A 57,043-nucleotide genomic window follows, 5' to 3' on the forward strand; every position below is an offset into this window, starting at 1 on the left:
ACGACGTATGGGTCCACGGTCTCCGAGATAGAGCGACTGCGGCAGGACTTGGAAGCGGCCGAAATCGAGGTCGTCGTGATGGAAGCGACGGGTGATTACTGGAAGCCGTTCTTCTTCACGCTCGCGGAGACATTGAACGTCGAACTCGTGAACGCCCGGCAGGTGAAGAACATGCCGGGCCGGAAAACGGATGTCCTGGATGCGCAATGGCTCGCCGAACTCGCCGCTCACAACATGCTTCGCAGCTCGTTCGTGCCCCCGGAGCGGATCCGGGAGCTCCGCGATCTGACCCGCACCCGCCGCCACCTCGGGCAGGAGCAGCACCGCGAGTGGGCTCGGCTGGAGAAGAACCTCGAGGACTCCGGCATCAAGATCAGCTCCGTCCTCTCCACGCTGGGCAGCCAGACGGGCCGGCGGATCCTGGACGCCCTGGTCGCCGGGGAACGGGACCCAGAGGCCTTGGCCGCGCTCGCGCACGCATCTTTAGCGAAGAAAACGCCGGTGTTGATCGAATCCCTGCGAGGCAGATTCCGGGATCACCACGCTTTCATGGTGCGATTGCACTTGCGCCGCATCGACGCGATCACCGAAGACATCGCAGCAATCACTGATCAGATCGAGAGGGTGATCGAACCCTTTCGAGGAACCCGGGAACTCCTGATGACGATCCCGGGCATCAAAGAAAACGCAGCAGACACAATCATCGCCGAGATCGGCGCAGATATGAGCGTCTTCCCCACCGCAGGACACCTCGCCTCCTGGGCAGGAGTCGCACCAGGTCTCCATCAATCAGCAGGCCGCATCAAATCGGCACACATCAATCCCGGCGACGCCTACCTCAAAGCCGCTCTCGGAATCGTCGTCTTCACCATCATCCGCTCCAAGAACGGACGCCTCTACGCGAAATACCGGCGAGTGAGCAACCGAACCGGCGGACTCAAAGCTGTGGTCGCCATCGAACACACTCTTCTCACCATCATCTGGAACATGCTCCGCAACGGCGTTCCCTACGACGAACTCGGATCCGACTACTACCGCCCTCGCCACCCTGAACGCACCCGAGACAACGCCCTCCGAACCCTCGCGACCCTCGGCTACGACGTCACCCTCACCCCCAGAACCGCGTGAAAGGTCACCATCCCTTTCCAAGTAGATCCACCGACGTCTGAAGATGGGTCTCGATACGCCCTGCGGGGCTACTCGACCAGCAGGGAGCGCTCGCTGCTCACGCCCGCGAGCCGCCGCCCGCCTCCTCGTCCGCGAGGCGCTGCAGGACGCGCTCCGAGGCCGCGGACATCTCGGACGGGACCTCGAGGGCGGTGAGGTACTCGACGACGGAGGTCATCTCGTGGCTGCGGCGGACGGCGTGCTTGCGGCTGCCGGTCTCGTAGCGATCGATCTTCGCCTCGACGTCGCCCGAGAGCTGAGCGGCGATCTGCTCGCGGATCCACGGCTCGCAGCCGGCGGCGCGGCCGGCGGTGACGGCCTCGACGACGACCGCGGCGAGGCTCTTCATCAGCACGCTCCGGAGCAGCTTGCGCGAGGTCGCGACGCCGGCCGGGCCGTCGATCCGCTCGACCTCGGCGCCGAGCGCCGACAGCCAGGCCGCCACGTCGGCCGCCGCGGCGCCGCTGACGATGGTCTCGGTCCGCGCGCCCTTCGCGGGCACCGGGCCGAGGATCGCGACGTCGGCGAAGCGGGCGCCCGCGGCGTCGATCACCCGCTCGACCGCCTCCATCGTGGCGGGGGAGGCGGTGGTGAAGTCGGCGTAGACGGCGCCCGCGCGCAGGTGCGGGGCGGCGTCGGCCGCGATCCGCTCGCTCAGCGACGCCGCCGTCAGCACGACGACGAGGTCGGCGGAGGAGACGGCGCCCGCCAGGTCCGCCGTCCGCTCCACCCCCTCGGGAGTGCCGGGAGCGGCCGGGTCGTAGCCCGAGACCGTGTCGCCGTGGGCGGCGGTGGCCGCCGCGTAGAGGGCTCCGGCCTCGCCGAGTCCGATGAATCCGATGCGCATCGCGCGTCCTTCCTTCGCCGGACGCTCGCGCTCCGGCTGATCAGCGCTGGAGGGCGTTCGCCGCTCGGCGCAGTTCTGGCACCTGCGCCTCGAGGTGGGCGCGGGGGGTGGTCTCGAGGGGACCCGAGGCCGAGATCGCGGCGATCACGTCACCGGCAGCGCCCCCGAGGGGCACGCTCACGGCGGCGACGCCGGTCTCGCGTTCGTTGATGGAGATGTGGAAGCCGTCGCGGCGGACCTGCTCGAGCTGCTCGCGCAGCTCGCGGGCCGTGATCCGCTCGCCGGCCGCGGTGTCGGTGTCGCCGAGCCCCTCGAGGATCCGGTCGCGCTCGTCCTCCGGCAGGGCGGCCAGGATGTTCTTCCCGGCGCCGACGTGCAGCGGCAGCCGACGGCCGAGCGGGAGCTGGTAGCGCAGCGGGTCCTGCCCGTCGACGCGGACGGTGAGGATCCGCGAGTCGCCGATCCGCGCGTAGAGCGAGGCGGTCAGGCCCGTGCTGCCCGCCAGCTGCTGCAGCACCGGCCGAGCCCGGGCGATCAGCGGGTCGGTCGCGAGGTAGCTGTGCCCCATCCCGAGCGCCGCCGGTCCCAGCCGGTAGAGCCCGTTCTCGGTGGCGACGAGGCCGCGGTGCTGGAGCGAGCCGAGGATCCGCAGCACGGTCGCGTTCTGCAGGCCGGAGCCGCGGCTCAGCTCGACCAGCCGCAACGGGGAGTCGCTGCGCTCGAGGAGCTCGAGCAGGTCGAGCGCGCGGTCGACGCTGCGCACGGTCGAGGCGGACGCGTCCGCGGGAGTCTGGGCCATGGAGCCCATTGTCCCGGGCCACGGCCCCGGCGTCCCCGGCGGCGGTCCCGTCCCCGGTCACGGCCCCGCCAGGATGCTCTTCCGAGTCGCGGTCTCGGTGGCATGCTTGGCCTCCGCTCGCTCCAGCACGGCCTCGGCCTCGCCGCGCGGGACGACCGCCAGGCCGTCGGAGTCGCCGAGCACGAGGTCGCCGGGCGAGACCACCACCGAGCCGATCGCGACGGGCACGCCGAGCCGGAACGGTCCGTTCTTGTAGGGGCCGGCCGGGCTGACCGCGCGGGCGAACGCCGGGAAGCCCATCTCCTCCAGGTCGTCGACGTCGCGGAGCGCCCCGTCGATCACGATGCCGATGCAGCCGACCTTGCGCAGCCGCTCGCCGATCAGCTCGCCGACGAGCGCGCGGTCCTGCACGCCGTGGCCGTTGACGACGAGCACGTCGCCGGGGCTGAGCCGCCCGATCGCCTCGTGGATGCCGGCGTTGTCGCCGCCGGCGACCTCCACCGTGAAGGCGGGGCCGGCCAGTCGGGCGCCGCGCCAGACGGGGCGGATCGCGGCGTCGACGACGCCGAGGCGGTCCATCGAGTCGCCGACGTTGGCGACGGGGAGGGCGGCGAAGCGCTCGAGGAGGGTCTTCGGTACCGCGGCGTTCTGGGAGGGCTCGTTCTCGGTCATGTCGTTCTCGTTCCGTGTCGAGGGGGCGCCGCCTAGTCGGCGGGCTTCCAGCCGTGGGCGTAGGAGAGGAGGAGCGTCCAGATGCCGAGCACGCCGGCGACGCCGAACGTCCACGGGCTGAGCGCGGCGGAGGCGCCGGCGATGAGGGTGCCGTTCACGATGATCAGACCGGCGATCTGCAGCAGGACGAGGATCGTGCCGAGCACGAGCATCGTCACGAGGAGGACCACGAAGACGGTGGTCATCACGGAGATGACGCGCTGACGGCCGGGACCGTGCGGGGAGTCGCGGGGGGCGGTTTCTTCGGACATCAGTGTCTCCAGGACGAGGGCGGGAAAACGGTGGCGGGGCGGGGGCGGGCGCGCATCAGTGCGGCACCGGCAGCCAGCCCGGCCCGATGAGGGCGGCGATGAGCAGGATCGGGAGGACGTAGAGCACGATCAGCGGGACGAACGTCTTCACCGGGTTCACTTGCGCGATGCCGGTCGCGATGTAGATCGCGGCGGCGCCGGGCGGCGAGGCGCCCTCGGTGGAGGCGGCGACGAGGACGACGCACGCCGCGAGCACCGGGTCGACGCCCGAGGCGACGAGGACGCTGAAGCCGATGCCGCCGATCGTCGCGATGGTGGCGGTCGAGCTCAGCGGCCCGGCGACCAGGACGACCATCACGGCGACGATCACCGACATCACGACGGGCGAGGCGTTCAGCCCGTTCAGCACGCTGGAGAGCTGCTCCGCGAGCCCGAGCTCGGTGAGCACCGCGCCGCCGGCGAAGGCGAAGACCAGAGTGGCGCCGATGTCGCGGTAGCGGGGCGCCGTCTTCGCGACGAAGCCGTACCACTCCCGGCCCGACTTCGGCAGGCCGCGCCAGCCCAGCGCGGCGGCGAAGAGGCCGAGCAGCACGGGGATCCAGACGATGATGCTGATCGCGTCCATCACGTCCGCGCCGAGCACGCCGGTCAGCGCCTCGCCGGTGGGGCCGAGGGTGACGACGACGGGGATGATGATGCCGAGGAAGACGAGCAGCGAGGTCCAGCCGCGGCGGAACGACTTCGCGAACGGCAGGATGTCGGCGGCGGCGACGCGGCCGATCTTGTACTTGCGGACGAAGTAGAAGACGACGATCAGGCGCCAGAGGATGCACCAGGCGGCGGCGGCGAACATCGCGAGCAGCAGCTGGTCGATCGAGATGTACGGCGCGACCGTGGCGGTGCCGATCAGGATGAAGAACGAGGCGCTCGGCGGGATCACGGTGCCGTTGCCCGCGTTCCCGGCGATCAGCGTCGCGGCCACGTGCGGCGGCCAGTTCGAGCGCTTCATCCACGGGATCGCGACCGAGCCCATGGTCGCCGCGTTGGCGGATCCGGAGTGCGCGACCGCGCCGAACAGCGCCGAGCCGACGGTGGCGACGTAGCCCGCGCCGCCGCGGAGGCGGCCGAGCAGCGAGTTCAGCAGGTCGACCTGCCGATCGATCACGCCGGTGGAGGCGAGCAGGAAGCCGATGAAGGTGAAGGCCAGCGCGGCGAACACGATCTCCTGGTCGAAGGCGGCCTGCATGCCGACCAGGACCAGGCGGAGGAAGTCACCGCCGCCGAAGGCGCAGACGACCAGGAAGCCGACCACCATGGCCTCGCCGATGCCGCGCTTGAGCGCGACGCTCCAGATCACGATGACCGCGATGTACGCGATGAGGGCCCAGACAGCCAACCCCATGGGGTGTTCCTTCCGCTCGTCGTTGAGGGATGTGGAGTTCACTAGGTGAACTCAAAGTTCGTTTTGACGAGTATGGAGGGTCGGTGCGGGAGGGGTCAAGTCGGACGGGTGGTGCACTTCGCCTCCGGCACCCGGGCGATGAATGCGAAGACCGACGCCTCCTTCGACGGCAAGGGCCAAGAGCTGCTGTCCGACCTGCTGCTCGCGGCCGCGGCCGGGAATCGGCCGATCAGCGACGTGCTGCTCTGGCTGACCTCCGTCGAGGACGAGACGCCCGTCGAGCTCCTGCACGACAACGGCTACCCGACGAACGCGCGAGCGGTCCGCGGCATCATGAACACCGCCGACAAGGCCCGGGACGGGATCTACTCGACCGCGCAGGGCATGGCCGTGTGCTTGAAGAGCGCCGCGACCGCCGAATGGGTGAACGCCCGCCCGAACGACACCCGCCCGCAGTTCGTCCCCGAGACGTTCGTCACGTCGACCCAGACGCTGTACTCGCTGTCGAAAGAGGGCGCCGGCACCGCCGGCCCCCTCGTCACCGCCCTGACCGCCGCGACCATCGAGGCCGCGGAAGAGCACGCCGCACGCTCCTAAGGCGGGCGCCTCGCGACGCCGCTCGTTGCCGTTCTCGATGAGGCCGCGAACGTCTGCCGGTGGAAGGATCTGCCCGACCTGTACTCGCACTACGGCTCCCGCGGAATCCCGATCATGGCCGTGTTCCAGTCCTGGTCCCAGGGCGTCGGCGTGTTCGGCAAGGAGGGCATGCTCAAGCTCTGGTCCGCCGCGAACGTGAAGCTCTACGCGGGCGGAGTCGCGGAAGACGAATTCCTGCGCACCCTCTCCGAGCTGATCGGCACCTACGACAAGGAGACCACCTCCGCCAGCTACAACAAGGGCGTCCGCTCCACCACCTCAGCGCTGCGCCGAGAAAAGATCCTCGAAGTCGCGGACCTCACCAGCATGGGCCGGGGACGGGCGATCATGCTCTCCTCCGGCTCCCGTGCGGCCCTGGTCGACACGGTGCCCTGGTACAACGGCCCGAAGGAGCAGGTCGCCGCGATCAACGCCTCCATCGCCGCGCACGATGCGAGCAGCGGACCGGCGAACGCCGCGCCGGGGTCGCCCGTCGTGACGGTGATGCCCCCGCTCGAGGCGCAGCCGGCGGCGGAGCTCGACGTGGAGCAGGGCTCGGAGAACCGGAGCGCGTGATGAGCGACGAGGACGTGTTCGATGTCGAGCCGGATCCGTTCTCGGCGCCCGCTCGAGTGGTCGACGTGCGACCGGAGCCGGCGCAGGCGGCGGAGGACGAAGTGCCACCGACGTACTTCGGCTCGGCCGACGAGTGGGTGCGGAAGTTCCTCCTGCCCTCCTACCGGCGCCGCGTGACGGCCAAGGGCCAGAACGGCGGAGAGCGGTGGGCAGCCCAGTGGTGGGGCTGCGTGGAGGCGCTGACCCGCATCGAAGCGCTCTGGCGGATGTGGGAGGAAGTTCGCACGAGTCCTGCGGATCTGAGCGCCTACTGGATCAGCCACCTCGACATGCACATGAAGGTGCTGCTCTCACACACGGGTCCGTTCGCGACGTCGATGGATGAAAACCGGGCTGGCGACATGCTGCCGTACACCGCACCCCCTATTGGAATGTTCCCACCGGACCAGCTGGGCTGAACGCAGCTCTTGAGACAAGGTGCCAAGCCGCTCCTCGTCAGCATCCGACCATCGCCAGCGCGTATCGATCGCCGGGACCCAGCCCGCCGATGTGTGCCGCATCTACTGTCGACGCCATAATTTCTGGCCTTTCCGCGGCCGTGTGGCCCAGCCCCAGCGCGTGGCCGAGCTCATGGAGGAGTACGTGTCTGCCGGTTGAGCTCGCGGGGTCGGCCGTGGCGTCGTCGTTGCGGACGAGGATCTGTGCACTGTCGATGATGCCGTTTCCGGACCATTGGGGCCGCGCGACACCGAGGGTGGTCGGCCCGGGGAAAGACATCCCGTCCACCGAGGCGTCGAGGGCGCTGAACCGGAGAGTGATGTCTGCGGAGTCGTCGGTCGCGATGACCAGGTCGAGTCCGGTCGCCTCTCGGAGGACGCTGACCACCTCGTCGAGGGCAGCAGCGGTTGCGGGAGGCACCTGACCGATGGACCCGATCTCGATCCTCGCCTCGCAGGACCATCGGACGGGTTGACCGTCGACGCGACCGCTGAAGGAGTAGTCGGTTCCTTCGACGACAGTGCTCGCTTCAGGTACTGGAAGCCGCGGCGCCGGAGAGGAAGTGCGGTCGGGCGTCGGCGGGCGTGCGGACGAGGGTGGCGAGATCGAGATCCAGGCCGCCATCGCGAGCGCCAAGCCGAGGAAGACGGCAGTCAACGCGCGCCCGTGAAGAGGGCCGCTACGTGGGCGCCGCGTCCGTCTCGGCCGCCGCTGGCTCGTGGTCCGACGGACCGAGCCGTGTCGGGATCGACGTCGCACTGTTCGAGTCCTTCCGCCCGTGGAACGGCGGCGTATGGGGTGGCGGGGGATGGTGCGCACGGTGGTCCTCTCGGTGGTATCGGGCTTGGGGGTCTTCACGGACCAGATGCACGAGGGCCGCACGCCGAGGGGTCTCGGCGTGCGGCCCTCGTGTCGGGGCGTCAGCTCTTGCGGGCGGCTGCCCACGGGTGGGCGGGCGTGTCCAGGAACCGCTTGTGGTGTGCCTGGCGCAGCTTCTCGAGGGCGGCGAGCCTGTCGAGGCGGTCGATCAAGGGGCTCAGGTCGACGCTGCGCGCGCCGGGGATGCTGACCTTGATAGAGCCGCCGATGATCTGCCCGGTCTCGTTCCGCGTGAGCGTCGGCGTGGTCTTCTCCGGGGGGTCGGCCCGGAGGTTCCCGATGAGCACACGGATGGCGTTGTACGGGAAGTAGCACTCGTCGACGGTCTTCTGAGCGGAGTCGACAGTGCGCGGGAAGTCGCTCGTCTGCAGGTGATCGCGGACCTCCTCGACCTCAGCCAGCTCCGACTGGACGGTGGCGCGGGTCTTGAGATCGTCTTCGAGATCCGCGTCGAGGACCTCCACGAGTCGGTCCCGCTCTCGGGAGGTGGTGCTGCCGTCGCGGGCTTCGGCGAGCCAGGCCAGGGTCGGCATGAGCAGCCCGGTCACGACGGCCAAAGCGACCAAGATCACCAGCGTGCCGAGCTCCGCGTCGCCGAGGGCCACGATCGCGCGGGCGATCATGCCGCCGGTGATCGTGGTCGCCGTGATCGCCGCGATCAGCAGGTACCGGTTACGTGCGCGGTACGCCTTCTCTGCTTCGTGCCGGTTGCCCTCGGCTTCGTCTTCGCGTGCGTGGTTGTGGGCGCGAGCGCTGCCGTGGACCGTGTACGTCTGGCCGAGGATCACGACGACCACGACGGCCATCGCGAAGGTCCATCCCAGCGGATCCACCCACGGCTGCATGAGCGGCACATTCAGGAAAAAAGCCATGAAGGCGGCTAGGCCGACGGCCTCGAGCCAAGGAGCGATGCGCCCGACCAGCATGAGCGCTCGGCTCGTCCGGAGGTGATGGGTCCGCCCGGCGCGGGTGTCGACCCTGATCTTCTCGTTGCTCGTGCCCACGCGCTCGATCGCCTCGGCGTTCGTCATCGTCTCGCCCGACTCGGGCGTGACGACCGGGAGGGTGTCCTCGTCCAGGGCGTCGAGCCCCGCCTTGACGCTCTCGAGGGTGTCGCGCATCTCGTCGAGTTGCGGGTCGATGTCGACGTCCAGCCGTTCCTCGAGCTCCGCGTCACCCGCCTCGATGTACTCGGAGGTGAAGAGGTCGTTCTGGGTAGTGCCGGGTTCACGGAGGTGCGGCGGGAGTCCCTTCGCGGCGCCCTCCTCGTTCGCCGTCCGGGCGAGCACGACGAGCTGCCGGTACATCTGAGGACTCATTCCCTGTGCCCGGGCTTCCCGCTCGGTCAGGGCGGGCTGCCACGGCTTCTCGTCGTCTGCGCCGGGCGTCGAGCCAACGGTGGTGTTGATGGTCATCTGGGTCTCGTTTCTCGTGCGGGTTGGGTCAGGGGGTGGTGAAGGTGATGTCCACGCGGCGGTTCTCGGGGCTTCCCGGGTCGTCCGGGACGGGCTGATCGACGTTCCCGTGGCCGCGACGCGCGAGGATGCGGTCTGCCGGGACACCGAGGCGGTCGATCATCACGGTGTCCGCGATCGTGTCGACGCGGTCCTCGGAGAGGGTCTGGTTCTCGGGCAGCGCGATCGCCGGCCTGCCGTCCCCGTCGAGAGGACCGCTGTAGCTGGTGTGGCCGTCGAGCTCGAAAGTCGCTCCAGCTGCGAGAGCGTTCTCGATGCAGTCGCGCAGAGCCGCGACCGTGCCTTCCTCGTCCAACAGCGTCGGCTCGTTGACCACGAAGAACGCAGAGGGCACCGAGCACGTCGCCCTCTTCGGGTCGGCAGGATCCCCAACGGGCGTGATCGGCAGCGGCGGGACGCTGACGACCGGAGCCTCCGGCCGACCCGACACGTCATCGGTGTCGACCGCCACGGCGTCGATGAAGCGGACGCTCGACGCCCCACCCCCCTGGAGCACGCCGGTCCAGACGTCGTTGCGGTAGGTGCTCTGCAGGTCGCGGAGCTGCGGCTGCGCACCCGCGGAGGGCACCACGACGAAGGTGACATCGTCGGACACGTTCAGCCGCTCTCCGGAGTCCTTGACGTTCGCCACCACGTCCTCGACCGGCACGGTCCACGCCAGCGACGGGAAGGACACGGGATCGGCGAGGTCGAGTCCGCTGCTGACGATGATCGTGGGGGCGTCCGCGAGCTTGAGCTTGGTGAGGCCGCTGAAGAGGGCGCGGTCCCCGCCGCTGGCCGGGTTGTTGATCGACTTCTCGATCGTGTCGATCTTCTTGTCGATCGCCTCCGCGGCGCGCACCGGGATGTTTAGGATCGCGCTGTCCTTGGAGTCGTCGACTCGAGGCGTCATGTCGACGACCTCGACGTCGACCGTGCCGTCGGAGTCGACGCGGCTGACCGCGACGCCGGCGCCGGCGAGGCCGTCCTCGTGCAGGAGCTCGATGACCTCCGAGGGCAGCTCAATTTCTGCGTCCGTGGAGATCGGCGCGGTGTAGATGATGTTGTGCGCGATCGGGACCGAGGGCGTCGGTTCGAATACGCCCGTCAGGATTCCGACGCCGGCGAGCACCGCGGCCGTGATGACGCCCGCGAGGGCGAGCCCCACACGACGGGGGGTGAAGCCACTCCGCCCGGCGCGTCCCGCCCGCGAGGACGATCGAGAGCGGCTAGCAGAGGTGCGGCGGGTCGACGACGGGCGGCGACGCGATCGGGAGGAAGACGGACGACGCGCGGGGCGGCGAGACGGTCGGGACATGACTACTCCAGTCGGATTCGGGTGAGGGTCACGCCGCGCGGTCTGCGAGGTCGTGGCGAAGGTGGACGGTGACCGCGCGAAGAGCTGACGGGCGGATGACGGTGCGGGTGTGCACGACGGCGGACAGCACCCTTGACGGCTTCCCCAGGCCGATGACCTGGTGAACTTGCATGCCGACCGCGCGGGCTTCGAGGGCCAGGTGGACGAGTCCGCCGTCGGCGCTGCAGAGCATCACGCGACTGAACCCGGCTCGGCTCAGATGTGCGAGGTCGAGACCGTCGGTGATGCTCAACTCGCCGCCATCGGGGCCGCTACGCACGCGCCGCTGGATGTTCTCGCCCAGGAGCGCGAACCAGACGGTCTTCGCAGCCCGGTGACTCGCTCCGACGATGACCTGGTCGCCGGGCTGGATCACAACGATCTGCGACCGGTAAACGGCGAACCATCGACGCACGTCGTCGACAGAGGCGTTCGGCCCACCGACCTCGTTCTCGATGTCGATCACGTGGAGCGTACGTCGAACGACCGGGACGGAGGCATGTCGCGTCGTCTTCATCTCATGGCCCGTCGACCGCGCGTTACGCATCCGCGATTTCCATTCGCAGACGCACCGTCGATGTACCGGCGAGCTGGTGGTTGGCAAACTGCTCGGCCGCACAGGGCGACACCGCGAGAACAGACCCACGACCACCCTCGGCACCAGAGGCGTCGAGCAGGTCGAAGTGGTACCAGCGGGGCTGCGTCAGCGAGGTTGCCAACAGCTCGTTGAGAGCGTCCATCTCACGTTTCCTTTCACTCCTGGCGACCCGTGCGGCTCGCTCACCTGGAAGGTAGGCGGACCGAAGCGCTGGCGAGCAAGATGCACTGCATGAGATGATTTCGGCCCCTTCGCGACGTCGAATGGCCTCTTCAGACGCCGCCGAACTGCGCAAATCACCAAGACTGCGCCTCGACCAGGAGCGACCATGGCACTCGTCACCCCGGATCAGCTACGGGCCCTGATCGAAGCCCACCGGCAGTTCCTACGCGGAACAAGCCCTCGACCATCCGTGGGGTCTTTAGGACCGCTGGCAGGCCTCGTTCGCGTGCACGACGGCTGGCGCGACGATGGACCAACTCGTACACACGAGCTGTTGGAAGCGATCCTTCGCTCAACGAAGGAAGCACAAGTCGGACGCTTCTACGGCGAAACCACCTTGGCGGATGTCGTCGACGTGCTGTCAGCCCGATGGGGGATCTCTGGACGCTCGCAGGCGACACTACCCGGCACAAGCAACCAGACAGCCCGAAACTGGTCGTCCCGAGTAACTGCAAGTACCCAAGCTCGAGTCTTGGCCACCGAAGCGGCGCTTTCCATCGGGCGCCTAAATAAAGAAGCCAACCCAGACCCCGAACGCTTTACCTATCCAATCGACACGTGGACTCATCCATCATCGATACCGTTCACCATCGCAACTTCGCTCATAAGCAAAATGCCACATCAGGAGCAATTTAGCTCCGAAGATATAACTCAATTGCTTCGGGCGCGAATCGTAACTCGCCTTCTGGATTACGCCCGCGACGATGACGCCAAGCTATATCGACACGTTTGGCATCGGGTGTTTGCGCCATGGTTTGAGGACGACAGGTACTTCAACACCACTCGGCAGCCAGGAGAAGCGCTGTCTCCGGGAGGAGCACTGCGCCGCGAGACCGAGGCCCTTATTCAGCTGTTCGCGTTTTCGGTAGTGAGCGAATCTGACACAAGATCTCTCGAGCAAGCCGTACAACGCCGAGATGGAGCTAAAGCTTTTGGCCGATCGATTCCCGCATCATACTTTGAGGGCGTCACGCCGATTACAGAACTACTTGAGCCCGCAAACACACGAGGCGCATTCGCCCGTTCAAGACTTGCAGTATTGATGGCTCAATCCCAGATGCCTGCCGAAATAGGCGAATTCGACGTAGCCGGAACCCGATCGGATGACGTCGGCGCCAAAGCACTCCAAGACGCCTACTTTATCCGAAACGCTCCATCGGACACCAAAGCAGAAATGATTCGCAAATATGTCGCCATGCGCCACAATATCAAACCGCCATCGGAACGTAGTATCCAAAATAGGCTGCTCGCGTTAGCAGACCAATCCGTCGGACTCGATGCTGTCGAAACCAGAAACCCTCAACTGCTCGGCTGGGTAGCAGAAGCGACTCATGGCGGCGAGTATTCTGAGATACGTTGGGCATACTCCGCATTCACGACTCGAGACCGCGCCCTTCTCCTCGGAAAAGACGGCGACCGGGAACTCGCTTTAGCAAAATCGATTGAAGCCTGGCGCCACACAGACTGGGTAAGGACCGCGGAACTTTCCACCGACCGACGCGCATTAACGGAGGCCGGCCATCAGATCGCACTAGGTGCCGCGGGAACATGCACAAAGATCGTGGAAGACGCCCTCATCGACCCAGCGACGCGAGACCGAGAAAATATGCAATCACGCATAACGGCCGCGCTCGCCTGGACGTCATACGCCATGAATCAACTTAATATTCTCGACAGAGCGGACGACACCGCGGGACTTGCAGCCCGGCGGCACCAGGACGGATACATATCGTCCATCGACTGGAGAATCCAAACTAGAATTATCCGGACACGAGCACTACTCGGTGCATATACAGCAGCCCACTCCGGATTGGCGCAGTGGCTGACAGAACCAAGCCTCGACTCCCTTCGGGCCGCCTACCTTGATATCATTGAGGCTCAAGAAACAAAGGCAAGCACTCGGGTCGACGTCACAAAACTCGCAATTTGGCTCGGATTTCTGTCTAACGGTTTTGTCCCATTCACAAGACACCTCGCGCCCGCACTGAAAGATCTGCACTTTATCGACACAGATCCAGATAGTATCGACGGGGGTTGGGAACTTCGAAGGATGAACTTTAGCGCGGCCTCCGAGTGGCTTTTGGCCAGAAACCAAGACTCAGGCGCACCCCACTGGTTTAGCCCAACCAGTAAGGCTTACGCACTGCTGCAGCGACGTACCGGCGGCCAGTACGAACGATGGTATGTAGGGATGCGCGGCACGGTACGGAGGTCTGTCAACTGATGCATGAGAGACCTGCGCCAAGCCCGAGACCGTTTCATGGGGGAGCACCCGACCTGAGCGAAGAGGTTAATCACGCTCTGGAGCAAGGCATCACTCTGAGGCGATTCAGCGCCACCGCCTGGGCGTTCGGCAACCAGAACGGGCTGATCGCCGAAGGCGCCGCCGGCGAGACTGACCCCGAGACCCCGGAACAGTCAGTACCGGTCACCGAGTCGACACTGTTCGACCTCGCAAGCCTGACCAAGATTGTGGTTCTGTGGCCTTTGATCGGACATCTTCAATCCACAAACAGGATAAACTTGGACGACAATGTCCAGCACCTGTTGCCTGAAGTGCCGGAATCTCTCAGCAAAGTTACCGTCTTACAGCTTCTAACTCACACTGCGGGTCTCCCCAAAGACGCATTTCCGACATGGCTCGTTTCCCGAACCACCGACGGACTTCGGAAAATCGACCCGACAATCGATCAAAGCACTTTTCTGAACGCAGTGCTCGCGGCCCCTTTAGAGGCACAGCCTGGAGATCGGGTAATATATTCTGATCGCGGCGCTCTGATTCTGGGCCTTATCATCGAGAGAACTCTCGAAACTAGCCTTGCCGCCGCCGCGGACAGATTCATCTGGAAACCGCTCGGGATGTTCGATACGCGCTTCGGTCCATTAAACAGTCAAAATCGGATGCGGGCGGCCGCGACTGTTTCCCCAGCAGGGCTACACCCTAGCCTCACCGGAATTGTTCACGATCCATCGGCGCGACTTATGGGCGGAGTTGCAGCAAACGCGGGAGTATTCTCCACAATCCACGATATTGCGCGATTCGCCCAGAGGGTCGTCATGTCGCACAACATGAACGTTGGCCTTTTGTCAAGCATGGATTCTTCTTGGACTCGCGACAGCCTCACAGTCCTTACCAAGGAGCTTTTACCGGCACGAGGCCTCATGTGGCATCCTGATCCTGATTTCTCAGAATCCGGAACGTGGATGCATAACGGGTATACCGGAACCTCTATCTGGGTCAATCCACAACGGAATCTGTGGGCGGTCCTGCTGACGAATCGGACCTACTCCTCCGACGCACTAACGATGGCTCGAGTCCGTAGGGAGTTCTGGTCGAGCATTCTTCGAACTACTTTGGGCCGAACAGAATAGTCGCAAATTGTTCGCGGACACGACGTATCTCGTACGAACTAGACGTGAAGTATAGTTTATTTGTCAACATAATCGCCCAACGATCTTGGTCGAAATCTAGCCAGATCGCAGTGCCCGTAAATCCGTAATGTGACCAAGTCGAGACTGACCCACCTTTAGCAGGATGCCAAAACAGCCCTCGCGACGGAGAGAGGTCTCCGGTCCGAACGGAAAGCGATAGTTTCAGCCAATCCTGAAAGCCTGGCGAGGTGCGATCTTCACGAAGAATCGATTGAGCAAATTTGCCCATGTCGCCGACGGTCGAGAAAACTCCGGATATTCCCGACACTCCGCTAAGAAGCCGGGCAGAGAAGTCGTGAACAACGCCCTTCAAATGAACCCCAGTGACATCATCTACTGCTGTTGGTGCCGCAGCGGACAACGCTCGACCGCTAAGCGGCCCGAAACACGTCCTACTCATCCCGAAACGACTCCAAATTAGCTCTCGAGCTGCTACATCGAGCGAGGATGAGGTAAGTTCCTCAACAATATACCCAGCGATCAGGGCAGCTCTATCCGTATATCGAACTGTCGATCCAGGTCGGTCGTGAAGAGATTCTCGAAGCACGCCTTTTCGAATTTCCATCGGGTCAGTTCCATACAAAGCCTTCAAATTCGCACGCGGAGGAAGCCCGGCGGTGTGAGAAAGAAGCTGCTCGACCGTCACAACATCGAGTGGGCCGCCGGTCGCATCTTCAAGTAATGACCCTACCGTCGATTTCAAGCTCAGCTTCGAGTTTGACCAGAGGAAGCCTAGTGGTGCCCAGACGGCGACTATCTTCGTGAGACTCGCAATATCGAACACAGTGTCGAAACTTGCCAACCATGACGAATTCGTCGGGTCAGGTTTTCCCAACCCGTCCTCGAAGTACGTGGTGCCACGATCGCCCCATGCCCAAACCGCTGACGGGAAGGTACCCGACCCAACGGCTTCAACCAGCAGGCCGGTCGCCGCGCGGGCGCGCCGCTCACGCTCATCAGGGGACATCATTCTCACTTCTCGATGGGGGCCACCAGTTTCGACTATACTTCTAACGTGCCCGACCATCGAGCCTCAGCCCCGAAGGGCGTCGTGGTGTCAAATGACGTGCACTCCACGATACTCTCGTGTCCGAGCTTTCTGAATCGACTTGCCGAGTTGCGTGCGCAAGGTTTTCTAATCGCTGATTCCGGGGACTTCTTCGAGGGTACCGCTGAATACGACCGCTTCCTTGGAGTCCCAGAGATCCTCGCTCTGCAAGGTTTATATGACGTCATCGCTCCGGGTAACCATGGATTCGATCTTTACTTGCGACTGGCCTCTGACGAAGCAGTTCACTTGCCAATTGTCAATTCAAATTTGGCTGGCTGGCCGGGTCCGAGATATTGGATCGACCCTTCAGGTAAGTACCTGTTCACGGGCATCATAGGCAGACAGGCTTTCTCCAGCATTGAGCCGCGAAACGATCGGCTTTCATTTATCGAACCCCTCGATACCCTCCAAGTCATTGCCCGCCGCGCGATTGCTTCCGGGCTTCGATTGATTGTATTGAGTCACCAAGGCTTTCAGTGTGACGTCCTACTATCGCAGCAGCTTCACGATCGTGGGTATCCTGCGGTAATTTTTTCCGGACATTGTCATTCCGAAACAAACTACTGGCCTCACCCGAATCCTGTCGTGAAAGGTCCTGAATTGGGGAGAGGTTTCGCTTCACTGGATGACAGAGGGAGAATCGTGGTGGAATCGCTTCCGTTGGGCGGCGACGAGATTGCGCCGCATCCCCTTGTGTCGAGTTATGTGAAGGCATACCGAACTGTAATCGATTCGGAACCCAGTCTTGAGATCGAAATTGATCCCGACGTGGCGGAAGACCGTGAACGCTTTACTGGTTGGGTCGTGGATAAGCTGGCGGCATTGAACCCCACGGGCGGCGCCTTCCTCAATCGAGGCAGCGTCCGCGAGTCTCTTCCCAGCTCGACTCATATAACGGCCTCCCAGTTGATCCGGGTTGTGCCTTTCCCAAATGAGCTAGAAATCGTACGCCTATCCGTTGAAGTAGAGAAGGCCATGCAAGTCTTAGGAGAACTCTACGGTGAGTCATTTATTCAAGTAGGTGGCGGTGACACGTATGTCACCACCACTTTCCTAGGCGGTCGACTCTCCGCCAATTCGATCCTCAGGTCGACCCGACCCGTTAACCAATTCGATCTTCGAAGCCTGATACGACAAGAGTTGTCTTCGACCCGGGCGGCCACGTGATACTCACGGGCAGTGAGATTGAACGCCGTGTAGCCGATGGTTCAATAACCCTCGAGCCATTCTCGTCCGATCTGCTCAATCCGAATAGTTACAATTACCGCCTAGGTCCGGAAATATTGGTGTCGTCATCCGACACCTTGGATGTGGCAAAATCTGAGCCAGATCAATGGACTAAGCACCGTATTCCGGATGCCGGATTTGTCCTGCAGCCCAAAACGCTCTATCTTGGTCACACGGTCGAAACAATTGGCAGTCTTGAGTATGTGCCGCTTCTTATTGGTCGTTCGTCGATAGGTCGACTAGGACTTTTCCTTCAAATATCGGCTGACCTTGGCCAACTGGGGTCAATTCATCGCTGGACCCTCGAACTAGTTGCAGTCCAGCCGATCCGCGTCTATCCCGGAATGCGCATCGGGCAAGTCTCATTCTGGAAGCCAACCGGACAGATTATGGAATACAACGGCTTCTTTGGCACTATGTCAGAACCAACCGCTACTCCTGGAGGCTACGCTCTAAATGATCCTGACAGGGCACGAAATTAAGAAGCAACTGAGCCATGGTCGGCTGGTGATTGAGCCCTTCACGGCCGACCAGATCAATCCGAACTCGTACGACTTCCGCCTGAACGACACAGTATTGACTTACGACTCGGAGTTGCTTGATTCGCGTGTCGAGAATTCCACTACAAGCACGGTAATCCCACCGTCTGGCCTGCGTCTCGAGCCGACGAGGGTTTATCTCGCGAGCACCTTCGAGGTGATGGGGTCAGACCATTATGTCCCTATCATTCGCGCCAAGTCGTCCATCGCGAGACTTGGGCTTTTCATTCATGTTACTGCCGATCTGATCGATATTGGGTCCGTCAATCGGTGGACCCTGCAGTTGCACGCCGTTCAACCTCTCATTATCTATCCTGGGATGCTGATCGGACAGGTCACGTTTTGGGAACCAGTTGGCGGTATCTCCTTGTACGACGGCAAATACAAAGGATCCATGTCAGCGATGGCGTCACTAGCTTATAAGGATTTTCTGACCTCGTGAATATTCTGTCAGGAATTGATCTGCCCGGCGATCTCGTCTGTGGGAGTTTCATGATTGCGCAAGACATCTATGAACAATCGAGGGAACGAGGCGATGACGTTCGCTTCTTCGTCCTGAAGTCGACAGCTGGCAGCCCGCTCGTCGCAGGGGCTATCGAGCTAGATGTCGCGAAGTCTGATGGCTCAGACTATGTCAACGCTTTACGAAGTGCGATCGAGTTTCAACTGGCTGGTTGGTCGCCAGATGTCATTCATTTGCACCACCTCGCTTACGGGATGGCCCAGGCGTTGTCGATGTTGCCTTTTTCGGCACCACGATTAGCATTCGCGCATGGCACCGACGTGTACGACGCTATTCGAGATGAAGAGGCCCGGTCGCTTGCAGGCCGTATCGCAAAATCATCGGACCAGGTCGTCTTTCCTACGGTTTCGCTAGTTCGAGATGCACTTGAGTCCGGAATCCAATTGGACCCGCGGCGCGTGGTGATCGCCCCCTGGGGAGTACCCGATGCGATCGGGCAACCAGAATATCGATCCCTTGAAAACTCAAAGCAAGTTATCGTTGCCTCGAGGTTTACTGCAAATAAGGACATTCAGACTGTTGTTGAGGCGGCTGCTCTGTTACCTCCCGAGATTTCTGTCAGTATCATTGGCGAAGGAAGGGAGAGGGAAACGCTGTTGAAAATTCGTGACGATTTGGCCCTCGAAGACAAGGTGATGATTGAGCCTATGATGCCTCGAGTGAGTCTTTGGCGACGCATGAGAGCAGCAACAGTCGCTGTGTTTCCAACGAGAGAGACAGAAGCCTTCGGCCTATTCGGCGTCGAGTGTCAGGTTCAGGGTTTACCGGTAATCACGAGCGACCTGCCTGTCTTCGGCGAGGTATTCGGTGGAAGTGTTGAGCGATTTCGGGCTGGCGACCCAGCGGATCTCGCGAGGGTCATCACGAGTACGGTTGAATCTGACACCAAGTTGCGCGTGCTGTCCGCGGCAGGCCTGGTCAATGCTCGTCGTTACCAGCTATCGTCAAAATTGAAGGACCTTCTATCGCTGAGCGACGCACTCGTGAGCCGAAAGTGATTGCTCGCGTGCTGTTCCGCTTTGCAAAATCGAACGCGGGCGGATATATCTTTGGTATCGTTGTACTTGGAGTGCCTCGTTTGATTCCTGGGGTAATTTTTGTCTCTAGGGATCTCGTTGTTCTGAAGCACCCGCGCCCGATTAGTGCGGCGCATTTGGTTGCGGTACCACGTAAGTATTTGCGCGATATCCAAGATTCGACGCCATTGCGGGATGTTTTCTTGGACCGATTATCGGCTTGGTGGAGGCAAGAGCCGGTTGTGGAATATGTTGGATTCTCGAACGTCGGCGTTCGGCAAGAGGTACGTTATCTCCATGTTCACCTGGTAGGTGGAGCCTCATTGAATGGTTTCAGGTCTGTGGCCGCGGACCGACTCTCGGTCGGGGTGCAAATGGCAGTTCGTGAAGCCGACCAGTCGGGTGCCGCATATGTGGCTCGAACTTATAGTTTCGCGCCAATCAATCAAAGCGTCGGCTGGTTAGTTTCTGTCGATCAGGTTTAGGCGAGGAGCGATAACAACAGGACGCGCTGCACCGGGTCCTCGAGTGCTGATGGTGGCGACCCGCACCTTCACGAAGAGGAAGTCCTCGAGCACCGGGAGCGGGCCGTTCTACTCCAACGCGCGACGCATGCCGCCTTGCTGAAGGGCGCCAGCACCCGCGAGCGGACCGGCTGATTCGCATTGGATGCGAGCTGCCCGGGGCTCGCGAAGCTCAAACTGACATAATATAGGTTATCGGAGCTTCCCTCAACGGTTGAAGAGGGGCGAATATGCGCGAGAACTTCCCGCACAAGCGAGCCAATCGGACGGTTGCTTTGAAGGCCTTGACCGTCGAGATCTCGCGGGCGCAGCCGCATCGCATGAAGTGTCGCTCCTGGTTCCGATGGAGGAAGGTCGCCGTCGGCTCGCCTGTCACTGGTGGCTGGCCTTAGCTGCGAACTCTGGTCAGCGGAATGGGCAGCGTGCGGGCGCTTCGGCGGATCGCACGTCGCCTCCCGAGGCCGGCTTGGTCGGCAGCCGACGTCGGTTCAGGCTCAGCCCGCTGCCCAGGATCCGAAGCCGTGGGTCGCTGAGCGCGGCGATCGCCGTCGCGAGGCCGGCGATGGCCGGCTTCTCCCCGGGGCAGCGATGGCCGGTGGCGACGTCCGCTCCGCCGTGCGGAATGAAGACGGAGACGGACTCGTAGTCGTCGATGCCGACGAAGCGCTCGGGATCGAAGACGTCGGCGCTGGGCCAGGACTGCTCGTCCGTGTCGGTGCCCAGGATGTCCAGGAGCACTCGTCCTCCGGCGGGCAGTCGGGCGCCGTCGAGTTCGACGTCCGTGATCGCCCAGCCGGGCAGCATCGGCACGAAGGGCGCGGTTCGCCGGATCTCCTGCGCGAACGCGGTCGCGAGCCGGCCCGCCCTCGGCGCGCCGGACTCCTCCGCCTCGGCGGCGATCCTCTGCCGCCACTCGGGCCGGTCGTGGAGCTCCTTCGCGGCGAAGGCGACGAAGCGGGCGACGGCGATCATCGGCCGGATGCTGTTCTGCAGCTCGATGCCCGCGAGGCGGTCCGGCAGCAGCTCCCCCGACAGATCGCGATGCCACGCCCACTCGTGCAGCGCGGTGCCGGGCGGGGCGGACAGAGCGCCGCCTCTCGCCGCTTCGATGAGCCGCTCCGCGTGCCGGTCGGACCACAGCCGGTTCGCGGCGGCGAGGAGGTACTCGGGCGAGTAGGGCGCACCGAACCCGTCGACGATCTGCGCGAGACGTGCGGCCCACCGGGTCTTCGCGCGCCGAGTCCCGGGAAGACCGGCCCAGCTCATGCTCGCCCGGCCGAACGCGCCGACCGCCGCGTCGTAGGCGCTCCGGGTTCCGCCCGCCAGCCACGCCTCCTGCTCGATCCGCCACTCCCGTTCGAGCAGGGGGATCAGCCGCTGGACCTGCGCGTCCTCGTAGGCGACGTCGACGAAGGCGGCCTTGCGGTGCCGGTGCTCGTCGCCGTCGAGGCTGTGCACCGAGCCGTTCCCGAACAGGGTCTGCTGCACGATCGCAGGCATCGCACCGTGTCGAGCGATGCGGGCGTCGTCGTAGAACAGGTCGACGGCCTCGGCGCCGCGGACCAGGAGCGCGTCGCGTCCCAGCAGACGAAGGGGCACCGCTCGAGCGTCGGTGCGGGCGCGACGCCAGATCCGGGCGCCGAAGCCGTAGCCGCGCGTCAGCAGGGACAGGGAGTCGTCGCGGAGGACGGTCGTCTGAGACGTCATGCACCCAGGGTCACTGCCGGGCCGTCTCTCGTCCAAGGGGGTGCCGCTCGCGCCGGAATCGTGCTCGCATGTCCTCGGAGCCGCACTGCGTCCGGGGGACAGTCTGTCCGGCACACGCGGCCGGCAGCTGGAGGGCGCAGGGCGCGTGTGCCGCTTCAGCGCGGTGAGGCGTTCGACGGGACGCCCGGCAGGAGGAGGGGCGCGAATGACCTTCGCGGATCGCACCAGGAAGGGTGCGGGCTCTCCTCCGGCTCCCGAGCCGGCCTGGCCGGCACCAGGTCCCGGTACCACGATTCCAAGGAGCACGTCGGCGCGATCAACGCCTCCAGCACCGCCTCTTACGCGAGCAGCAGACCGGCGAGCACTGCACAGGGCACGTCGCGAAGGCCGTGCCTCCGCCTGGAATGCAGTGGTCGACGGACGTCGACGTGCAACAGGACGCGACTCGGTCCTTCCGTTCGCGTCGAGGGTGCCGACGCTCAGCCCGGCTGATGCACGTGGATGTCGCTGCTCGACGTCACGCCGTTGAACTCGAGATACAGCTGCCCCTCGACGACCGACACGGTCAGCGTGTTGCGGCGCTCGAGTACCGCGACCGCGGCATCCAGGAATCCGTGGTCGAAGCTCTGCACGGTGATCTGCTCGAGCTGGTGGATTCGCTTGCCGGACCACGCCGCGATCACCTTCTCCGGGTTGCGATGCGTGTAGACCGTCGTGCGGTCGGCCAGCCTGCTCCCGAAGTGCAGTCGCTCGGCATCCGGCGCGCCCACCTCGATCCACGTGGTCAACCTGCCGGTGAGATCACGGACCAGCACCGCCGGCTCGGTCGCCGTCGACGAGATACCCTCGCTGAAGGTGATCCCCTCCACGTATTCGAGGCAGTACGCGAGCACGCGCGTCATCATGAACGCGTCGGTCTCGGAAGGGTGCCGAGCGGCCCGCAGCGTGATGTCCTCGTAGACGCCGCGGTCCACATCCGCCAGCTGTATCGCGAAGCTGTACATCACTGCGCCGGCTGCCATGTGTGCGAGCCTATGTCCTCTCGCTCATCGAGGATCGCGAAGCTTCTCCGGCGCCGTCGGGGCATCGTGTTCGCGCGCCTCCTCGCAAGAACGGCTCGGCAGGAGGCATTCACTCCGTCGAGAGCGTCTCACTCGCTGACTCGTAGCAGGGGAGGTCTTTCGGGCATCTTCCGTACAGCACACTGACAATCGCGACTATCGGCGATTCGTTGCTCGATGCGCGATGGCTGTACGCACGCTCCCGTTCTCGAGGGGCCGCCGAGTCGAGCCGGATACTCAGGGGATGACATCACCACTCGTCTCGGCCGTCGCTCATTCCGGCCTCACCGTGACCGATCTCGACGACTCGGTGGAACTGTGGTGCTCCGGTCTCGGCTTCACACTCGACCGCGCCTTCACGCTCGATGCGGACACCACGGTCGCGACCACGGGCGTCGACGGAGCGACCATCCGGGGAGCGGTGGTGACACTCGGAGACCACCGAGTCGAGCTGCTGCAGTACGACCCCCCTCGGTCGGCTCGAGCAGCCGGCTCGCCCGCGGACATCGGCACGGTGCACATCGCGCTGACGGTCTCGGACCTCGACCGGGTGCTGGGCCTATGTGCTGCGCACGGTTGGCGGCCGGTCGGTCCGCCCCACCGGATGACCAGCGGCGCCCGAGCGGGTACGCGCATCGTCTACCTCGAGGGTGCGCTCGGCAGCTTCCTCGAACTGATCGCGCCACCGCGACTTCCCTAGCGCGAGTCTGAGGGGCTGAGCTGCAGAAGGGCGGCGGCGCGGAATCGCGCGACGCCGCCCCGAGGGATCAGGCGATGTCGGTGATCAGGCGATCGCGGCGCGCAGCGCGGCAGCCGCCGCACCCACGTCGGAAGCGCCGTAGATCGCGCCGCCCGCGACGGCGACCACGGCGCCCGCGCGCTGCACCGACTCGATGGTGGCGGTGCTCACGCCGCCCGCGACCGAGAACGGGACGCCGGAGGCCTCGCCGTCGCGCAGGAGCGTTTCGAAGGTGAAGCCCTCCTCGGCCTGCTCGTCGAGGCCGGCGTGCATCTCGACGAACTCGGCGCCGAGCGCGACGACCTCGCGGGCGCGGGCGGCCTTGTCGGGGACGCCGATCAGGTCGACGACCACGCCCTTGCCGTGCTTCTTACCAGCGGCGATCGCGTCGGCCATGGTGCTGTCGTCGGCGACGATCTGGTGAGGAATGATCAATAGTCCCACAGGCTGTGGGACTATTCGTCGACGACCCCGCTGGCGTCGATGGCGGCGATGATGCGCTGCTCGTCGGGAAGAGCGAGGCGCTCGGCGTCGGGTAGCGCGTCGTAGGTGTAGGTCGCGACGGCGATGGGCGATGCTGCCTGGCTGAGGGCGTACCTGACGATGTGCTCGTCCTTGTCGCCGCAGATCAGGATGCCGATGGTCGGAGCGTGGCTCGGGCGTCGGAGTCGTTCGTCGACGAGGGCGATGTAGAACCCGAGCTGGCCGGTGAACGCCGGCTCGAAGTCGCCCTTCTTGAGCTCGACGACGACGTACCGGAGCTGCTCGGTGTGGAAGAAGAGCAGGTCGAGGGAGAAGTCCCGGCCGCTGACCTCGAAGTGCACCTGGCGGCCGGCGAAGGTGAACCCGGTACCGAGCTCCTGCAGCGTCTCTGCGATGCGGTCCAGGAGGGCGTTCTCCATGGTGCGCTCGGCAGCGTCCGCGTGACGGTGAGAAGGGCGGCGCTGCGCGTGAACGAGGCGCCGCCCCGGGGGATCAGGCGATGTCGGTGATCAGGCGATCGCGGCGCGCAGCGCGGCAGCCGCCGCGCCGACGTCGGGCGCCCCGTAGATCGCGCCGCCCGCGACGGCGACCACGGCGCCGGCGCGCTGCACCGACTCGATGGTGGCGGTGCTCACGCCGCCCGCGACCGAGAACGGGACGCCCGAGGCCTCGCCGTCGCGCAGCAGCGTCTCGAAGGTGAAGCCCTCCTCGGCCTGCTCGTCGAGGCCGGCGTGCATCTCGACGAACTCGGCGCCGAGGGCGACGACCTCGCGGGCGCGGGCGGCCTTGTCGGGGACGCCGATGAGGTCGACGACGACGCCCTTGCCGTGCTTCTTGCCGGCGGCGATCGCGCAGGCGATGGTGCTGTCGCCGGCGACGCCGAGGACGGTGACGAGGTCGGCGCCCGCCTTGAAGGCCATGTCGGCCTCGAGCTCGCCGGCGTCCATGGTCTTGAGGTCGGCGAAGACCGTCTTGTCGGGGTGCGCCTCCTTGATGGCGGTGATGGCCGAGAGGCCGGCGCTCTTGATCAGCGGGGTGCCGAGCTCGAGGATGTCGACGTGCGGGGCGGCCGCGGCGGCGAGCTCGAGGGCGGCGTCGGTGCTGAGGGTGTCCATGGCGAACTGGAGCTTCACGGGGTGCTTCTTCCTGTCGAGGTGGGGATGGTGAGGAGGGTGGGGCCGGTCGTCATTCAAGGTTCGCGTGGCGCGGCCAGAGCTCGTCGGCGCTCGCGCCGCCGCGCTTCCAGAGGGCGTGGAACAGGGCGTCGCCGGTGAGCACGACGATCTGTTCGAAGAGCCCGCCGGAGTACTGCGCCGAGGCGGCGCCCGAGCGGTCGAGCTTGTCGGCGGCCGGCACGATGACGACGGCGGAGGCCAGCTCGGCCAGCGGGGATCCGGCGGCGGTGGTGATCGCGGCGACCCGCGCGCCGGCGTCGACGGCGGACTGCGCGGCGCGCACGATGCCGCCGGTGGTGCCGGAGCCGCTCGCGGTGAGCAGCACGTCGCCCTCGCGGATCGCGGGGGTGGTGACGTCGCCGACCACGTGCACGACGAGACCGAGGTGCATCAGGCGCATGGCGGTCATCCGCAGCGCGAGGCCGGAGCGGCCGGCGCCGTGCACGAAGACGCGCTCGGCGTCCGCGAGCAGCTCGGCGACGGGCTCGAGGCGGTCGGTCGTGAGCGCGGCGGTCGCCTTCGAGACCTCGGCGACGATCGCGGCGAGGGCCTGGGCGGGGTCGGTGGTGACGTCGGTGGATGCGGGCATGTGGCCAGCCTGCGCGTGGGGGACACCGGCTCCCACCACCCGTTGGAGCGGTTCTGCCTACCCGATCGGGTGGGTGGCGCCGTGCGCGGGTAGGCCGGGTAGGTTCGAGGGATGGAGCCCGCCGAGACCGCCGCCGAGACCCCCGCCTCCCGCTCGCTGCTGCAGCAGCACGCCCGCACCGTCGCCGAGCAGGCCGACCGGCACGCGGTGGCACTGGAGTCGGTGCTCGCCGCCCTGCGCGCCGAGCGCCTGGACGATCGGGCGGCCCGCACCGTCGCGATCGACATCGCGGCGAACGCGCTGGTCGAGCTGCGCACCGCCTCCGACGAGCAGCGCAGCGCCATGCTCGAGCCGGTCGTCGGTGCCTTCGCCCGGTTGCGGCGCGACCTGAGCCCGCTGGTCCGGTTCGGCGACCTGGACGTGCAGTTCGTCGAGCCGCCGGCGACGGGACGCGCGCTGCCCGGCGAGGTCGCGCACGCGGCGCGCGCGATCGTCCGCAGTGCGGTGCTGGCCTTCGTGGAGTCGGAGCAGACGCGGCGGGTGCGGATCCAGTGGGACTGCGACGGGCTGAACCTGCTGGTCGAGATCCGCGACGACGGCCGCGGCGAGCTGACCACCCGCGACGAGGCGCTGCGCCCGATCGCGGAGCGCGTGCGCGGCCTCGACGGCGAGCTCTCGATCGCGTCGACGGCGGGCTGGGGCTCGACCCTGTCGATCCGCCTGCCGCTCGATCCGCCGGCTCAGCCGGACGGGCTGGACCTCGCCGAGCTGAGCGCCCGCGAGCGCGAGGTGCTGAACCTGATCACGCTCGGCGCCTCGAACCAGCGGATCGCGGACGACCTCGGGATCAGCGGCAACACCGCGAAGTTCCACGTGTCGAACCTGCTGCGCAAGGCCGGTGCGCGCAACCGGGCCGAGCTGGCCGCCCTGGCCCGGTGACGCGCGCCGACCTCGCGGATCGTCGGCGGGTCAGCCGATCAGCTCGGCCACCGTGTAGCCGAAGAGCGCGCCGTCGGCGTCCTCCGCCTCGACGCCCGCGTAGACGAAGCCGAACGGGTTGTCGCCGCCGACGATCGCGTTGTAGACGCCGTGGACCTCGAAGCGGCCCGTCGCCGGGTCGACCGCGACGTAGCGGCCGGCGTCGCGGCGCAGGTCGACGCGTCCCTCGCTCACCTCGGAGAAGTTGAGGAAGACCTTGGCCGGCAGCGGGCCGCGGGAGATGGTGACGACGCCGGTCAGCGCCGGGAACTCGACCCGGTCGCCGGCCCGGGTGCCGCGGTACTGGACCGGGGTGAAGGCGATGGTGCCGGTGATCGGGCCCTTGTCGGCCTCGGGGGCGGTCGAGGCGGCGGCGGCCGGCGTGGCGATCGCGACGGCGATCACCGGGACCGACCAGGCGGCGCCGGAGAGGACGCTGCGTCGGGGCAGGGCGGGCGAGGTGGGCGGAGTGGGCAGGGTGGAGCGCAGGCGGGTGTCGTTCATCAGGGTGTCCTTGGGGGTGAGGTGCGCGGGCCCGGGCGCTCCGGAAGGAGGCGGGCCGGCGGCGGGCGTGAGAGCGGCGGGGCAGCGCCGCACGCGAGGTGCGCCGCTCGGGATGCCCGTGCCACTCAGGTCTTCGTCACGACGGCAGTTTCGGGTTGCGTGTCGCGACAACCGACTGTCTCACACCCTGCATGCGTATGCATAGACCGTCTCCGGCAACTGTCGGGTTTCGACGTGCTGGCGGCTCGGGCCGTCTGCCTGCTGATCGAGTAGCCCGCGCAGCGGGCGTATCGAGATCCACCACCGCCCGAAGGCGAGTCTGCAGTCCCGCCCTGCTGACGACGTCAGGTCTCGATACGCCCCTGCGGGGCTACTCGACCAGCATGGGCGACGCCTCCGCGGCGTGCGGAAGCGCTTGCTGATGGAGCGGCCCGCAGGGCGGGCCTCCATGCTGGTCGAGGTGCCCGCAGGGCGGGACTGCATGCTGGTCGAGGTGCCCGCAGGGCAGGCCTGCATGCTGATCGAGTAGCCCGCGCAGCGGGCGTATCGAGATCCACCACCGCCTGAAGGCGAGTCTGCAGTCCCGCCCTGCTGACGACGTCGGGTCTCGATGCGCCCCTGCGGGGCTACTCGACCAGCATGCCGGTGCGCGCCGAGGCGTCCCGGAGTGGTCGAGGCGTCCCGGTGCAGCTGGACGCCTCGACCGCACTGGGACGCCTCAGCGGATCCGCGCAGGTCTCGATCCGGGGGTCAGCGCCTCGCCGGTGCTTCCCTCCGCCCGCGCGCGCCTGCTACGGTGCCTGAACCGGTTAAGTAAACCGGTTCAGATCCGGACTCGACGACGAGCAGGAGGCACGGCCATGGCGGCACGACCGACGATCCTCGACGTCGCCCGCGCGGCCGGCGTCAGCAAGGCGCTCGTCTCCTTCGCGCTGAACGACCGGCCGGGCGTCTCGCCGGAGTCGCGCGAGCGGATCCTCCGCGTCGCCGGCGAGCTCGGCTACCGGCCCAGCCTCACCGCCCGCTCGCTGTCGACCAGCGTCTCCTTCGCGGTCGGGCTCGTGGTCGCCCGCGACCCCGAGGTCATCGCGGCCGACCCGTTCTTCCCCGCCTTCATCTCGGGGGTCGAGCGGGTGCTCGCCGAGCACGGCCGGGTGCTGGTGCTCAGCGTCGTCGACCCGGGCGCCTCGGAGGAGGCGGTCTACCGCACGCTCGCCGCCGACCGCCGCGTGGACGGCGTCTTCCTCAGCGACCTGCGCGAGGCCGACGCCCGCCCGGCGCTGCTCGCCGAGCTCGGCCTGCCCGCGGTCACGCTCGGCCGCCTCGACGGCTCGAGCTCGCCCGCGGTGGTGATGGACGACACCGCCGGCATCACCGGCGCCGTGCAGCACCTCGCCGAGCTCGGCCACCGCCGCATCGCGCACGTCGCCGGCTCCGGTCACCTGCTGCACTCCCTCCGCCGCCGCGAGGCGTTCGAGCGCGCCTGCGCCGACGCCGGCCTCGAGCCCGGCCCCGTCGTCGTCACGGACTTCAGCGCCGGCCAGGGCGCGAGCGCCACCGAGACCCTGCTCGACTCCGCCGTGCCGCCCACCGCGATCGTCTTCGCGAACGACCCGATGGCCATCGCCGGCCTCGGCGTCGCGCACACCCGCGGGCTGCGCCTCCCGGACGACCTCTCGATCACCGGCTTCGACGACTCCGAGATCGCCGCGCACGTCTACCCCTCGCTGACCTCCGCCCGCACGCGCCCCGCACGCTGGGGCGAGGAGGCCGCGCGGACCCTCCTCGACCTGATCGAGAACGGCACCGCCCCCGACGTCGACCTCGAGCCCGCAGGACTCGTGGTCCGCCACTCGACCGCGCCACCGCGGTCCCGAATCCTGACCCCGACCCCCTGAACCCGATCCACTGACGCGCGTGCGCACCGCCGCGCACGCGCAGAACAAGGAGAACACCATGGCCTCGATGAAGAGACGCTGGCTGACCGGAGTGGGCATCGCCTCGCTCGCGACCCTCGGACTGACCGCCTGCAGCGGCGGTGGGGGAGGCGCCTCCACCGACCTGACCGCCACCGGGCCGATCACCATCTGGTACTCGAACAACGAGCAGGAGGTGCAGTGGGGCAAGTCCATGGTCGACGCCTGGAACGCCGACCACCCCGACGAGCAGATCACCGGCCAGGAGATCCCGGCCGGCAAGAGCAGCGAGGAGGTCATCGGCGCCGCGATCACCGCCGGCAACGCGCCCTGCCTCGTCTTCAACACGGCGCCCAGCGCGGTCGGCCAGTTCGAGCGCCAGGGCGGACTCGTGAACCTGTCCGAGTTCGAGGACGGCGTCGACTACATCGAGACCCGCAGCGGCGACCTCGCCGAGCAGTACCAGAACGCCGACGGCGAGTACTTCCAGATGCCGTGGAAGAGCAACCCGGTCGTCATCTTCTACAACAAGGACATCTTCACCGCCGCCGGACTCGACCCGGAGAACCCCTCGCTCGCCACCTACGACGAGTTCACCGCCACCGCGAAGACCCTCGTCGAGTCCGGAGCCGCGCCCGCCGCGATCCAGCCCGCGCCGACCAGCGAGTTCTTCCAGACCCAGTTCGACTTCATGCCGCTCTACGCCGCGGCGACCGGAGGGACGGGGCTGGTCGAGGACGGCAAGGCCACCTTCGCCGACGACGCCGGCTACCAGGTCGCCGACTTCTGGAAGAGCCTCTACGACCAGGGCCTCGCCGGCCGCGAGCAGTACCAGGGCGACGCGTTCGCCGACGGCCAGGCCGCGATGTCGATCGTCGGCCCGTGGGCGGTCTCGGTCTACGACGACCTGAACTGGGGCTCCGTCTCCGTGCCCACCCCCGACGGCACGCCCGCCGAGGACACCTGGACCTTCAGCGACGCGAAGAACGTCGGCCTCTACTCCGCCTGCGAGAACAAGGGCACCGCCTGGGACGTCCTGAAGTTCGCCACCAGCGAGGAGCAGGACCGCTCGCTGCTGGAGACCACCGGCCAGATGCCGCTGCGCACCGACCTGCAGACCACCTACGCCGACTACTTCGAGGCCAACCCCGCCTACCAGCGCTTCGGCGACCAGGCCAGCCGCACCATCGAGGTGCCCTCGGGCCCGAACACCGTGCAGATGCTGCAGGCGATCCGCGACGCCTGGGGCAAGACCGTGATCTTCGGCGACGGCGACGTGCAGTCGGCGCTCGACGGGGCGGCGGAGACCGTCACCGGGCTCGCCGGCCAGCAGTGAGACGCCGGACGGCAGTGAGATGACGACTCTCGCCCCGAAGGCTCCGGCGTCACAGGGCGCCGGAGCCCCGCGGCCCCAGGACAAGCGGAGCCTGCTCCGCCGCGTCCTCGGTCCGCAGCCGTTCGGGCTGCTGCTCGGCAGCCCCTACCTGCTGTTCGTGCTCGCGGTCTTCGCGTTCCCGGTCGGCTACTCCGTCTACATCGCCTTCCACGACTTCTTCTTCGCGGCTCCCGGCGTGCAGGTCGAGCGCCCGTTCGTCGGCTTCGACAACTTCGTCACCGCGTTCTCGAGCCCGCAGGTCATCCGCTCCTTCGGCAACATCGGGATCTTCCTGGTGATCAACGTGCCGCTGACGGTGGTGCTCTCGCTGCTGCTCGCCTCGGCGCTGGACAAGGTCGTGCACCTGCGCACGTTCCTCCGGGTCAGCTTCTACGTGCCCTACGTCACCGCGAGTGTCGCGGTCGTCGGCGTCTGGCTGTTCCTCTTCAACGGGAACGGACTCGTGAACAGCCTGCTCGGGCCGCTCGCGCCGGACCCGTCCTGGCTGATCAACGACAAGCTGGCGATGCCGATCATCGCGCTCTACGTCACCTGGAAGCAGCTCGGCTTCTACATCCTGCTGTACCTCGCGGCGCTGCAGAACGTGCCGAAGGAGCTCTACGAGTCGGCGTCGACGGACGGTGCGGGCCGCATCCGGCAGTTCTGGTCGGTGACCGTGCCGAGCGTGCGGCCGGCGACGCTGCTGGTGCTGCTCGTGTCCACCGTGACCGGCGCGAACCTCTTCACCGAGCCCTACCTGCTCACCGGCGGCGGCGGGCCCAACGGCGCCTCCGCCTCGCCCGTGCTGCTGATGTACCAGCTGGGCATCCAGCAGGGGCAGCCCGACGTGGCCTCGGCCATCGGCGTCGTGCTGGTGCTGCTCGTGCTCGTCATCGCCTACCTGCAGAACCGCTTCGCCGGGGAGAGGAACTCATGAGCACGCTCGCCAGTGCCGGAGGCGCGACCTCCGCGGTTCCCGCCGCCGCCGCCCCGCCGACCCGGCGGAAGCGCCCGGCCTCGAGCCGATCGGCCGTGATCCTGCGCGGCGTGGTGCTCGCGCTCGGCGCGATCGTCTTCCTGTTCCCCTTCTACTACATGGTGATCGGCTCGCTGCAGACCGACCCCGACCCCACCCTGGCCGGGGCGATCCCCGAGGCGGGGAACCTCACCCTCGACAACTACGTGAACGTGAACGAGCGGATCAACCTGCTCACCGGCCTGATCAACTCCGGGATCTTCACCGGCGGCGTGCTGCTCTGCACGATCGTCTTCGGGGTGCTGGCGGGCTACGCGCTCGCGATGCTCGAGTGGCGCGGCCGCAACGCCGTGTTCGCGCTCGCGCTGCTGGTGCAGGTCATCCCGTTCCAGCTGCTGCAGATCCCGCTCTACGTGCTGATCGCCCGCGACTACGGACTCGCGGACAGCCACCTGGGCATGATCCTGCCGTTCGCGATCAACTCGACGGCGGTGATCATCTTCCGGCAGTACTTCCTCCAGCTGCCCAAGGAGCTGTTCGAGGCCGCGCGGATCGACGGGGCCGGCGAGATCAAGCTGCTGTGGAACATCGCGCTGCCGCTGGTGCGCCCCGCGCTCGTCACGGCCGTGCTGCTCACCTTCATCGGCCCCTGGAACGAGTTCCTCTGGCCGTTCCTGATCACGAAGGACGCGTCACTGCAGCCGCTCGCCGTGTCCCTCGCCAACTACATCTCCAACGTCGCGTCGTCGACCGACAACCCGTTCGGCGCGATCCTCGCGGGCGCCGTCGTGCTGGCCGCCCCCGTCGTCGTGCTCTTCATCGTGTTCCAGCGCTACTTCGTCTCGACGGATCTCGGATCCGGAGTGAAAGGATGACCATGACTCCCACCCCCGGCACCACCGCCACCACTCGCACCGCCGTCCCCTACCGCCTCGAGCGCGTCGGCGTCGTGATGGAGCCGCTCCCCGGCGACGACCTCGAGGCCGAGGGGGTGCTCAACCCCGGCAGCGGACGCGGCCCCGACGGCGAGCTCTACCTCCTGCCCCGGATGGTCGCCGCCGGCAACGTCTCGCGGATCGGCCTGGCCCGCGTGCTCGTCGAGGACGGCGTGCCCGTCGGCGTCGAGCGCCAGGGCGTCGTGCTGGCGCCCGACCGCGGCTTCGAGCGCGGGGCGACGCACTCCGGCGTCGAGGATCCGCGGGTCACCTTCATCGAGGCGCTCGGCCTGCACGTGATGACCTACGTCGCCTACGGGCCGCTCGGGCCGCGGACGGCGCTCGCCGTCTCGGAGGACCTGCGCGAGTGGCGGCGCCTGGGCCCGGTGACCTTCGCCTACGACGACGACCTCGACATCGACCTCGGGCTCTTCCACAACAAGGACACGGTGTTCTTCCCCGAGATCGTGGCGGCGCCGGACGGCACGCGCTGCTTCGCGGTGCTGCACCGGCCGATGTGGGACCTCGGCGAGACGAAGCCGGGGGAGGGCGTGCGGCTGCCCGCGGGCGTCGACGACCCGCGGCAGAGCATCTGGATCAGCTACGTGCCGGTCGACGAGGTGGACCGCGACCTGGCGAACCTGACCCGCTGGACCCGGCACCGCTTCGTCGCGGGCCCCGAGTTCGCCTACGAGGAGCTGAAGATCGGCGGCGGCCCCGTGCCGCTGCGGGTGCCCGAGGGCTGGCTGCTGCTGCACCACGGCGTCACCGGCACCATCGACAGCGCCTTCTCGCAGCAGCAGCACGTCAACTACGCGGCCGGCGCCATCCTCCTCGACGCCGACGACCCCTCGAAGGTGATCGCCCGCACCTCCGAGCCGCTGCTCGAGGCCGAGACCGAGGAGGAGCGCAGCGGCATCGTCCCCAACGTCGTCTTCCCCACGGCCATCGAGGAGATCGACGGCCGGCACTACGTCTTCTACGGCATGGCCGACTCCAAGATCGGCGCGGCCCGCCTGCTCCGCACGGACGAGTAGGCGCGGCTCCGAGCCCGCGTTGCGGGCGCCCCACCGAGCCCGCAGAGCGGGCGCCTTCCTGCCGAGCCGGCGCCGCAGGCGTCGTCTCATGCTGATCGAGTAGCCCGCTTGCGGGCGTATCGAGATCCACCGTCCTCCAGAAGGCCGGGTCTCGATACGCCCCTCCGGGGCTACTCGACCAACATGCATCGCCCCCTTCTCATGCTGATCGAGTAGCCCGCATCGCGGGCGTATCGAGATCCCCCACCGCACGCCACCCCCCCCACAAGGAGAGAGTTCAATGACGAACTTCAGACCCCGCGCCGCCGCCGTCCTGGCCGCGACCGCGCTCGCCGCCGGAGGCCTCGCCGTCGGCGCGGCCCCGGCGCAGGCCGCCGAGCCGCTGACCAACACCGCGCACCTCGACTTCCTGCTCGACACCGCCACTCCGCAGCCCCAGGCCGGCCACAGCACCTACCGCCTCGCCGAGGAGCCCGATCTCGTGCTCCCGTGGACCTATGCCGACGCCCGCGACGGCGGCACCTTCGAGCGCGTCGGCGGCGGCCCCCTCGACCCGGCGACCGGCGACTGGGCGCAGGGCGCCTACAATACCGACGACGTCTCCCGCGCCGCCGTCGTCTACCTCCGGCACTGGCAGCAGACCGGCTCGACGGCGAGCCGCGACAAGGCCTACGAGACCCTCCGCTCGCTCGCCTACTTCCAGACCACCGACGGCGACGACGCCGGCAACGTCGTCCTCTGGATGCAGCCCGACGGCGAGCTGAACCCCAGCGCCGAGCCCGTCGAGCTGCCCGACCCGAGCGACTCCGAGGACAGCTACTGGCTCGCCCGCACCCTCTGGGCGCTCGGCGAGGGCTACGCCGCGTTCCAGGACGAGGACCCCGACTTCGCCGCCTTCCTGCAGGAGCGCCTGCGCCTCGGCGTCTCCGCCGTCGACCGCGAGGTCCTCACCCGCTACGGCGAGTACGCGGTCGCCGACGGCGTCGACGTGCCCGCCTGGCTGATCGTCGACGGCGCCGACGCCACCGCGGAGGCCCTGCTCGGCCTCTCCGCCTACGTCGAGGCCGCGCCGGAGGACGCCGCCGTGCGCGCCAGCACCGCGAAGCTCGCCGAGGGCGTCGCCGCCTACGCCCGCACCACGACTCAAGGCGACACCACCTCCTGGCCGTACGGCGCGATCCTGCCCTGGACGAAGTCCCGCTCGCTCTGGCACTCCTGGTCCTCGCAGATGGCGGGCGGCCTGGCCGCCTCGTCCGTCGCGCTCGGCGACGCGTCGCTCCTCGAGCCGGCCGTCGTCGACGCCGCGCGCTTCGCCCCCGAGCTGCTGACCGCCGGCGGCCCGGACAACGGCTGGAACCCGACGCCGACCGACCGCGTGCAGATCGCCTACGGCGCCGACTCGCGGCTGCAGAACTCGCTCGCCCTCGCCGACGCGACCGGCTCGAGCGCGACCGGCTCGAGTGCCTACCTCGACCTCGCGGGCGTGCAGGGCGCCTGGTTCTTCGGCCTCAACCTCAGCGGTGCTCCCGTCTACGACCCGGCGACCGGAGTCACCTACGACGGCGTCCAGGCCGACGGCAGCGTCAACCGCAACAGCGGCGCCGAGAGCACCATCCACGGCCTGCTGTCGATGCTCGCGCTCGACGCGCACCCGTCGGTCGCCGCCCGCGCGACCGCGGTCACGACCCAGGCGAGCCGCGACGGCCTCCGCCTCGTCGAGGCCGAGTCGGCCCGCGGCGGCACGGTCGTCACCCCGGAGTCGGCGTGGACCGGCGAGTCCGGCTGGAGCGGCTCCTACCTGTCGCTCACGAACTGGCGCCGCGCGGCGACGATCCCCGTCGGCTCCGCGACCCAGGACCGCCTGGTCGAGGCCGTGATCTTCGCCGCCGAGCGAGGCACCGAGAAGACCCCGATCAGCCTCTGGAACTCGGGCCGCCGCCCGCTCGACGTGCTCACCAGCACCGTCGGCGCGCAGGGCGTCACCGAGGCGTCCGGGATCCTGCTGCCGCAGAAGCTGCGGCGCACGCTCCCCGCGAGCTCGACCACCGTCGAGGTCCGCGCCCTCTCCGGCGAGACGAAGCTCGACGCCCTGCTGGTCCGCCCCGTCGTCTCGCGCCTGGTGCTCGTCGGCGACACCGGCCGCACCGAGCTGGTCCGCAACTCGACCGCGACGCCCCAGCCGACCACGGTCGACGGCACCGGCACCCTCCGCGTCTACGCGCAGGACGGCACCCTCGTCAGCGAGTCGCCCGCCACGGGGCCGACCCCGGTCACCCTCCCCGCCCAGGGCTTCGCGATGCTCCTCGGCTGACGCGCCCGCCGCAGCATGCTGATCGAGTAGCCCGCTTGCGGGCGTATCGAGATCCCCCGTCCTGAGCGCGTGTGGTCTCGATACGCCCCTCCGGGGCTACTCGACCAGCAAGTGCCTCATGACAGCCACATGAGCATGCAGATCGAGTGGCCCGCCCTCCCCGGCGGTGCTGCTCGCAGCAGCATGCTGATCGAGTAGCCCGCTCGCGGGCGTATCGAGATCCCCCGTCCTGAGCGCGTGTGGTCTCGATACGCCCCTCCGGGGCTACTCGACCAGCATGGCTCCGGCGACCGCCCCCCGACATGCTGATCGAGTAGCCCGCGCAGCGGGCGTATCGAGATCCCGCGCGATCGGTGCGACACACCATCAGCTGAGAGGCGCGCTCATCGCCCATCGCGGTCGAGCGGCCCCCTCGGCTGATGTTCTGCACGGCCTGAGCGCTCCAGTCCGGGGCCCGCCTCCGTCCTGCTGCTCGCCGCGCCCACCGGGCGGCCCCCACTCCTCGAAAGTTGCGGTAGTCGCGCTCGACTACCGCAACTTCTGCGTCGTCGACGCGGCGACCGGCCGGGCGGCGCGCGTCAGCGGGTGCGGTGCAGCGTCTTCGAGGCCAGGCCGGCGATCGCCGCGCCGAGCAGCGGCGCCAGCAGGAACACCCAGACCTGGCCGAGCGCGTCCGGCCCGGCGAAGACGGCGGCCGCGATCGAGCGGGCCGGGTTCACGGACGTGTTGCTGATCGGGATGCTGATCAGGTGCACGAGGGTCAGCGTGAGGCCGATCGCGATCGGGGCGACGGCCTTGTACTCGCTCTTCGCGGTGACGGAGAGGATCACGCCGACGAAGACCGCCGTCAGCACGACCTCGGCCAGGAGCACCGCGCCGAGCCCGAAGCCGCCGGGGGAGTGCGCGCCGAAGCCGTTCGAGGCGAAGCCCGAGTCGCGCGCGGCGTCGAAGTAGCCGGCCGGCCCGTCGGCCGCGATCAGCGCGACGACTCCGGCGCCCACGACACCGCCGACGATCTGGGCGACGATGTAGCCGGGGATGTGCCGCCACTCCGTCCGCCCCGCGAGGGCGAAGCCGATCGAGACGGCCGGGTTGAAGTGGCCGCCCGAGATGTGGCCGACGGCGTAGATCCCGGCGACCAGCGTGAGCCCGAAGGCGAGCGCGACGCCGAGGAATCCGACGCCGAGCGCGTTGCCGCTGTCCGGGAAGGCGGAGGCGAAGACCGCCGTGCCGACGCCGCCCGCGACGAGCAGGAAGGTGCCGAACGCCTCGGACGCGTAGCGCGCCGCGGCGGAGTACTGCTCGGCGTGCTCCTTCCGCTGCTCACTCGTGGTGCGGCTGGCGGGCTTCGATGACGGCATGGGGGTTCCTCCGCGGGTCGTGGACGGCCCCGCGGCGCGCGAGGGCAACGGCCACTCCAGCACCCGCCGGCGCCGGCGGAGCCGCGCGCCCAGTCGGCTCCCGGCCGCGCGGCCCCGGAGGCGCCCTGCGCGGCCACCCGCCCCTCGCTCAGCGGCCAGCCCTTCCGCCCGCATGCCGGTCGAGCAGCCCCCCATGCTGGTCGAGCAGCCCCGGAGGGGCCGCCGCATGCTGGTCGAGTAGTCCCGGAGGGGCGTATCGAGACCCACCCTCCGAGCGGCGGTGGATCTCGATACGTCCGCTGCGCGGACTACTCGATCAGCATGCAGAGCGCCGCTCTGAGCGGGGCGTCCCGCTCCTCATCCCCGCTGGTCGAGCAGCCCCGGAGGGGCCCGGCACGCTGGTCGAGCTGCCCCCGAGGCGCCCCGGCATGCTGGTCGAGTAGCCCTGGAGGGGCGTATCGAGACCCACCCTCCGAGTGACGGTGGATCTCGATACGCCCACTGCGCGGGCTACTCGATCAGCATGCACGGGGTCCACTGCGTGGGCTACTCGATCAGCAAGGCTCTCTCACGCCGCGAGGTGGAACGTGCTCGCGAAGCGCCCGAGCAGCGCGTCCCGCCCGCGGAGCACCGTGACCGCGCCGGTCGCGATGGCCCGCTCCGGCGCGAGCTCGCCCGACAGCAGCAGCCGGATGTCCGCCCCGGTCGAGAACGCCAGGTCCACCGGCGCCCCGGCGCCCGGCACCTCGCCGCGCGACACGTCCAGCGCCGCGCCGTCGACCCGGATCAGCAGCCCGGCCGGTCCGACCTGCGCCGCGTACACCGTCGCCGGCAGCTCGGCCGCGACCTGCGGGCGGAACGCGGTGCGCAGATCCACCGTCATCGAGTCCGGGGTGATCACCTGCTCCTCGCGCGGATCGCCCAGCGCCTTGAACCCCCAGGCGCCGAGCGCGAGCACGATCGGCTCGAGCTCGCGGCCGTAGGGCGTCAGCTCGTAGACGATGATGCGCGAGCGCGGCGCCCGCCGGATGATCCCGGCCGCCTGCAGCTCCTTGAGCCGGCCGGCCAGCACGTTGCTCGGGATGCGCGCGAGCCCCTGCGCGAGCTCGCTGTAGCGGCGCGGCCCGACCAGCAGGTCCCGCACGATCAGCAGGGCCCAGCGCTCGCCGACCAGCTCGACCGCGCGGGTGAGCGCCGAGTACTGCCCGTAGTCGCGTGCGGCCATCGCCCTCAGGCCTGCTCGCCGGTGAACGCCTCCGGGCCCTGCGCCGCGGCGACCGGGTCCATCCAGCCGAACTCGAGCAGGTTGCCGTCGGGGTCGGAGACCTGGCGCTGGTACATGAAGCCGTAGTCGGAGGCGGGCCGCGACTCGGAGCCGCCCGCGGCGAGCCCGGCGGTGACGGTGGCGTCGACGGCCTCGCGGGTGTCGAGGAAGATCGCGGTCGAGACGGAGGGGTTCACGGCCGGGTCGCCGATCGGCAGGTCGCTGAAGGTCTGGAAGTACTCGCGCACCAGGATCATGAAGTAGTTGTGGTCCTCCTCCACCACGACGCAGGCCGCGTTGTGGTCGGAGAACGCCGGATTGATCGAGAAGCCGAGCGCGACGTAGAACGCCTTCGCGCGCTCGAGGTCGGTGACGGGCAGGTTGACGAACATCGAGGGCATGGCGGTCTCTCCTTCTCGGCGGAGCCGCGGACTGCGGCGTCTGCGCTCATGCTTGTGAAAAACAAGTGTCACGTCAAGAGGCGGACCCTAGACGCCGCGACCGCGCGGCCGCCTCCGGCTCGCGCGGCGACCTCCGGCTCGCTGTCTCGTCCGGTCTCACGTGCCGAAGGTGATCAGGCGAGCCGGAGTCGCCGCGGGCCACCGCCGGCTCGCCTGATCGCCTCCGGCTCGTCGTTTCCGCGGGTTTCCGCGTGCCGAGGGTGGTTCCGCGTGCGCGAGTAGTCCGGGGCTACCTCCGGCTCGTGAGATCACGGCCAGCTCGTCGTTTCCGCGGGTTTCCGCGTGCCGAAGGTCGTTCCACGAGCCCGAGGTGCTGCGGAGTCGCCTTCGGCTCGCGCGATCAGCTCCGGCTCGTCGTTTCCGCAGGTTTCCACGAGCCGAGGGTGATTCCGCGTGCCCGGGCAGTCCGGGGCTAGCTCCGGCTCGCGAGACCGCGTCCGGCTCGCGGTTCCGCGCATCTCCGCGTGCCGAGGGTCGTTCCGCGTGCCGGATCCGTGCGGAGTCGCCCGAGGTCCCGGCGGATCTCGAGCTCGCACGTCTCCGGCTCGCGGAATCCGCTCCGGCACGTCGTTTCGTCCGGTTTCCGCGTGCCCGAGGCCGTTCCGCGTGCCGGACGTCGCCCGGCGTCACCTCCGGCTCGCGGGAGTCGCTCCGGCTCGCGATTCCGCCTCGTTTCGACGAGCCGAGGGAAATTCCGCGTGCCGGAGTTCGCCTGGTGCGGCCTCCGGCACGCGGAAGCACCTCCGGCTCGCGGTTCCGGCTCGATGCCGCGTGCCGAGGCCGATTCCACGAGCCGAACCTCCTCCAGGACCCGCCGCAGCCGCATGAAGAGAGCGCTCTCACAAACCCTTGACCTCCCCGCAGCCCGCTCCGTATGCTCGCCTCACACCTTGTGAGAGCGCTCTCACACGCGGCAGCACAGCACCGTGGGAGCGCCCCCAGGGGTGCCCTGACACCCATCACGAAGGAGTGACCGTGCTCGAATCACGACGCGCCAGGATCGCCACGGCGATCGCCGGCGCCGCCACCCTGGCCCTGCTCGTCTCCGGCTGCTCGTCCGGATCCGGCGCGGCCGAGGACGGCGACATCGAACTGACCGTGACCACGTTCGGCGCCATGGGGTTCGACGACCTCTACGCCGAGTACGAGGCCGCCCACCCGGGCGTCACCATCGTCCCGAACAACATCGACACCGGCGGCAACGCCCGGACCGACGCGTTCACCAAGCTCGCCGCGGGCTCCGGCCTCGCCGACGTCGTCGCCATCGAGGAGGGCTGGCTCGGCTCGATCATGGAGGTCTCCGACCAGTTCGTCGACCTCCGCGACCACGGCATCGAGGACCGCAAGGCCGACTGGGTCGACTGGAAGTACGAGCAGGCGGTCGACCCCGACGGCCGCGTCATCGGGTACGGCACCGACATCGGCCCCGAGGGCCTCTGCTACAGCACCGCCGCCTTCGAGGCCGCGGGCCTGCCCACCGATCGGGCCGCCGTCGCGGAGCTGCTCGGCGGTGCGGACGCGACCTGGGAGGACTACTTCGCGGTCGGGAAGCAGTACCACGACGCGACCGGCAAGGCCTGGTACGACCAGTCCGGCTTCGTCTGGAACGCCATGGTCAACCAGCTCCCCGAGGGCTACTACACCGCCGACGGCGAGCTGAACATCGACGGCAACGCCGAGCTGCAGGAGCGCTGGGGCTGGATCACCGACGGCGCCGCCTCCGGACTCTCGGCCGCGCAGAAGGCCTGGGACTGGAACAAGGGCAAGTCCTTCAATGACGGCACCTTCGCGACCTTCGTCTGCCCGGGCTGGATGCTCGGCCAGGTGAAGGCGCAGGTCGAGGCCGGCGGCGGCGACCCCGAGGCCACCGGCTGGGACTTCGCCGACGTCTTCCCCGGCGGCGCGGCCAACTGGGGCGGCTCGTTCCTCTCCGTCCCGACGCAGTCGAAGCACCCCGCCGAGGCCGCCGAGCTCGCCTCGTGGCTGAGTGAGCCGGAGCAGCAGATCGCCGCGTTCGACGCGACCGGTCCGTTCCCGAGCACCGTCTCCGCCCAGGAGCAGCTCGCCTCCGCCGCCGCGCCCGACCCGGCGCTGAACGGCTCGCCGACCGGCGCGATCCTCGCCGAGCGCGCCCAGGGCGTCGTCGCTCAGTACAAGGGACCGGACGACTCGCTGATCCAGGAGAACGTCTTCGGCCCGGTGCTGCAGAAGGTCGACCGCGGCGAGCTCGACGGCGACAAAGGCTGGGACGAGGCGCTCTCGCTCCTCGACGAGCTGGTCGACTGACCCGCTCCCCTCAGACAGGGCCCCCGTCCGGTAGCAGGCCGGGCGGGGGCCCTCCCTCCCCCTCCGATGAACGAGTCCCACGACGAGAGCGACCCATGACGAGCACCCTGACCCCGCCGACCGCATCGGCCGCGCCGCCTCCCGGCCGCCGCCCCGCGCCCCGCCTGCCGCTGACGGCCAAGCAGCGGATGAGCCGCTTCGACGTGAAGGCGTCGCCGTACCTCTACATCTCGCCGTTCTTCCTGCTCTTCGCGATCACGGGAGCCTTCCCCCTCGTCTACACGCTGGTGGTCTCGCTCTACGACTGGCAGCTGCTGCAGGGCCAGGGCGACTTCGTCGGCCTCGGCAACTTCGCCGCGGTGCTCGGCGACCGCTTCTTCTGGAACTCGATCGGCAACACGCTGAGCATCTTCCTGCTCTCCACGATCCCGCAGCTCGCCGTCGCCCTGGTGCTCGCGGCGGTGCTCGACCAGTCGCTGCGCGCCCGCACCTTCTGGCGGATGAGCGTGCTGCTGCCCTACGTCGTCTCGCCCGTCGCCGTGGCGCTGATCTTCTCGAGCATCTTCGGCGACCAGGAGGGCCTGGCGAACAACCTCCTCGGCCTGGTCGGCATCGCCCCGATCGACTGGACCAACGACCGCCTCGCCAGCCACATCGCGATCGCCTCGATGGTCAACTGGCGCTGGACCGGCTACAACGCGCTCATCCTGCTCGCCGCGATGCAGGCCGTGCCGCGCGATCTGCACGAGTCGGCCGCGCTCGACGGAGCGGGCTCGTTCCGCCGCTTCACCTCGATCACCATCCCGAGCATCCGGCCGACCCTGATCTTCGTGATCATCACGGCCACCATCGGCGGGCTGCAGATCTTCGCCGAGCCGCGCCTGTTCGACGTCTCGAACGCCGGCGGCATCGGCGGCTCGGACCGCCAGTTCCAGACGACGGTCCTCTACCTCTGGGAGATGGCGTTCTTCCGGCAGAACTTCGGCGAGGCGGCGGCGGTCGCCTGGCTGCTGTTCCTGCTGATCGTGCTGATCGGACTGGTGAACTTCGCGATCTCGCGGCGGATCGCGTCCGTCGAGAACCGCGTGAGAACGCGCACGCGCCGACCGGCGCAGAAGGTGAGCGACCGATGACCGCGACGATTCCCACCGCTCCCGCCGCTGCGCCAGTCGCGGCCGAGCCCGAGCGTCGCGCCCGGCGCCCGCGCTCCTCCGGCGCCGGCCGTGTCGACCGACCCGGCTTCCTCACCTACGGCCTGCTCAGCGCCTTCATCCTCGGCTCGACCTACCCGCTGTGGTGGTCGTTCGTGGTGGCCAGCGGGAGCAACGCGACCCGCGGCGAGACGCTGCCGCTGATCCCGGGCGGCAACTTCCTCGCCAACGCGGCGCAGGTGTTCACGGCGATCCCGTTCTGGACGGCGCTGCTGAACAGCGTGGTCGTCTCGGGGATCATCACGCTCTCGGTCGTGTCGTTCTCGACGCTGGCCGGCTACGCCTTCGCGAAGCTGCGCTTCCGCGGGCGGGACGGGCTGATGATCACCGTGATCGCGACGATGGCGATCCCGACCCAGCTGGGCATCATCCCGCTGTTCATCCTGATGCGGCAGCTCGGCTGGACCGGGACCCTCGGCGCCGTGATCGTGCCGACGCTGGTCACCGCGTTCGGCGTGTTCTTCATGCGGCAGTACCTGGTGGACGTGATCCCGGACGAGCTGATCGAGGCGGCGCGGGTCGACGGAGCGAACCAGTTCCGGACCTTCCTGACCGTCGCGGTGCCGGCCGCGCGTCCGGCGATGGCGATCCTCGCGCTGTTCACGTTCATGATGGCGTGGACCGACTTCCTCTGGCCGTTGATCGTGCTGAGCCCGACCAACCCGACGCTGCAGACCGCGCTGTCGCAGCTGCAGTCGGGCTACTACGTCGACTACTCGATCGTGCTGGCCGGCGCGGTGCTCTCGATCATCCCGCTGCTCGTGCTGTTCGTACTGGCGGGCAAGCAGCTGATCGCCGGCATCATGGGCGGCGCGGTCAAGGGCTGACCGCGGGCGCTCAGCGCGATGGTGGATCTCGATACGCCCGCTGCGCGGGCTACTCGATCAGCATGGACCGGCCGCCGTCCATGCTGGTCGAGTAGCCCCGGAGGGGCGTATCGAGACCCGCCGTCCTCAGCAGGGCGGGTCTGCAGACTCGACTTCCGGCGATGGTGGATCTCGATACGTCCGCTGCGCGGCCTACTCGATCAGCAGGGGAAGCCCGCCGCACGGCCCGCTCGATCAGCAGGGGAAGCCCACTATGGCCGTAGTGCGAGCGGACCCCCGGAGGTGTCTCGAAGGGCACCCGCCCGCTCGGCTACTCTCGGGCCCGGGGGTCCACCGCTCGAGAGGCACGCATGAGTCACGACACCGCACCGGCCGCACCCACGCTCGAGGCTGTCGCCGCGCTCGCCGGAGTGTCCCGGGCGACGGTCAGCCGGGTCGTCAACGACTCACCGAAGGTGAAGGCCGAGGCGCAGGCCGCCGTCCGCCTCGCGATCGAGAAGCTCGGCTACGTGCCCAACCGCGCGGCCCGCTCGCTCGCCAGCCGGCGGACCCAGGTCCTCGCCCTGCTCGTGCCCGAGTCGATCGGCAAGGTCTTCGGCGACCCGTTCCTCGCCGCCGTCGTGCAGGGCGCCGCCACCCGCCTCGCCGCGACCGACTACATGCTCAACATCGTCATCGCCTCCGAGGCGACGCCCGACAAGACCCGCCGCTACCTCCTCGGCGGCAACGTCGACGGCGCCCTCGTGGTGTCGCACCACAGCGGCGACCACTCCTACGCCCGGATCGGCGCGAGCGTGCCCCTCGTCTTCGGCGGCCGGCCGCTCAGCCTCGACGACCACGACAGTCACTTCGTCGACGTCGACAACGTCGGAGCGGCGCGGCAGGTCACCGAGCACCTGCTGGGTCTCGGGAGGCGCGCCCCGGCGATGATCGCGAGCCGCCAGGACATGCCCGGCGCGATCGACCGGCTGGCGGGGTGGCGCGCCACCGTCGAGGCGGCCGGCCTGGACGCCTCGCTCGTCGAGATCGGCGACTACTCGCCGCGGGACGGGGCCGAGGCGATGCGGCGCCTGCTCGACTCCGGCCGCCCGATCGACGCGGTGTTCGCCTCCAACGACCAGATGGCCTCCGGCGCCCTGGCGGTGCTGCGCGAGCGCGGCTTGAGCGTGCCGGGCGACGTGGCGCTCGCCGGCTTCGACGGCGACTACTCCTCGGAGGCGGCCGAGCCGCCGATCACGACCGTCCGCCAGCCGGCCGCCGGCCTCGGCGACGCGATGGCGGAGGTCCTGGTGCGGCTGCTGGCCGGCGACGACGTCCCGCGGGCGACGCTGCTGCCGACGGAGCTGCTGATCCGCGCCTCGACGGTGCCGCGGAGCTGACTCCGCCGCACAACATCAGCTGAGAGCACCCGGCCTCCTCTGTGGGAGGAGGCCCACCCTTCTCAGCTGATGTTGTGCGGCCGACTCCGCCCCTCAGCCCGTGAACACCGTCGAGGAGCGGCGCTCGTACCAGTGCGCGAGGTGCTCGCCGGCGCGGAGGACGTGCTCGCGCATGATCGCGGCGGCGCGCTCGCGGTCGCCGGCGACGAAGGCCTCGACGATCTGCTCGTGCTCGCGGAAGTTCTCCTCGCGGTGGCGCGAGTTCTCGCGGAGGACCAGGCCCGAGACGTTGCGGGGGAAGGCGTCGTTGATCTCGATCAGCATCCGGCTGAGGCGGGTGTTGCCCGAGGCCTGGTAGATCAGCCCGTGGAACTGGTCGTTGGCGCTGCCGTCGCGCTCGGCGGCGGTGCCGGCGGCGACGGCGAGCGAGCGCTCGTACATGGCCGTGTTGACGGAGCGGAGCTCGGCGATCGTCGCATCGTCCAGGCGGTCGACCGCGCGGCGGGCGGCCAGCGACTCCAGCTCGGCGCGCACCTCGTAGGCCTCGCGCACCTCCCACGGCACCGGCACGCGGACGACGGCGCCGCGGTTGGGGACGACCTCGATCAGCCCGCCGGTCTGCAGCTGGCGCAGCGCCTCGCGGACCGGGGTGCGGCTGATGCCGAACTGCGTCGCGAGCTCGGCCTGGCGCAGCGGGGCGCCGATCGGGATCTCGCCGGACATGATCTTCGCCCGGATGCGGGCGGCCAGATCGTCCACGAGTGCGTTGTCGCCCTGGGTCGTCACGATGATCCCCTCCGATCAGCGGCCAGGTCGGCCGGGATCCAATCATGGCAGGCATTGGATCCCACGCGAGGGTCGGTGTCGTCGAACGGCGAGCCCACTCCTGCGTCCGGCTTGACCCATGGATCCGCACAGCCCTACATTGGATCCAATGTTGCCCGCCGTGGTGACCGATCGAGGTCTGGAGGCCGGCGTGGACGTGCTGCTGGTCGTGATGCTCGCGGGCGCCGCCGCCTCCCTCGCGCTCGGCCTGGCCGGCTGGCGGGGAGTGGGCCGCGGCTGGCTCGTCGCCGAGGCGGCCATGCTCGCCGCGATGCTCGACGTGCACCTGCCCGCCCTGCACCTCCTGCCCGCTCCGCTCTGGTCCGCGCTGCTCGCGGGCTGCGCGCTCGTCGCCGCCCTCGTCGACCGGGTGCGCCGCGGCCGAGGCGTCCGGCGGCACGGCGCCGACGCGCTGCACGCCGTCGGGATGCTGCTCGCCGCCGTCCTCGTGCTCCTCGCCGACGCCGCGCCCACCGCGGGTGCCGGTCCGCTCGCGAGCGCCGGGCACGCGCACGGCGGCGGACTCGCCCTGCCACTCGGCGCCGCCGTCGCCGTCTACGCGGCGTGCACGCTCCGCGTCGCCCTCGCCGGACGCCCCGGCCGCCTCGACACCGCCCGGAGGCTCGCCTCCCTCGCCGCGCTCGTCGCCATGGGCGCGATGGCCGCGGTCGGCTGAGCATCCCGCCCCGCCCCCGAACAACACCCCCCCGCACCACACCGGAAGAAGGAGACGCCGCATGATCATCGACGCGTACAACACCACGCAGGACCGCCGAGGCCGCAGCGACTACCTCAGCGGGGTCCGCCCCGGCGAGCAGCCCCCGGCCTACACCCCGTTCGACCCCAAGCGCATCCTCGACCGGATGGACGCCGCCGGCGTCGACCGCGCGATGGTCTGCTCCCTCGCGCAGGGCATCGAGAACGACTTCCTGATCGACCTCGTGAAGGCGCACCCCGACCGCCTCTTCGGCTTCGGCCAGGTCATGCCGCAGTGGGAGAACGCGACCGACGAGATCCGCCGCTTCGCCGACGCCGGCCTGGTCGGGCTCAAGCTGCACCCCAGCCTGCACGGCTATCACGTCGCCGATCACGGGCTGCTCGACCCGCTGTTCGCGGTCTGCGACGAGCTCGGCCTGCCCGTGCTGATCAACGCCCTCGACGACGCGTTCTGCGCACCGTTCGCCATTGAGGAGATCGCCAAGGGCTTCCCCGGCGTGCCGACGATCATCGCCCACATGGGCGCGGTCTGGAACGTGCCCGAGGCGATCATCGTCGCCGAGCGCAACCCGCACATCTACCTCGAGACCTCGGCGACGCTGATGTCCGACGTCAAGCGCGCCTACGCCCGGCTCGGCGCCGAGAAGATCCTGCTCGGCTCGGAGTGGCCGGGCAGCGACTTCGACCTCGAGCGGATGAAGATCGCCAAGGCCATCCCCGACGAGGCCGACCGCGCGCTGGTCGAGGGCGGCAACATGGCGCGGATCCTGGGCTGGTCGTGACCGAGGGGGCGGAGTCGGGGCCTTCGGCGCCGGAGAGCCCGGTGCTCGATCGGCCGGTGCTCGACGGGCCTCCCGCGGGGATGTCCGCGCCGGACCGCGAGCTGCTCGAGGTGGCCTCGGCGATCCTCGACGCGCGCTACCGGACCGGCGTCCACGAGGTCGCGGCCGCCCTCCGGCTCGCCGACGGGCGGATCGTGACCGGCCTGCACGTCGAGGCGAGCGCCGGCCGGGCCTCCGTCTGCGCCGAGTCCGCCGCCCTGAGCGCCGCGGTCGTCGCCGGCTCCCCGGTCGTCTCGATCGTCGGAGTGCTGCAGCGCCCGGCCGGCTCCCGCCACCTCATCGAGCCCTGCGGCGTCTGCGCCGAGCTCCTCGGCGACCACGCCCCCGACGCGACCGTCTGGGTCGCCGTCGCCGACGCCTTCGCCCCGGTCCCCGTCGCCGCCCTGCTCCCGCACCGCCGCCGCCGCGCGGCCCGCCCGGTCTGACGGCCGCCCCCTCCACTCCGCAGAAGTTGTCGTACTCGCCCACCCGCTACGACAACTTCTGCGCAGTGGATCCGCCGGGCCCTGCGCTGCCACCGCCGCTCTCCAGAAGTTGTCGTACTGGGCGCGCGGGTACGACAACTTCTGCGCACCGGAGGAGCCGACTCTCCTCCACAAGCCGAGCATCCCGAGGTTTTACCCCGGGGAAACACGGCCGACCCCCGCCCGAACGATCGCCTGGCCAGACTTGCCGGGCGGACGACGGGCCTCGGCCCTCGCGCCGCCGGGGTCGTGGGGGCACCTCACCCGACCCGCGCACCACCCGGAAGGATCCACCCGCATGCTCGCCGTCTCCGGCACTCCCGTCCTCCTCGTCGTCGACATCCAGGGCGGGGCCGCCTCGGACCTGCCGACCCCCGGCATCCCCGTGATGAGCGGCCGGGCGGAGCGCACGCCCCGGGTGCGCGACCTGATCGCGCACTGCCGCAGTGCCGGCGTGCCGGTCGTCTTCGTGCAGGAGGTGCACAAGCCCGACCTGATCGACATCGGCCGCGAGCTCGACGGCGCCGAGGGTCCGCACTGCCTCGAGGGCGACCCGGGCACCGAGCTGGCGTCCTGGCTCGAGCCGCGGCCCGAGGAGTTCGTGATCCGCAAGCGCCGCTACTCCGCCTTCTTCGGCACCGAGCTCGAGATCGTCCTGAAGGCCTACCGCGCCGGCACGCTGCTGCTGGTCGGCGGCCTCACCGACGTCTGCATCCACTACACGGCGGCGGACGCGCACCAGCACGACTACGCCGTCCGGGTGCTCACCGACTGCGTCGCCGGCTCGAGCGAGCGCGCGCACGCCGCCACCCTGGAGGCGATCGAGTACCTCCAGCGCGACGCGCTCGTCACCGCCGCCGACGTGCACGACTGGCTCGACCGCCGGGAGAGCACCGATGCCTGAGCCCCGCACGATGCCGGACACCCAGGGGACAGCGGCGCCCCGCCTCCTCGTCGCCCGCGTCCGCACCATGGACCCCGAGAACCCGCTCGCCGAGGCGCTCCTGATCGACGGCGACCGGATCGCCGCGGTCGGCACCCTCGCAGACGTCCGCGCCGCAGCCCCCGCAGGCACCCCCGAGGAGCACCTCGACGGCACCCTCCTCCCCGGCTTCATCGACGCGCACTCGCACGCCCAGCGCGCGGGCCTGAAGGCCCTGCAGCTGCTCGACGCGGGCGCCGGCGCCGACGCGTTCTCGGCCGCGATGCTCGCCGACGCGGACGCCGATCCGGACGCCCCGGACTGGCTCGGCGACACCCCGCCCACCCCCGCGGACCGCCGCGCGGCCCTCCTGCGCATCCAGCCGCTGCTGCACGAGCTGGGCTTCACCGGCGTCATCGACCCCGCCGTCACACTCGACGAGCTCGCCGCCTACCGCGCGGCGCACGAGCGTGGTGAGCTGTCGCTGCGCGTCGTCGCCATGCCCTACCCCGAGCTCGTCACCGCCAGAGTCCCGGGCGTCGACGAGGCGCTCGCCCTGCTCGGCACCGTCGGCGGCACGACCGGCGACGGCGACGAGCTGCTCCGCCTCGGCCCGATCAAGGTCTACTACGACGGCGAGGGGATGAAGGGCCAGGCTCTCCTCGAGCAGCCCTGGCCCGGCGGAAGCCACGGCGTGCAGCGGATCGCGACGGCCGAGTTCGCGCGGCTCGCCGCGGAGTGCGTCCAGCGCGGCTGGGGCCTGGGCGTGCACGCGGTCGGCAGCCGCGCGGTCGCCGAGGTGCTCGACGCCCTCGAGGCGGCGGGCCCGCCCGAGCGGATCGCCGCCCTGCGCTGCCAGCTGATCCACGCCTACCTCGAGCCGTCCGCCGAGAGCCGCGAGCGCGCGGCCCGGCTCGGCGTCGTCGCCTCGCTGCAGCCCTCGATCGCCTGGAGCAACGCGGCCGGACTGACCGCCCGGCTCGGCGCGCGGGCCGACCCGGTGAACCCGATGCGCGACTGGCGCGACTCCGGCGCCGTGATCGCGCTCGGCTCCGACGCCCCCTACTTCCCGTTCGACCCGCGGCGGGTGGTCGCGACCGCGGTGAGCCGTCGGATGCGCCGCCTGCCCGACCCGCTCGGTCCGGAGCAGGCGCTCACGGTGCTCGAGGCCGTCGAGGGCTACACCCTAGGCGCGGCGCACGCGGCCTTCGCGGAGGACCGCCGCGGGATGCTCCGCCCCGGCTTCCTCGCCGACCTGGTGCTGTTCTCGGTCGACCCGGGGGAGTGCTCGGCGGAGGAGTTCGCCGGGGCGCGCGTGCTGCGCACGGTGGTCGGCGGGCGGACGGTGCACGGGCGCGCGGCGGAGGACGCCAACCAGATGTAATCCCGACGAAACACAATGGGATCCGCATTGCCATAGATTGGATCCAAGTTGAGCGGCCCCCCGAGCAACTCCGCCCCGCCCCCGATGCACCACCCGTACCCCTTGGAGGACAGCACCATGGTCAGGAAGAGCTTGCTCGCCGGCGTCGCACTGGCGGCCGTCGCGAGCCTCGCGCTCACCGCCTGCGGGACCACCAGCGCCCCGCAGAGCGCCACCGGCACCGCCGGCGCCACCGACACCATCAACGCGGAGCTCTGGTACGCGCCGTCCACCTTCGACCCCGCGAAGGCCTCCGCCGACGCCGACGTGACCGTCGCGCGCCTCGGCTTCGACACCCTGCTCCGCCAGGGCGAGACCGAGGGCTACATCGGCGGCCTCGCCACCGAGTGGAACGCCGTCTCGGCCTCCGAGTACACGTTCACCCTCCGCGACGACGCCACCTGCGCCGACGGCACCGCGATCACGCCGACCGTCGTCGCCGACTCCTTCACGTACCTCACCGGCCTCGACGACTCGGGCGCGCTGACCTGGAAGAACCAGGCCTTCGGCTCCGGCGACGCGACCTTCACCCCCGACGACGCGGCCGGCACGCTGACGATCTCGCTCAGCCAGCCCTACTCGCAGCTGCTCGGCGGCGTCACCCGCCCCGGCACCGGCATCATCTGCCCCGCCGGCCTCGCCGACACCGAGGGCCTCGCCGCGGGCACCGTCGACGGCGCCTGGTCCGGCCCGTACATGCTCTCGAACCTGTCGGCCGGCGTCAGCGCCGCCTACACGCTGCGCGACGACTACGACGCCTGGCCCGACTGGCAGGACGTCGAGGGCGAGCCCGCGAAGACGATCAACCTCACCGTGCAGTCCGACTCCAACACGAGCGCCAACCTGCTCGAGTCCGGCGGCGTCGACCTGGCCCGCTTCTACGACTCGAACGCGCTGCGCTTCGAGGACGACCCGGCCTACACGACCGTCACCTTCGCCAGCTCGGCCTACAACCTCGTCTTCAACGAGGCCCCCGGCTCCGGCTCGATCTTCGAGGGCAAGGAGGACCTCCGCGCCGCGGTCGCCCAGGCGATCGACACCCAGGGCTTCAACTCCGCCGGCCTCGACGGCCTCGGCGTGCCGCAGTACACCGTCAACGCGGCGAGCTACCGATGCGCGCTGGACGACGAGTCGCTGGTGCAGAAGTACGACCCCGCCGCCGCGACGCCCGAGCTCACCGGTCAGTCGATCCGCCTGCTGATGATGTCGAACTGGGACCCGGCCGCCGACTACCTGGCCGAGTCGCTCCGCGCCGCGGGCGCCACCGTCACCGTCTCGGCGCTCGATCCGGCCGACTGGTCGAAGGCCATGCGCACCGAGCCCGCCACCTGGGACGTCGCGATCGCCGCGGAGAACGCCGGCCCCGGCCTCATCCACACCACGATCGCCCGCTACCTCGGCCCGACCTACGCCGACGGCGGAACGAACGTCTCCTCCAGCGACAACCCCGAGGGCGTCGCCTACTACGAGGCCGCGATGGCCGCCTCGGACACCGAGACGCAGTGCGAGAACCTGCTCGCCGCCCAGAAGACGATCCTCGAGCGCGTCGACATGACGCCGCTGATCACCGACACGCACCGCTACGTGGCCCGCTCCGGCTTCGCCACCTCGGTGTTCTCGGGCTACTGGGACATCTCGGCCATGCGGATCCTGTCCTGATCCGCTGACGCCCTGATCCACTGAGCAGCCCACCCGAGCCGGACGACACGAGGAGACGACGCGATGAGCACCACGACCGCCACCACCGCTGCATCGTTGGGCCTCGGGTCGTCCGGCGCGGGGGCGCCCGGCCCGGGCGCCGTCCGCGCCGGCACCCTCGGCGGGGCCTGGCGGAGGTTCCTCCTCCGCCGGGCCCTCGGCCTGCTCGTCAACCTCGCGCTGCTCGTCCTGGTCACCTTCCTGATCGTGCAGCTCATCCCCGGCGACCCGGCGATCGCCATCGCGGGGGAGGCGGCCTCGCTCGACCAGGTCGAGCTGGTGCGCACCCAGCTCGGGCTCGACCAGCCGCTGCCCGCGCAGCTCTGGACCTACCTCGTCGGCGTGCTGCAGGGCGACTTCGGCGCCTCCTACCGCTACAAGATCCCGGCGATGGACCTCGTGATGACGGCCGTCCCGTACACGCTGACCATCACGATCTCCGCGGTGCTGCTCCTGCTCGTGCTCGGCATCGCGCTGGGCATGGCGGTCGGAGTCGCGACCCGCGGCGACCGCCGCCGCTGGCTCGACGCGGTGTTCAGCACCGTCACCGGGCTGATCTCCTCGGTCCCCACCTACGTGCTGGCGACCGGCTTCGTCGTCGTCTTCGCGGTGCTGCTGAAGGTGCTGCCGCCCGCGTACTCGCCGGCCTACGACTTCGGCACCGCCGCGATCCTGCCGATCGCCTCGCTCACCGTCGGCGGCACCTGCTCCGTCGCGAGGATCGTCCGCCGCGAGACCGCGGTGATCCTCGAGCAGGACTACATGCGCACCGCCCGCGGCTGGCGGCTGCCCGCGCTCACCCTCTACGCCAAGCACATGCTGCCCAACCTGCTCACCACGGCGCTGACGCTCTCGGGCATCATCCTCACCGCGCTGCTCGGCTCGGCGCTGATCACCGAGGCGGTCTTCGCCTGGCCCGGCCTCGGCGGCGTGATCGTCCAGGCGATCGCGATCGACAAGGACTACCCGGTGATCCGGGCGGCCGTCTTCGTGATCGGGCTCATCTCCCTCGTGATCACCCTCGTGATCGACGTCATCCTGGGTCTGATCGACCCGCGCACCCTCGGAGAGCAGCGTGGCTGAGTCACTGCCCGCCGTCCGCGGCCTGAAGCCCGCCGGCGCGCGCACCTTCGCCTGGAACCCCGGGCTCGTGATCGGGCTCGGCCTGCTCGGCGTGATCGCCCTCACCGCGCTGATCGCGCCGATCGCGCTCGAGGGGCAGGCCACCGGACTCGGCGGCAGCCCCAGCCTCGGCTCGACCGCCGAGCACCCGCTCGGCACCGACACCCTCGGCCGCGACATGCTCGCCCGCACCCTCGTCGCCACCCGCTCGACCGTGCTGATGGCGCTCGCCGCGACCGTGCTCTCGGCGATCGTCGGCATCGCGGTCGGCATCGGCGTCTGGCTCGCCCCGCGGCGGGTCCGCGAGCTCGGGCTGCGCGCGATCGAGCTGGCCGTCAGCTATCCGACGATGCTCGTCGCGATCATCGTCGCCGCCATCCTCGGCCAGGGCGTCGTCCAGGTGGTGGTCGCGATCGCCGTCGCCAACATCGCCGGCTTCGCGCGGCTGACCGCCAACCTCGCCTCCAAGATCGCGGCGAGCGAGTACGTCACGACCGCCCGGCTGACCGGAGTGCCGACGCACCTCGTCGCGCTGCGGCACGTGCTGCCGAACATGGCCGAGCCGACGCTGATCCTCGTCGCCGGCGCCTTCTCCGGCGCGCTGGTCGAGATCTCGGGCCTCTCCTTCATCGGCCTCGGCGCGCAGACGCCCGCCTTCGACTGGGGCACGCTGCTCAACGACGGGCTGAGCCGCATCTCGGTGAACCCGGTCGTCATCCTCGGCCCGGCGCTCGCGCTCACGGTCGCCTCCTTCGCGGCGCTGCTGGTCGGCGACGGCCTGGCGGCGGCGGCGAACCCGCGCTCGAACACGACGCGGGCCCGGATGACGAGGGCCACCGGCTCCTCGACCGCCGCGCCCGCCCCGCCCGCCCCGGCCGACGCCGTGCTCGTCGCCGACGGCATCACGGTCCGCCACGGCGCGACCGGCCGCGAGCTCGTCTCCGACCTCTCCTTCACCATCCGCCGCGGCGAGGTGCTCGGCATCGTCGGCGAGTCCGGCTCGGGCAAGTCGCTGACGGCGTCCGTGGTCGCGAAGCTGCTCGGCGAGGGCCTCGAGGCGTCCGCGCGCCGGCTCGAGCTCGGCGGCACCGACCTGCTCGGCCCCGTCCCGGACCGGGTGCTCGCCGCGAAGATCGGCCTGATCTACCAGGACCCGGGCACCGCGCTGAACCCCGCCATGGTCCTCGGCACTCAGCTCTCCGACGTGCTGCGGATCCGCCTGCGCCACTCCCGCCGCGACGCGCTCGACCTGCTCCTGCGCGGCTTCCGCTCGGTGATGCTCTCCGATCCGGAGGGGCGCCTGCGGCAGTACCCGCACCAGCTCTCCGGGGGCATGAAGCAGCGCGCGATGATCGCCTCGGCGATGAGCGCGAAGCCCGACCTGCTGATCGCCGACGAGCCGACCACCGCGCTCGACGTGACGGTGCAGCGCGAGGTGCTCTCGGTGCTCAAGCGCATGAACGAGGACTCCGGCACCGCCGTGCTCTTCATCTCGCACGACCTCGGCGTCGTCCGGGCGCTCTGCGACCGCGTCCTCGTGATGAAGGACGGCCGCATCGTCGAGCGGATCGAGGACATCGCCCATCTCTCGGAGGAGACCGTGACGCATCCGTACACGAGGCAGCTGCTCGCCGCGACGCCAGTCGTGACCGTGCCGACGCCGCCGGAGGTGCGCTCGTGAGCGCCGCCGCCGCTTCCGCCGCCGTGACCCCCGCGTCCTCCGCGATGGTCGACGTCCGCGGTCTCGATGTAGTCTTCGGCCACGCGAAGGTCCTGCACGGCGTCGACCTGCGGGTCGAGCGCGGCCGCACCGTCGGCGTGGTCGGCGAGTCCGGCTCCGGCAAGTCGACCCTCGCCAAGGTGCTGGTCGGCTCGGTCCGCGCGGCGGCCGGCACGGCGAGCGTCGACGGCGTCGACATCGTCGCCGCCAACCGCTCGGCGATGCACGCCTACCGCCGGCGCACGCAGATGATCCCGCAGGACCCGTACTCCTCGCTCTCGCCGCGGCGCACGATCGCGCAGACCCTGGCCGAGGCGATCGACCCGGTCCGCGCCCGCGTCGGCCGGAACGAGGAGCTGATCGTCGCCTGGCTGGAGCGCGTCGGTCTCAGCGCCGACATGCGGCACCGGTTCCCGCACGAGTTCTCCGGCGGGCAGCGCCAGCGCGTCGCGATCGCCCGCGGGCTGATCATCGACCCGACCTTCGTGATCGCCGACGAGATCACCTCCGCGCTCGACGTCTCGGTGCAGGGGCAGATCCTCGATCTGCTGGCCGGGATCAAGGAGTCGCTCGGCCTGACGATGATGTTCATCTCGCACAATCTCGCCGTCGTCCAGCGCGTCAGCGACGAGGTCGTGGTGCTCTACCGCGGCGAGGTCGTCGAGGCCGGCCCGGTCGAGCGGATCTACGCCGACCCCCAGCACTGGTACACCCGCCGCCTGCTCGACGCCGACCCGGGCTCGCCCGGCTTCAGTCTGTCGGGTCCCGCGGCGGTCCCCGCGAAGGAGAGCGCATGACGGCCCGGCTGCCCGCCACCCCCGTCGCCGAGGGCGTGCTCCGCCTCGTCGGCGCGACGCTCGTCGATGGGACCGGCGCCGCTCCGCTCGAGGACTCCGAGGTGGAGATCCGCGACGGCGTGATCGCCTACGCGGGGCCGCGGCGTGCGGATCCGGGGCTCGAGGGTCGCGCGGTCGACGTCTCCGGCGCGTTCCTGCTGCCGGGCTTCGTCGACGTCCACGTGCACCTCGCGATGGTGCCCGTCGCCCCGGAGGCGGCGCGCGAGCGCTTCCCGGAGGAGGACGTCCTCGAGATCGCCGGGCTGCTGCGCCGCACGCTCGACGCCGGCGTCACCACCGCCCGCGACCTCGACGGGCTCTCGCCGGGCTACCGCGAGGCCGTCGCGCGCGGCGCGGTCGACGGCCCGCGCCTGCACCTCGCGATCGCCATGCTCTCGCCGACCGGCGGCCACGCCGATCCCCACCACCGCAACGGCAGCCTGCCGGCCTGGGCCGTGCGCCCGGGCATGCCCGCGCCCGGACTCGTCGACACCGACGAGGACGTGGTCCGGATGGTCAGGACGCTCGTCCGCACCGGCGCCGACGTGATCAAGGTCGCCACCTCGGGCGGGCTCGGCTCACCGAACGACGACGCGCGCGACGTCGGCATCACCGAGAAGCAGGTCGCCCTGATCGCGGAGCTGCTCGCCGAGCGCGGCGGCCGTCCGATCACCGCGCACGCCCTCTCCGACGACGCCGCGCGGGCCGCCGTCCTGGGTGGCGCAACGAGCATCGAGCACGGCTACGACCTCTCCGACGAGACGATCGCGCTGATGCGCGAGCGCGGGACGACGCTCGTGCCGACCCTGAGCATTCTGGTGCGCGCGTTCGACCCGGCGACGACGACCGCCGAGCGGCTCCGGCAGCGCGAGCTCCTGCGCGAGCGCGGTCTCGACTCGGTGCGCCGGGCCGTCGCGGCGGGGATCCCGCTCGCCCTCGGCACCGACGCCGGTGTGCACCCGCACGGCCGGAACCTCGCCGAGCTGGCGCAGCTGGTCGCCGTCGGGCTCACCCCGCTCGAGGCCCTGAGCGCCGGAACCCTCGGCGGCGCCCGCCTGCTCGGGCTGGACGCACAGCTCGGCTCGGTCGAGCCGGGCAAGCTCGCCGATCTGGTGCTGACCGATGCGGACCCGCTGGCCGACATCGCGGCGCTGGGCGATCCCGCGGCGGTGCGGGCCGTGCTGCAGTCCGGCCGCGTGGTGAAGGACCTCGACGGGCGCCTCTGAAGCGCGTGCCCGCTTCCCCTCCCCGGCGCGCGAAGTGCCGATCCCTCCCTCGACCGGTCGTTCCACGCCATGAGCAGGAGCAGCCCCGAGCAAGTCACTGTTCTGGTTGCCGTTTCAGTATCGTTGAGGGATGACGCTCCGATCCGGATACACGAATGCGCCGCTCGAACTCGTGGTCTTCGAACTCGCGCACCCACCGAGCCCGTTGCGTCAGGAAGAGGTCTACGCCGTCAAGTCGGTCCTGGGCGACCTTGCACCGATCGCTCGGCTGGAGGTCGAAGGAGGCCCCCTTCTCATGTCCCGTGGTCGGCATCTGAACATCTCGTTCGGGCCGGAGGCGCTGACGATCAGCACGACGTCGTACGAGGGCTGGCCCGGCTTCCGGACCACGATCGAAGCTGCGATCCGCGCGCGTCACGGGATCAGCCCCATCGACGCCTCCGAGCGCGTCGGTCTCCGGTACATCAACGAGATCCGCGTCCCGCAGCCTCCCGACGGTGACGGCGATGTGGACTGGTCGGAGTGGCTCGTGCCGAGCGTGACCGCTCCGGCGTTCGATCTGGACGGCGACAGCCTTCATCTCCAGGTCCACCGAGGTCTCGCAGCGTTCTCGCTCGATGAGGAGGGAGATGTCGTCGCAGTGCGGTATTCGGCCGCGCGGGAGGAGGCGATCGAATCGACACCCACCCTCGTCCGTCGCAGTCCCAGCCCGGGCGGCCCGTTCTTCCTCCTCGACACGGATGCGTCGTGGACGAGGGCTGACAGTGCTCGGCTCGAGACCTTCGATGTCGAGAGCACCCTCGCCACGTGCGATCGACTTCATGCTCCGATCGGCACGATCTTCGAGAAACTCATCACCGATCGCTTGAGGAAGGAAGTGCTGCTCTGATGGCGGAGAGAACACGTTCGGACCGTCTCACCGGCGGACGGCTGTACGAGACGG

General features: G+C 69.0%; 52 protein-coding genes and 3 pseudogenes. 33 read left to right on the top strand and 22 right to left on the bottom strand.

What is annotated here, in order from left to right:
- Nucleotides 1-1,128, top strand: a 1,128-nt coding sequence (locus EDF45_RS00005) for an IS110 family transposase (protein WP_123734480.1), incomplete at its 5' end; no start/stop codon positions are given.
- Between the two features lie 97 nt (nt 1,129-1,225).
- Here EDF45_RS00005 and EDF45_RS00010 read toward each other — a convergent pair.
- The 5 genes from EDF45_RS00010 to EDF45_RS00030 are packed head-to-tail and all read right to left on the bottom strand — an operon-like array spanning nt 1,226 to nt 5,198.
- A complete protein-coding gene (locus EDF45_RS00010; protein WP_123734481.1) occupies nt 1,226-2,014 on the bottom strand; it encodes an NAD(P)-dependent oxidoreductase in 789 nt (262 codons plus the stop codon).
- 40 nt (nt 2,015-2,054) lie between these two features.
- Nucleotides 2,055-2,813, bottom strand: a complete 759-nt coding sequence (locus tag EDF45_RS00015) for an IclR family transcriptional regulator (protein ID WP_123734482.1) — start codon at nt 2,811-2,813, stop codon at nt 2,055-2,057.
- 57 nt (nt 2,814-2,870) lie between these two features.
- The gene (locus EDF45_RS00020) at nt 2,871-3,485 is read right to left on the bottom strand and encodes a methyltransferase (protein ID WP_123734483.1); all 615 of its coding nucleotides are present in this window, start codon (nt 3,483-3,485) and stop codon (nt 2,871-2,873) included.
- Nucleotides 3,486-3,517: 32 nt separating this feature from the next.
- Nucleotides 3,518-3,796, bottom strand: a complete 279-nt coding sequence (locus EDF45_RS00025) for a hypothetical protein (RefSeq protein ID WP_123734484.1) — start codon at nt 3,794-3,796, stop codon at nt 3,518-3,520.
- 55 nt (nt 3,797-3,851) lie between these two features.
- Nucleotides 3,852-5,198 (bottom strand): TRAP transporter large permease subunit, encoded by a 1,347-nt coding sequence (locus EDF45_RS00030; RefSeq protein WP_123447422.1) that lies wholly within the window; start codon nt 5,196-5,198, stop codon nt 3,852-3,854.
- 108 nt (nt 5,199-5,306) lie between these two features.
- On the opposite strand from EDF45_RS00030, the gene EDF45_RS00035 reads away from it, so the two are divergent.
- The 3 genes and pseudogenes from EDF45_RS00035 (at nt 5,307) to EDF45_RS00045 (ending at nt 6,868) form a co-directional block, all read left to right on the top strand.
- Nucleotides 5,307-5,795 (top strand): hypothetical protein, encoded by a 489-nt coding sequence (locus EDF45_RS00035; RefSeq protein WP_123734485.1) that lies wholly within the window; start codon nt 5,307-5,309, stop codon nt 5,793-5,795.
- Nucleotides 5,796-5,825: 30 nt separating this feature from the next.
- Nucleotides 5,826-6,410, top strand: a pseudogene (locus EDF45_RS00040) (TraG/TraD/VirD4 family protein); the annotation flags it as partial.
- Nucleotides 6,410-6,868, top strand: coding sequence for a DUF4913 domain-containing protein (locus EDF45_RS00045; protein ID WP_123734487.1), 459 nt, complete (start codon nt 6,410-6,412; stop codon nt 6,866-6,868). The pseudogene EDF45_RS00040 and the gene EDF45_RS00045, both read left to right, overlap by 1 nt.
- Before the next feature lie 37 nt (nt 6,869-6,905).
- On the opposite strand, the gene EDF45_RS00050 is transcribed toward EDF45_RS00045, so the two are convergent.
- The 5 genes from EDF45_RS00050 to EDF45_RS00070 all read right to left on the bottom strand — a co-directional run bounded on the left by EDF45_RS00050 (nt 6,906) and on the right by EDF45_RS00070 (nt 11,338).
- Nucleotides 6,906-7,565: a matrixin family metalloprotease gene (locus EDF45_RS00050; protein ID WP_123734488.1), complete on the bottom strand. Its 660-nt coding sequence runs from the start codon at nt 7,563-7,565 to the stop codon at nt 6,906-6,908.
- 263 nt (nt 7,566-7,828) lie between these two features.
- A complete protein-coding gene (locus tag EDF45_RS00055; RefSeq protein ID WP_148060191.1) occupies nt 7,829-9,349 on the bottom strand; it encodes a hypothetical protein in 1,521 nt (506 codons plus the stop codon).
- Nucleotides 9,231-10,409, bottom strand: a complete 1,179-nt coding sequence (locus EDF45_RS00060; RefSeq protein ID WP_123734490.1) for a hypothetical protein — start codon at nt 10,407-10,409, stop codon at nt 9,231-9,233. Before EDF45_RS00060 ends, EDF45_RS00055 begins: the two co-directional genes overlap by 119 nt.
- Nucleotides 10,410-10,587: 178 nt before the next feature.
- On the bottom strand, nt 10,588-11,064 hold the full coding sequence (locus EDF45_RS00065) for a hypothetical protein (RefSeq protein ID WP_123734491.1): 477 nt from the start codon (nt 11,062-11,064) through the stop codon (nt 10,588-10,590).
- Between the two features lie 73 nt (nt 11,065-11,137).
- On the bottom strand, nt 11,138-11,338 hold the full coding sequence (locus EDF45_RS00070; protein ID WP_123734492.1) for a hypothetical protein: 201 nt from the start codon (nt 11,336-11,338) through the stop codon (nt 11,138-11,140).
- A gap of 186 nt (nt 11,339-11,524) precedes the next feature.
- Between EDF45_RS00070 and EDF45_RS20940 the strand changes: the two genes are divergently transcribed.
- Nucleotides 11,525-13,642, top strand: a complete 2,118-nt coding sequence (locus tag EDF45_RS20940; protein WP_148060192.1) for a hypothetical protein — start codon at nt 11,525-11,527, stop codon at nt 13,640-13,642.
- On the top strand, nt 13,642-14,790 hold the full coding sequence (locus EDF45_RS21925; RefSeq protein ID WP_185020047.1) for a serine hydrolase: 1,149 nt from the start codon (nt 13,642-13,644) through the stop codon (nt 14,788-14,790). Before EDF45_RS20940 ends, EDF45_RS21925 begins: the two co-directional genes overlap by 1 nt.
- Here EDF45_RS21925 and EDF45_RS00080 read toward each other — a convergent pair.
- The gene (locus tag EDF45_RS00080) at nt 14,768-15,817 is read right to left on the bottom strand and encodes a serine hydrolase (protein ID WP_185020048.1); all 1,050 of its coding nucleotides are present in this window, start codon (nt 15,815-15,817) and stop codon (nt 14,768-14,770) included. The two genes, EDF45_RS21925 and EDF45_RS00080, sit on opposite strands and share 23 nt — an antisense overlap.
- An 87-nt stretch (nt 15,818-15,904) precedes the next feature.
- Here EDF45_RS00080 and EDF45_RS20945 point away from each other — a divergent pair, with 87 nt between their 5' ends.
- From EDF45_RS20945 to EDF45_RS00095, 4 genes are read left to right on the top strand one after another with little or no spacing between them, the layout of a single operon-like run.
- On the top strand, nt 15,905-17,068 hold the full coding sequence (locus tag EDF45_RS20945) for a hypothetical protein (RefSeq protein WP_148060193.1): 1,164 nt from the start codon (nt 15,905-15,907) through the stop codon (nt 17,066-17,068).
- On the top strand, nt 17,065-17,610 hold the full coding sequence (locus EDF45_RS21930; protein WP_123734495.1) for a dCTP deaminase domain-containing protein: 546 nt from the start codon (nt 17,065-17,067) through the stop codon (nt 17,608-17,610). The genes EDF45_RS20945 and EDF45_RS21930 overlap by 4 nt, the downstream gene beginning before the upstream one ends.
- On the top strand, nt 17,585-18,109 hold the full coding sequence (locus EDF45_RS00090; RefSeq protein ID WP_123734496.1) for a 2'-deoxycytidine 5'-triphosphate deaminase domain-containing protein: 525 nt from the start codon (nt 17,585-17,587) through the stop codon (nt 18,107-18,109). The genes EDF45_RS21930 and EDF45_RS00090 overlap by 26 nt, the downstream gene beginning before the upstream one ends.
- Nucleotides 18,106-19,188, top strand: coding sequence for a glycosyltransferase family 4 protein (locus tag EDF45_RS00095; RefSeq protein ID WP_148060194.1), 1,083 nt, complete (start codon nt 18,106-18,108; stop codon nt 19,186-19,188). The genes EDF45_RS00090 and EDF45_RS00095 overlap by 4 nt, the downstream gene beginning before the upstream one ends.
- A 947-nt stretch (nt 19,189-20,135) precedes the next feature.
- Here EDF45_RS00095 and EDF45_RS00100 read toward each other — a convergent pair.
- Nucleotides 20,136-21,437 (bottom strand): cytochrome P450, encoded by a 1,302-nt coding sequence (locus tag EDF45_RS00100; RefSeq protein ID WP_123734498.1) that lies wholly within the window; start codon nt 21,435-21,437, stop codon nt 20,136-20,138.
- Between the two features lie 479 nt (nt 21,438-21,916).
- Nucleotides 21,917-22,459, bottom strand: coding sequence for a YaeQ family protein (locus tag EDF45_RS00105; protein ID WP_123734499.1), 543 nt, complete (start codon nt 22,457-22,459; stop codon nt 21,917-21,919).
- Between the two features lie 283 nt (nt 22,460-22,742).
- Here EDF45_RS00105 and EDF45_RS00110 point away from each other — a divergent pair, with 283 nt between their 5' ends.
- A complete protein-coding gene (locus EDF45_RS00110; RefSeq protein ID WP_185020049.1) occupies nt 22,743-23,198 on the top strand; it encodes a VOC family protein in 456 nt (151 codons plus the stop codon).
- A gap of 84 nt (nt 23,199-23,282) precedes the next feature.
- On the opposite strand, the pseudogene EDF45_RS00115 reads toward EDF45_RS00110, so the two are convergent.
- The 4 genes and pseudogenes from EDF45_RS00115 to hxlB all read right to left on the bottom strand — a co-directional run.
- Nucleotides 23,283-23,651: pseudogene (locus EDF45_RS00115) on the bottom strand (orotidine 5'-phosphate decarboxylase / HUMPS family protein); the annotation flags it as partial.
- Nucleotides 23,652-23,692: 41 nt separating this feature from the next.
- Nucleotides 23,693-24,148: pseudogene (locus EDF45_RS00120) on the bottom strand (PDDEXK nuclease domain-containing protein); the annotation flags it as partial.
- Nucleotides 24,149-24,229: 81 nt separating this feature from the next.
- On the bottom strand, nt 24,230-24,853 hold the full coding sequence (gene hxlA, locus EDF45_RS00125) for a 3-hexulose-6-phosphate synthase (protein WP_123734502.1): 624 nt from the start codon (nt 24,851-24,853) through the stop codon (nt 24,230-24,232).
- 52 nt (nt 24,854-24,905) lie between these two features.
- Nucleotides 24,906-25,484 carry a 6-phospho-3-hexuloisomerase gene (gene hxlB / locus EDF45_RS00130; protein ID WP_123734503.1) on the bottom strand — a complete coding sequence of 193 codons (579 nt, stop codon included), beginning with the start codon at nt 25,482-25,484 and terminating at the stop codon, nt 24,906-24,908.
- 111 nt (nt 25,485-25,595) lie between these two features.
- Here hxlB and EDF45_RS00135 point away from each other — a divergent pair, with 111 nt between their 5' ends.
- Nucleotides 25,596-26,423, top strand: coding sequence for a response regulator transcription factor family protein (locus EDF45_RS00135; protein ID WP_123734504.1), 828 nt, complete (start codon nt 25,596-25,598; stop codon nt 26,421-26,423).
- Between the two features lie 30 nt (nt 26,424-26,453).
- Here the strand turns inward: EDF45_RS00135 and EDF45_RS00140 are convergent, their stop codons facing one another.
- Nucleotides 26,454-26,966 (bottom strand): hypothetical protein, encoded by a 513-nt coding sequence (locus EDF45_RS00140; protein WP_123734505.1) that lies wholly within the window; start codon nt 26,964-26,966, stop codon nt 26,454-26,456.
- Between the two features lie 860 nt (nt 26,967-27,826).
- On the opposite strand from EDF45_RS00140, the gene EDF45_RS00145 reads away from it, so the two are divergent.
- The 6 genes from EDF45_RS00145 (at nt 27,827) to EDF45_RS00170 (ending at nt 35,516) form a co-directional block, all read left to right on the top strand.
- On the top strand, nt 27,827-28,864 hold the full coding sequence (locus EDF45_RS00145) for a LacI family DNA-binding transcriptional regulator (protein WP_123734506.1): 1,038 nt from the start codon (nt 27,827-27,829) through the stop codon (nt 28,862-28,864).
- Nucleotides 28,865-28,922: 58 nt separating this feature from the next.
- Entirely contained in the window at nt 28,923-30,218 is a 1,296-nt protein-coding gene (locus EDF45_RS00150) for an extracellular solute-binding protein (RefSeq protein ID WP_243585829.1), read from the top strand.
- 19 nt (nt 30,219-30,237) lie between these two features.
- The gene (locus EDF45_RS00155) at nt 30,238-31,194 is read left to right on the top strand and encodes a carbohydrate ABC transporter permease (protein ID WP_123447429.1); all 957 of its coding nucleotides are present in this window, start codon (nt 30,238-30,240) and stop codon (nt 31,192-31,194) included.
- Nucleotides 31,191-32,108, top strand: a complete 918-nt coding sequence (locus tag EDF45_RS00160; RefSeq protein ID WP_123447430.1) for a carbohydrate ABC transporter permease — start codon at nt 31,191-31,193, stop codon at nt 32,106-32,108. Before EDF45_RS00155 ends, EDF45_RS00160 begins: the two co-directional genes overlap by 4 nt.
- Nucleotides 32,109-32,110: 2 nt before the next feature.
- Entirely contained in the window at nt 32,111-33,205 is a 1,095-nt protein-coding gene (locus EDF45_RS00165; protein ID WP_123734507.1) for a glycosidase, read from the top strand.
- Between the two features lie 280 nt (nt 33,206-33,485).
- A complete protein-coding gene (locus EDF45_RS00170) occupies nt 33,486-35,516 on the top strand; it encodes a hypothetical protein (RefSeq protein WP_123734508.1) in 2,031 nt (676 codons plus the stop codon).
- Nucleotides 35,517-36,094: 578 nt separating this feature from the next.
- Here EDF45_RS00170 and aqpZ read toward each other — a convergent pair.
- The 3 genes from aqpZ to EDF45_RS00185 all read right to left on the bottom strand — a co-directional run bounded on the left by aqpZ (nt 36,095) and on the right by EDF45_RS00185 (nt 38,542).
- The gene (gene aqpZ, locus EDF45_RS00175; RefSeq protein WP_123734509.1) at nt 36,095-36,877 is read right to left on the bottom strand and encodes an aquaporin Z; all 783 of its coding nucleotides are present in this window, start codon (nt 36,875-36,877) and stop codon (nt 36,095-36,097) included.
- Nucleotides 36,878-37,445: 568 nt separating this feature from the next.
- Nucleotides 37,446-38,102, bottom strand: coding sequence for a helix-turn-helix domain-containing protein (locus tag EDF45_RS00180; RefSeq protein ID WP_123734510.1), 657 nt, complete (start codon nt 38,100-38,102; stop codon nt 37,446-37,448).
- A 5-nt stretch (nt 38,103-38,107) separates the two neighbouring features.
- A complete protein-coding gene (locus EDF45_RS00185) occupies nt 38,108-38,542 on the bottom strand; it encodes a VOC family protein (RefSeq protein WP_123734511.1) in 435 nt (144 codons plus the stop codon).
- A gap of 1,035 nt (nt 38,543-39,577) precedes the next feature.
- On the opposite strand from EDF45_RS00185, the gene EDF45_RS00190 reads away from it, so the two are divergent.
- From EDF45_RS00190 to EDF45_RS00205, 4 genes are all read left to right on the top strand, one after another.
- The gene (locus EDF45_RS00190; RefSeq protein ID WP_123735516.1) at nt 39,578-40,888 is read left to right on the top strand and encodes an ABC transporter substrate-binding protein; all 1,311 of its coding nucleotides are present in this window, start codon (nt 39,578-39,580) and stop codon (nt 40,886-40,888) included.
- 95 nt (nt 40,889-40,983) lie between these two features.
- Nucleotides 40,984-42,021, top strand: coding sequence for a carbohydrate ABC transporter permease (locus tag EDF45_RS00195; RefSeq protein WP_123731616.1), 1,038 nt, complete (start codon nt 40,984-40,986; stop codon nt 42,019-42,021).
- Nucleotides 42,018-42,926, top strand: coding sequence for a carbohydrate ABC transporter permease (locus EDF45_RS00200; RefSeq protein ID WP_123734512.1), 909 nt, complete (start codon nt 42,018-42,020; stop codon nt 42,924-42,926). Before EDF45_RS00195 ends, EDF45_RS00200 begins: the two co-directional genes overlap by 4 nt.
- 350 nt (nt 42,927-43,276) lie before the next feature.
- Nucleotides 43,277-44,305, top strand: a complete 1,029-nt coding sequence (locus tag EDF45_RS00205; RefSeq protein WP_123705885.1) for a LacI family DNA-binding transcriptional regulator — start codon at nt 43,277-43,279, stop codon at nt 44,303-44,305.
- Between the two features lie 93 nt (nt 44,306-44,398).
- On the opposite strand, the gene EDF45_RS00210 is transcribed toward EDF45_RS00205, so the two are convergent.
- Nucleotides 44,399-45,091 (bottom strand): GntR family transcriptional regulator, encoded by a 693-nt coding sequence (locus EDF45_RS00210; protein ID WP_207901612.1) that lies wholly within the window; start codon nt 45,089-45,091, stop codon nt 44,399-44,401.
- 160 nt (nt 45,092-45,251) lie between these two features.
- Here EDF45_RS00210 and EDF45_RS00215 point away from each other — a divergent pair, with 160 nt between their 5' ends.
- The 11 genes from EDF45_RS00215 (at nt 45,252) to EDF45_RS00265 (ending at nt 56,989) form a co-directional block, all read left to right on the top strand.
- Entirely contained in the window at nt 45,252-45,806 is a 555-nt protein-coding gene (locus EDF45_RS00215) for a hypothetical protein (RefSeq protein ID WP_148060196.1), read from the top strand.
- A gap of 61 nt (nt 45,807-45,867) precedes the next feature.
- On the top strand, nt 45,868-46,629 hold the full coding sequence (locus EDF45_RS00220) for an amidohydrolase family protein (protein WP_123731620.1): 762 nt from the start codon (nt 45,868-45,870) through the stop codon (nt 46,627-46,629).
- Nucleotides 46,630-46,670: 41 nt separating this feature from the next.
- Entirely contained in the window at nt 46,671-47,114 is a 444-nt protein-coding gene (locus tag EDF45_RS00225; protein ID WP_207905689.1) for a hypothetical protein, read from the top strand.
- Nucleotides 47,115-47,451: 337 nt separating this feature from the next.
- On the top strand, nt 47,452-48,057 hold the full coding sequence (locus tag EDF45_RS00230) for a cysteine hydrolase family protein (RefSeq protein ID WP_123734514.1): 606 nt from the start codon (nt 47,452-47,454) through the stop codon (nt 48,055-48,057).
- Nucleotides 48,050-49,459: an amidohydrolase gene (locus EDF45_RS00235; protein WP_123734515.1), complete on the top strand. Its 1,410-nt coding sequence runs from the start codon at nt 48,050-48,052 to the stop codon at nt 49,457-49,459. The genes EDF45_RS00230 and EDF45_RS00235 overlap by 8 nt, the downstream gene beginning before the upstream one ends.
- 117 nt (nt 49,460-49,576) lie before the next feature.
- On the top strand, nt 49,577-51,157 hold the full coding sequence (locus tag EDF45_RS00240; RefSeq protein ID WP_185020050.1) for an ABC transporter substrate-binding protein: 1,581 nt from the start codon (nt 49,577-49,579) through the stop codon (nt 51,155-51,157).
- Between the two features lie 63 nt (nt 51,158-51,220).
- Nucleotides 51,221-52,279: an ABC transporter permease gene (locus tag EDF45_RS00245; RefSeq protein ID WP_123705880.1), complete on the top strand. Its 1,059-nt coding sequence runs from the start codon at nt 51,221-51,223 to the stop codon at nt 52,277-52,279.
- A complete protein-coding gene (locus EDF45_RS00250) occupies nt 52,272-53,999 on the top strand; it encodes a dipeptide/oligopeptide/nickel ABC transporter permease/ATP-binding protein (RefSeq protein WP_260311720.1) in 1,728 nt (575 codons plus the stop codon). Before EDF45_RS00245 ends, EDF45_RS00250 begins: the two co-directional genes overlap by 8 nt.
- Entirely contained in the window at nt 53,996-54,835 is an 840-nt protein-coding gene (locus EDF45_RS00255; protein ID WP_260311721.1) for an ABC transporter ATP-binding protein, read from the top strand. Before EDF45_RS00250 ends, EDF45_RS00255 begins: the two co-directional genes overlap by 4 nt.
- On the top strand, nt 54,832-56,100 hold the full coding sequence (locus tag EDF45_RS00260; RefSeq protein ID WP_123734517.1) for an amidohydrolase family protein: 1,269 nt from the start codon (nt 54,832-54,834) through the stop codon (nt 56,098-56,100). Before EDF45_RS00255 ends, EDF45_RS00260 begins: the two co-directional genes overlap by 4 nt.
- A gap of 130 nt (nt 56,101-56,230) precedes the next feature.
- Nucleotides 56,231-56,989 carry a TIGR04255 family protein gene (locus EDF45_RS00265; protein WP_123734518.1) on the top strand — a complete coding sequence of 253 codons (759 nt, stop codon included), beginning with the start codon at nt 56,231-56,233 and terminating at the stop codon, nt 56,987-56,989.
- Nucleotides 56,990-57,043 lie beyond the last annotated feature (54 nt).

Source organism: Rathayibacter sp. PhB186 (assembly GCF_003751825.1).
Lineage (GTDB): Bacteria > Actinomycetota > Actinomycetes > Actinomycetales > Microbacteriaceae > Rathayibacter > Rathayibacter festucae.

Excerpts from the sequence above, each read along its gene's own strand:
- EDF45_RS00010 (WP_123734481.1), bottom strand. The coding sequence starts at position 2,014 with ATGCGCATCGGATTCATCGGACTCGGCGAGGCCGGAGCCCTCTACGCG.
- EDF45_RS00015 (WP_123734482.1), bottom strand. The coding sequence starts at position 2,813 with ATGGCCCAGACTCCCGCGGACGCGTCCGCCTCGACCGTGCGCAGCGTC.
- EDF45_RS00020 (WP_123734483.1), bottom strand. The coding sequence starts at position 3,485 with ATGACCGAGAACGAGCCCTCCCAGAACGCCGCGGTACCGAAGACCCTC.
- EDF45_RS00025 (WP_123734484.1), bottom strand. The coding sequence starts at position 3,796 with ATGTCCGAAGAAACCGCCCCCCGCGACTCCCCGCACGGTCCCGGCCGT.
- EDF45_RS00030 (WP_123447422.1), bottom strand. The coding sequence starts at position 5,198 with ATGGGGTTGGCTGTCTGGGCCCTCATCGCGTACATCGCGGTCATCGTG.
- EDF45_RS00045 (WP_123734487.1), top strand. The coding sequence starts at position 6,410 with ATGAGCGACGAGGACGTGTTCGATGTCGAGCCGGATCCGTTCTCGGCG.
- EDF45_RS00070 (WP_123734492.1), bottom strand. The coding sequence starts at position 11,338 with ATGGACGCTCTCAACGAGCTGTTGGCAACCTCGCTGACGCAGCCCCGC.
- EDF45_RS20940 (WP_148060192.1), top strand. The coding sequence starts at position 11,525 with ATGGCACTCGTCACCCCGGATCAGCTACGGGCCCTGATCGAAGCCCAC.
- EDF45_RS21925 (WP_185020047.1), top strand. The coding sequence starts at position 13,642 with ATGCATGAGAGACCTGCGCCAAGCCCGAGACCGTTTCATGGGGGAGCA.
- EDF45_RS00080 (WP_185020048.1), bottom strand. The coding sequence starts at position 15,817 with ATGTCCCCTGATGAGCGTGAGCGGCGCGCCCGCGCGGCGACCGGCCTG.
- EDF45_RS00090 (WP_123734496.1), top strand. The coding sequence starts at position 17,585 with ATGATCCTGACAGGGCACGAAATTAAGAAGCAACTGAGCCATGGTCGG.
- EDF45_RS00100 (WP_123734498.1), bottom strand. The coding sequence starts at position 21,437 with ATGACGTCTCAGACGACCGTCCTCCGCGACGACTCCCTGTCCCTGCTG.
- EDF45_RS00105 (WP_123734499.1), bottom strand. The coding sequence starts at position 22,459 with ATGGCAGCCGGCGCAGTGATGTACAGCTTCGCGATACAGCTGGCGGAT.
- EDF45_RS00110 (WP_185020049.1), top strand. The coding sequence starts at position 22,743 with ATGACATCACCACTCGTCTCGGCCGTCGCTCATTCCGGCCTCACCGTG.
- hxlB (WP_123734503.1), bottom strand. The coding sequence starts at position 25,484 with ATGCCCGCATCCACCGACGTCACCACCGACCCCGCCCAGGCCCTCGCC.
- EDF45_RS00135 (WP_123734504.1), top strand. The coding sequence starts at position 25,596 with ATGGAGCCCGCCGAGACCGCCGCCGAGACCCCCGCCTCCCGCTCGCTG.
- EDF45_RS00140 (WP_123734505.1), bottom strand. The coding sequence starts at position 26,966 with ATGAACGACACCCGCCTGCGCTCCACCCTGCCCACTCCGCCCACCTCG.
- EDF45_RS00145 (WP_123734506.1), top strand. The coding sequence starts at position 27,827 with ATGGCGGCACGACCGACGATCCTCGACGTCGCCCGCGCGGCCGGCGTC.
- EDF45_RS00150 (WP_243585829.1), top strand. The coding sequence starts at position 28,923 with ATGGCCTCGATGAAGAGACGCTGGCTGACCGGAGTGGGCATCGCCTCG.
- EDF45_RS00155 (WP_123447429.1), top strand. The coding sequence starts at position 30,238 with ATGACGACTCTCGCCCCGAAGGCTCCGGCGTCACAGGGCGCCGGAGCC.
- EDF45_RS00160 (WP_123447430.1), top strand. The coding sequence starts at position 31,191 with ATGAGCACGCTCGCCAGTGCCGGAGGCGCGACCTCCGCGGTTCCCGCC.
- EDF45_RS00165 (WP_123734507.1), top strand. The coding sequence starts at position 32,111 with ATGACTCCCACCCCCGGCACCACCGCCACCACTCGCACCGCCGTCCCC.
- EDF45_RS00170 (WP_123734508.1), top strand. The coding sequence starts at position 33,486 with ATGACGAACTTCAGACCCCGCGCCGCCGCCGTCCTGGCCGCGACCGCG.
- aqpZ (WP_123734509.1), bottom strand. The coding sequence starts at position 36,877 with ATGCCGTCATCGAAGCCCGCCAGCCGCACCACGAGTGAGCAGCGGAAG.
- EDF45_RS00180 (WP_123734510.1), bottom strand. The coding sequence starts at position 38,102 with ATGGCCGCACGCGACTACGGGCAGTACTCGGCGCTCACCCGCGCGGTC.
- EDF45_RS00185 (WP_123734511.1), bottom strand. The coding sequence starts at position 38,542 with ATGCCCTCGATGTTCGTCAACCTGCCCGTCACCGACCTCGAGCGCGCG.
- EDF45_RS00195 (WP_123731616.1), top strand. The coding sequence starts at position 40,984 with ATGACGAGCACCCTGACCCCGCCGACCGCATCGGCCGCGCCGCCTCCC.
- EDF45_RS00200 (WP_123734512.1), top strand. The coding sequence starts at position 42,018 with ATGACCGCGACGATTCCCACCGCTCCCGCCGCTGCGCCAGTCGCGGCC.
- EDF45_RS00205 (WP_123705885.1), top strand. The coding sequence starts at position 43,277 with ATGAGTCACGACACCGCACCGGCCGCACCCACGCTCGAGGCTGTCGCC.
- EDF45_RS00220 (WP_123731620.1), top strand. The coding sequence starts at position 45,868 with ATGATCATCGACGCGTACAACACCACGCAGGACCGCCGAGGCCGCAGC.
- EDF45_RS00230 (WP_123734514.1), top strand. The coding sequence starts at position 47,452 with ATGCTCGCCGTCTCCGGCACTCCCGTCCTCCTCGTCGTCGACATCCAG.
- EDF45_RS00235 (WP_123734515.1), top strand. The coding sequence starts at position 48,050 with ATGCCTGAGCCCCGCACGATGCCGGACACCCAGGGGACAGCGGCGCCC.
- EDF45_RS00240 (WP_185020050.1), top strand. The coding sequence starts at position 49,577 with ATGGTCAGGAAGAGCTTGCTCGCCGGCGTCGCACTGGCGGCCGTCGCG.
- EDF45_RS00245 (WP_123705880.1), top strand. The coding sequence starts at position 51,221 with ATGAGCACCACGACCGCCACCACCGCTGCATCGTTGGGCCTCGGGTCG.
- EDF45_RS00260 (WP_123734517.1), top strand. The coding sequence starts at position 54,832 with ATGACGGCCCGGCTGCCCGCCACCCCCGTCGCCGAGGGCGTGCTCCGC.
- EDF45_RS00265 (WP_123734518.1), top strand. The coding sequence starts at position 56,231 with ATGACGCTCCGATCCGGATACACGAATGCGCCGCTCGAACTCGTGGTC.